Below are 57,671 nucleotides of genomic sequence, written 5' to 3' on the forward strand. Positions count from 1 at the left end.
CCTCGTAAATGTCACATAACGCAACGACTTGGCATCTTCCCTTAAACGAGGACACATACACCTCCAAATGCGAATTTGCGATACCGCCGGTACCGATAACAGCTACTTTAATCATCGTCTTTCACTCCTTAGACCTATTTAAAAAATTTGGCGTGCTTCTGTTTTAAATTTTCTTTTTCAATCACTACCAGCTCCAAATGATCCCTTAGCATTTTTTCCGCTTGGTCGGGATCCTTCTCCTTGATGGCACGAACAATTCCATGATGCTGGGCAAGTATGATTTTCCAGTCGGAATCGGAAGCAAGCCGTAAAATCCGGATGCGGTTGTCATGCGTTGCCATTTGTTGAATAAGTCCCCACGTACGGTCCCGGCCGCAGCCGATCATAATCGATTTGTGGAACTCTTCATCGAGCTCAAACAGACGCCCATAATTCTGTTCGGATTCGCACAGTTCTTGCAGCGAGACGAGATTTTGCAGATGAAGCACCTGTTCCTTGTCGAGCAGCTCACATGCTTCCCGAACAACGGCGGATTCCAAGGTTTTTCTGACAAAGCGGGATTCTTCCGCATGCTGCAAATCGATAAGCGATATGATAGAGCCCTTCTGAGGAGTGGTTTCGATTAATTCCTCCTGAGTGAGTTTAACCAATGCTTCACGAATCGGCGTCCTGCTCACTCGGAGCATTTCGACCAGTTCTTTTTCCGAGATAAACCGCCCCGGCTCGAGCCGCAGCTCCATGATGTTTTTCTTCAAGCTTTCGTAAACGAAATCCCGGATGAGTCCTCTTTTGTCTCTTGAAACGTCAATCTGAATACTCATAAGATTCCTCCAGCCCGACGAGCCGCCATTCATCCTTCAAGCACTTACAAAAAGCGCTTACAAAAAAATCAGGATGACTAGTTACCCTAGTATACCAGCTTGAGTGGAGTGAGTCGGATCGCTTTATTAAGCTTAATCGGCCGCCCTCTTTGCATGGATTCATTCTTCCAGCCACTATATGCTGATGACGCCTTGCGGATAAATTGTTTGATACCTTTGGTCTGTGATAATACTAACATACCACCACTACATCGGAGTTGACGATGCGCTAATCGCGAAAACATTTACCCATTTCTTGCATTCCCCCCCAATTGAAAGCGCTGTATAATGGGTATGGAATAGTTCGGATAACAAGGGGGACGTATACTATGTCTGGAATGATCGCCGATACCGTTGAAATAGGCAGGCTTACCGACGTTCGAATGTCCTTTCATCTGATGGGGCTGCATGTTCGCGAAGTGGGTTCCCGGTGGACATATCCATCCCATGAACATCCTATGTACGAGCTTCATTGGATGATCGAAGGGGACATGAAGATGATTATCGGGGGCCAGATTTACGATCAAAAAAAGGGAGATCTGCTTTTCATACGTCCGGGAATCATCCATTCATGCAAGTCGGCAGGCTCTCATGGCTTCACTTATTTTTGCATGCATTTCAGCGTAGCCGATTCCGCTTTCTCCAAGGAGCTGGAGCGCCATCAAGCCACCTGCTACGAAGCATCCTCTCCCCTTGTCAAAGAATTGGCTCCCTTCCTAACGGACTTATGCAATCTTGCGACTGAAAACAGGAGTCGATCGCTTTCCGCCGCAAAAAGCATGAAGGTGTACGCAGCCGTGTTTGAGCTTTTGGGAACGTTGGTGGAACAGCTGTCCCAAACCGACAACGTCGTGCTTACGAAAAAGGAATTACTGGCCGGTCGCATCGCCGAAAATATTGAGGCTTCGATCCGCAGCAGCCTGCTTCATGGCCAAATGGAAGATAGCGAAAGAAAATTCGTCCAAGATATAGCCGAATCCTTAAAATTGAGTCCATCCCATGTGAATCGGATATTTCAACAGGTTTACGGGAAGGCTCCCCGCAAATATATGTCGGAAATTTTGTTAAGCGAGGCCCAGCGCCTGTTGCTTCAGACGGACCTGTCCATAGATCATATAGCCATGTTACTCGGGTATAAAACAAGCGCCCACTTCAGCCGCCAATTTAAGCGCTGGGCCGCCATGACCCCAAGCGAGTGCAGAAGAAGCGCAGAGCGTGAAGGGGGTGACTAACCCCCGTCCTCTCACCTATGAAAACATGCAAGTCCCATGAATGAATTCTCCCCGCAGCAAGCTGCGGGGAGAATTCATTGCTACCTTCACGATGTAATACTTTGGGTAGATTCGAAACGTAATCTGTAGCAAGAGTATGTATGTTCCGAGCCATGGTACCAAATGCATATGCTACACTCTCAGTACAATGTGTAATATGCCGACCTTCGATCCACTCGAACAAAAAGAAACGAAATTGTACCCGACAGCTCGAACTTCGATCCGCCGCCGGGTCATTTTTTTTGTCGCAACCGAGGTAAATAATTTCGACGGTTTTGCCTAAATACTTTTGAAAGAACTTTACCATTTTTATTCCTCTAATAAGAACTAATGTTCTTATATTATGCAGAACAAATGTTCGTTATGCAAGATGTTTGAATCTCTGTACGCGAATCCCTTACCTTACGTTTTAGATCAGCCCCTTAATAAGTACTTTCGTCTCTTGACCTCATCCCTTCTAACTCATCAACCCTCCATTCTAATTGCTTTATGTATTCTAACATTCGTGTCTGTATCTGCTTGGTGATAAAACCTGGCACACCATCGTTCTCCATTTTCATGACCTTTTCAAAGTGTGAACTTTTCTTACTTATTTCTTTACACCGAGAACTTCTAAAAGATAATAAAGTTCTCTCGAATTGTTCCCAGACCTCCAACCTGTTGTGCAACAGCATCAATTTATAGTAATGATCGCAATTGCTCGTAAAAGGAAAATCAAAATATTTTTTGTTATACTCTACTGAGGATTTTAGGGAATTTATTTTATCCTCTACCAATTTAATAAGCTCGTCCATTTTATGTACCTGCCTTCGTTTATACTGAAGCATGAAGCGAGACGTCCTTGCGAGTTTTTTTAAGCGACCGCAGATGCACTAGAATCTCATTTTCGATACATCGCGCCGCGAACGTTGCTAATTTTGTCCCTTTATCAGGGAAAACGATTCGATTGCTTTGATTAATCCAATCGTTCCTATAGAGATAAGATCCTCAAGATCTTCCCCTGTATTGTCGAATTTTTTGACGATATGAACACGAACCGATGTAACCAGTGGTTAGTATTTAGTTATAGAAAGCCGCCCTGCTATGTAGTGACACTATACTTAATGTACTAACAATGAAGTATGTAAAACAGCTTTTGATTCCATTCTTCTTATCCACAGTTCAACTAATTGATTACCCTCTTTCCAGGATAGCAAGAGCCTGACATTCTCGATTTCGCTTCAATAAACGATTTCATTTGTCGATTTCAAAAAGGTCGAATTCGCTTGTCTTTTTCAGAACTAAACTGATGAACCAAACGCATATTTGCCACATCCCATTTTCAAGTTCAGTCTATGGAGCAAGATCACCGATTCATAAAGAAAATTACAAATCCCATGCATGGTTTTAAATCGTTTCTGACTGCTGATAAGACGTTGAAGGTCGAGTACATGCATAGGATTAGAAAAGGACAGACGAATACCATCATTCGTCTGTCCTTCCAACGGTCGGACTGATTAATAAATTATTTGGTTTTGCAGCATAAGTAAGCCTGATACATTGTAGTCCTTTTGATCTTTTTATATGTTGCCACCAGAACCTGAACACCTACACCCGAGGTAGTTCAGGTAGTATTTGGATGAAACGCTCGAATGGCAATTGGCAGGCTTCGTATTTTTCCAGCAAATCGAGTATCGTCATCTGCTTCCAGACAATTTCGGAAATGTAATTGTTTTCCTGTGATAGTGTCTGCAGTTCAACCTGATGCGGCGGACAAATAGTTACAGAGGCCAACTCACGTAACTGTTCTGGAGTTACTATAGCTTGCAGATTGACATGATAGCTTAGCAAATCAAAAGCAGAAAGCAACTGGTCCTGTGGCAAGTGGGGCACGCTATTTACAGGAGCGTGAATGACGATGCGATCATGTCTACGCAATCCATATCTCTGCAGGGCTCGTTCCACCAGGGTCGGAGGGTTATAAGGTAAATCCTCGTCTTGCTGGAAGATGTCAATCTTCAAATGTTCCTGCACATGTTCCTGTACTTGTTGGTTCCCTTGTCTCTGCAATTGTTCCTTCTGTTGATTACCAATAGACATGTGCTTCAAACCCGTTCGCCGATCTATCCCTAACCCTTTCAAGAGGTCCAGCCATAGTTGCTCGATCCATTGTTTTTCCTGATGCTCGAAATTACCGCTCGCATCCCGTTCAGCCAAGGGAGTTAGACGGAGTGCACCTTTTGCTGAAAGCTGCTGGTCGATGAAACGTGGAATATGCTGGTAAGTCTCTGCCCAGTTATGATCGCCACAGCCGAGAATGGCATAATGCACACCTTCAATTTCTTCTGGTTTTGCTGTTTCAATCCATTGGACGAATGCTTTGGCATTTGCAGGCGGCTTGCCGTTGTAAGAAGAGGTGAGAATAAGGACTGCGCCTTCTTTTGGCAATTTGCCAACATAATCTTTTAAAGGGGCAACCTTGCTGTTAAACCCTCTTTCCTGAGCAAGGTGCGCCAGTTCACGAGCCAAGCCTTCCGCTGTGCCAAGATTTGAACCGTACAGCACCAGAAGAGGGAAGTTATGCTGTTGCAAGATTTGGGATAAGAGGACAGATGAATCTGCTTCTAATGAAATTTGCTTGGTCTTAACTACTGCTTGCTCAGCCTTTACTGCTATTTGCTCATCAGACGATGAGGCTTCAATCTCAACTCGATGTCGAAGCCGGACTCGCATTTTCAGCCCCTCAGGCTTCAAGGTCAAAGTTTCTTTAATATTTAACTGATAATCAGTGTGATCAATCAGCTCGAAATGCTTCAACACCATGCCAAGAATTAGTGTTGCCTCATGCATGGCAAACTGCTGCCCAATACAAGCTCGTTGTCCGTTGCCAAAGGGCTTGTAAGCGTGTTGCGATATTTTGCTTGAATCTACAAAACGTTCAGGACGGAAGGCCTCGACATCCTCACCCCACGCGCCATGGTCCCGGTGCAGCTTGGGGAGAAGAACGGTGATGCGCTGCCCTTTGTGAACTGGGTAACGGTCTGCGAGCAGTGTATTCTCTTTTGCAAACAACGAAAAAGCTGGCGCCGTCGGCCACAGACGCAGCGCCTCGTTTAAAATCATTCGCACATACTTCAGGTTTAGCGATTGTTTATACGTAGGAACGGAACCAGTCAACACTTGGTCCACTTCGGCGTAGGCTTTTTGGAGTTTCTTAGGGTTTTTCAATAAATAATAAATGGCAAAGGACAGCATGCCGCTAGTGGTTTCATGACCGGCAATTAAAAAAGTGATGATTTGGTAGCGAATGTTTTCGTCATCCAGTTGTTCCCCCGTCTCAGGGTCCTTGCTGTTCAACATGTGGGAGAGAAGATCGTCATATCCCTGATTACCTTTTTTCCTACGTTCCATAATCAGTTTGTCTACTACAGTATTCATGTACTCGATATTTGCCCTAAACTGCTGCCTGGTGCGAAACATCAACTTATCTTGTATGCCCAGCCGCTGCAGTTGATTCATCGATTCGTTAAGCGCATTGACCATGCTGGTGATAAAAGGATGCGGCTGATCCCGGTAAAAACTATTAAATCGATAGTTGAATCCACACAAACCAATCGTATCAAGCGTAAGCCGCGTCATATCTTCCGGCACCTCAAGTTCTTCATCTGGATTCTGACGCGCCCACTTCTGCACAAGCTGTAACGCAATATCCGACATCATGTCATGATAGCCTCTCATCGCCCGCTGGCTGAAACTAGGCATCAGGATATGATGGGCCTTGCGCCAATTCGGCTCCTCAGTATCGCTTGTAAATAGTCCGTCACCGGTAAACGCGCGGACCTTCGTGAGTGCTCCGCCTACACTTTTGTCAAAGCGGGATTCATCGCATACGTCGGCAACTAGTTCAGGGCTAGAGATCATCAGTGTATCGCCTCCAGGACGCGCAAACCGGTAAATCGGCCCATACTCGTTAGCAAGTTTAATCATGGATTGCACTGGTTTTTCCATATCAAGCAAGGGGAGATTGGCAAAGGGTCCGTATGTTTTGGGTTGCGGAATCAAGTTCTTATTCTCCACGATTGTTTCCACCCCTTTATTTTATACAAAATGGAATAAATATTCTTTCCGTTTTTAGTATATGAAAACGACTTCGTAATAACAACCAGACGAGCAAAAGTTTGAGATATTGAAATGAAGTAATAAGATGTGACAGGGGGAACTGTATGGTGCTGATACACGATTTATCCACTCCATGTGCAAGGTTTTTGGCATCCCGTTCACAATTTCCTTGCATATGGATTCGACGAAAACGCCTCCAAACCCTTGTGGATAAAGGATTTTAGAGGCTGTTCAGCAGTCCCTAATTAAAAATTTATTACTCAAACTCCATAACTGCTCTAATTTTGAATTCGTTATTTTTCCATTCGAAAATCAACCAATCACCAGTAAATTCCCCATAAGAACCAGTTGTTAGCAAGCTATCTGTAAAGACAAAAATATTATCCCTTAAGGCGAATACCCGTGGGAAGTTTTGATTATCTGATAGAACGATTTTTTTACAAACATTTATAATATCATCCATTTTACTTCGAACGATATTTTCATTATTTGTATGCCAATCGACACCAAAAGATATATCATTAAGTCTAGACGATGAAATACTTATATCATTCTTTGAATTTATCTCGTGACTCATAAACAACGATGATAACGAGATTCCAGCCTTTTTTTGAGAGTTAGATAATACTAGATCATCCCGGTTGTGTTGCAAAAAATTAAAAATAATGGTTGTGGTGCAAAAACATTTCCCGTGGTATTATTGGCTGAACTGAAAAATGGGATGTGGCAAATGGAACCGGCATTGAATTTGTTCAAATGGAAACATTACGAAGCAGAACTTATCTTATTAACTGTTAGATGGTATTTGAAATATAGTTTAAGTTATAGGGATTTAACGGAAATGATGAAAGAACGAGGATTGAATATTGCACATACGACGATCATGCGCCCAGTTCATCAGTTTGGTCCTGAAATAGACAAGCGAATTCGACCCTTTTTGAAATCGACAAATGATTCTTATCGTGTTGACGAGACTTATATTAAAGTCAAAGGAAAATGGATGTATCTTTACAGGGCAGTTGATTCGAAGGGCAGCACAATTGATTTCATGCTGGCAACTAATCGTGATGTTGATGCGGCGAAACGATTTTTCAAGAAGGCTTTATCTTCGCCTCATAATCAATCCCCACGCGTAATTACGGTTGATAAGAACCCTGCGTACCCACCCACGTTGCAGCAATTAACGAATGAAAAAGTCCTATCGAAAGAAACCTTAATCCGACAGACAAAGTACCTTAACAACATTGTGGAGCAAGATCACCGATTCATAAAGAAAATTACAAATCCCATGCTTGGTTTCAAATCGTTTCTGACTGCTGATAAGACGTTGAAGGGAATCGAGTGCATGCATATGATTAGGAAAGGACAGGCCGAATGCAATCATTCGCCTGTCCTTTCAACGGTTGAACTGATTAATAGATTATTTGGATTGGCAGCATAAGTAAACCTAATAACTTGTCATACTTTTTGATCTTTTTAAATGTTTGCACCAGAACCTACAAAAACCTAGATTTTGTAAAGAAGTAAGGAGCTGCCGCGGTGGCTCCTTCTTCGTTTGTATGTAGTCCTTTATTCAACGTTCTCCGTAGCGTAGTAAAATCCAAGCTTTACAAAAAAATTATTGCCTCAAATCAAAGCAACTTAATTGGAATGTCCAATCATTCTCTTTTTGTCCACCATATCTTGGAGATATCAAACAAGAGGAGTTGATATTTTGGTACGTATTCTCGATAAAGCTGCCGTCCAGCCGCGTAATAGATTCAACTTAGCAACCTCATTTATTATCCGACGTTCACCAGCAAGATCTCGCCTTGCAACAATCACAATACGGATTCCAGTGAATTCTCAACCTAATCGGGTAGATTTGGTAGCAACCGTGGGTGTCCAAGGTGTCACTGGCATTGCGCAAATTCTCTTTAGAATCTTCCGCGATGGAAGAGAGATTTTCAACACACAACAAGGTATCGAATCTGCTGGTTCTGAACAAAATTATGCTGTTACGTTCCAGGCGGAAGATAGAAATGTAAGATCGGGTACCCATGTTTACACAGTCACAGCAGAAAACCGTACTGCGAATACAAGAGCCGATGTTGTTGGTCCTGTATCGTTTAGTGGGTTAGCCGTTAAAACGAGAACCTAATACCATATTTGCAATTTTCAGCATCTGTATAGAGAGCCCTGCAAAATCTTCGATTTTGAGGGAATGGGTATTCCAAGATGGATGAAAAAAGCAGCTCGTTCCTCGTCAGAGGATGGGCTGCTTTTTCGCTACCAGGAATCTGAACTGATGCGTGTTTATATACTTAAATTACCATTTTTTCTACCCGGACAGGACAAGGGGACGTATAGTGGACAGGTTTATATTTGAATAGTCTTGTCCATTCTGATAATAGTATGATGTGGTTTAAGGAGTGAAAGCCATATGGTTTGGTAAAAGAAGAAGCAAATACGGAGAATTTACAGACGATCAAGCCGGGTATGGAGCTCAGGAACGAATTAGAGAAATTACGGGCTTAAGCCGTGATACAATCGGTTTAAACCCTTAACTTTAGAGTCTTACTCCCTTATTCTCACGAATTCGTAGTTTTTCAAAATGTGTTTCGTAGCCGCCCTTGACACGGAGCCTCTACGGGCATGGATTTCTCGCGATTGGGCGAATGCGGTTAAAATATGCATCGCGAGGCTAGGCAGCCTATCATGCCCGTCCCGCTGACAAGTCTGATTTTTCAGTTTATTCACAGTATTCACAATAGTTATTCACATAATCCACAGATAAGAAGTGATTAAAATATTTAAAACCAAGTTCTGGTGCAAAAATGTTTTTATATACCATATGTAACTTAAATTTAACATCAAATGAATTTTCAGGACACTATATATTGTGGCAATTTAAATTTTTGCACATGAACCGAATTTATCTTATTCTCGACCACTAAGATGAGCTCTCGTAAATTTTGCTGACATCGTCAGCTTCTGTGCCGAGGATATCGATGAGAGTAAGAATTTCATTTTCTATGTATCCCGCCGCGAATGTAGCCAACTTTGTTCCTTTTTCAGGAGAAAACGATTCGATCGCTTTTATCAATCCAGGGATCGAACCCCTGACCTCTTGCGTGCCATGTAAGCGCTCTACCACCATTTCCTGTATCACTACCACAAAATTTAGATGCCCTGCTTAAATTTCGCCGCTTACGTTACTTCTACATCTTTTATTATATTTTTAATGTGTTTCTTCTAAATAATTGAACATGTTTTTGTATGAGTTCAATAAATTCTCTTGCAGCACTTCCCATATATTTATCCTTGAGGTAAATCACACCCACCTCCCGGCGCAGCGAGGGATTGGATAAGGGGATGATTTGCAAATCTTGCTTATCGTATAATTCCAGCAACGTCTTCGACAAAATGGATACTCCGGCTCCGGACCTGACCAGAAGCAGCAAAGATTCAATTGTGGCGGTTTCAATTTGGGGCTGCAGATGAAATCCTTTGGTGGAGCATATGGCATCAATCATCTGGCGGCAGCGATGCGTCTTTGGAAACATCACGACCGCTTGCTTTCTAATTTCTTCAAAGTCTATTGTTGCTTGACCCGCCAAAGGATGGTCCTCTCTCGTCACAAAATAAAAATCCTCTTCATAAAGAGGAATTTTCTCGAATCGCTCATCCTCAAGCGGCAACATCGTGACTCCAAAATCAAGATCCTCCTGAATTAGCGGCCCTGTTACATCCTCCACACCGTATAATTTAAATTGCAGTTTAGGATGGGTTTTGTAGAACTCTCCCAGTAAACCGGATACGAACTCATTGATTTCCCCAATTAGAGCAGCAAAAGCGAGCACACCGCGCTCAGCGTGCTGCAGCTCTTGAATTTCTTCGCGAGCTCCAGCTAATGAACTAAAGATTGTATGGCAATACTTGTATAAGATATCTCCGGCAGCCGTCATGGATATTTTCTTGCCGATCCGATTAAATAAGGGAACACCCAACTCATCTTCCAACAATTTGATTTGATAACTCAATGTAGGCTGCGTGATTCCCAAGACCTCGGAAGCTTTAGTAAAATGCAATTCCTGACACACCGCTTTAAAACATTCCAATTGTCTTAATTCCAAAGTATTCTCCCCTCCTGACAGCTTAAATTTCAAATCGTGAACAGACATCACAATATAAATACATGATAATCTATTTCATCTATCGTTTCAATAAAAATAATAATATTGATCTATGATAAAACGAATAATACAATAAATATGCAATTAATTTTCAGTTAGGGAGGTTATTATCCATGTCAAAGATTATCGCAAATGTAAAGATTCCCGATAGCAATCTGGCTGCAGAAGCAGCCGAATTGTTGCGTGAGCATGGCGACGAGCTATTATGGAATCATTCCAACCGGGTATTTCTTTTTGCCGCCATTCAAGGGAATCAAGCTGGATTGAAATATGATTCCGAGTTGCTCTATATCAGTTCTCTTTTCCACGATTTAGGTCTCACCCCCAAATACAGCAGCCCAGATAAACGCTTTGAAGTTGACGGAGCCAACGCCGCGCGTGACTTTCTTCAAAGTCGCGGTGTCCCCCAGGAATCCATCCGGCTTGTATGGGATACCATCGCCCTGCATACCACCATCGGTGTAGCCGAATATAAAGAAACGGAAGTCGCGCTTATGTATTCCGGTGTCGGTTACGACGTTATGGGCGATAATTTCGATCTCATCACGGAAAAGGTGCGTCAACAAATCGTTGCCGCATTCCCCCGCAATCAGTTCAAACAAAGAATATTGCCCGCGTTTTTGGAAGGATTCAAACATAAACCGGAAACGACTTTTGGCAATATCAAATCTGATGTTTGCGAGTTGCTCCTTCCAGGATACAAACGACCCAGTTTCTGCGACTGTATCCTCCATTCCAAATGGGATGAATAATGCTCAGGTGCTCATATTTTGAATGAATCCACTAAACTGCCGTTTTGTTTACATCCACTCCAACATGCCGTTTACACTCATTGAAGACTTGTTATCAATTTGTTTACAACTTTAAATTAAAAATGAGGCTGTCCCTAGTAGATTATCTCTCTACTGATGACAGCCTCACATTGGCATTCACTATTTATCCGTCCCGGCTCATTCTACAAGTCCCATTCCTCTCGCATCCGCCTTACCTCTTCCTGCAGAATAGCGCACGAGAAAGCTGCAATTTCAAATTCATTTACGAGAGTCAATTCTTTTCCTTAAATGCGGAAGATCACCATGAACAATGCAGCGAATATGGCAATCGCACTGCTTGTGCTAAAAGCAACCACAGGGCCAAACGTCTGCCATAAAAATCCCGCAAGAATACTAGCCGGTAATGCGGCGATTCCGGTCATGGCGTTATATGTACCCATTGCGGTTCCTCGTTGCCCTTCAGGTACAATGTCGGCAATATAGGCCTTTTGTATACCTTCCGTAAACGCATAATAAAGTCCGTACAAGATGAACAGCATCCAGATCCACATGACACTCTTTGCTATGCCAAATCCAAAATAAATGAGTGCAAAGATCACAAATCCGGAAATCGGTACCGGCCGACGACCGATGCGGTCCGACAGCATGCCTACCGGCATCGAGGCGTTCGCTAATCCACCCAGAAAATAATTCTAATATGCTCGCGGTACTTTCGGCGATTCCTTCAATGATTCCAATCGACCCAACTTGAACGTGCAGTACAGAAGTTAGATACAGGGGGAGAATAGGTACGATCATATTACTGGAAAGATCGGTAAATAAACTCACAAGTCCAAGAACCACAATGATCGGATTCATGGTGAAAAGCGTTCTTTTTTTCGGTTGAGACACTGGCTCCACGTTATCACCTCTTGTTTTGGTTACACATTCTCCTTTAGTAACTAGGGGTAGTACCAGCGTTGCTGACACCCGCAAACGCATGGTATATATTGGTATCTATAATTAAGATTTCTCACAGTATGAGTTTTACTATCATACAGCTTCAACGCCTTAAACATCGACTTACCGGCCGCCGTGGTTGTATCAATGTTATCGTTAAGGCTGACGAAAGGCTGCGCTCTACTCACCCCATCGTTTGATGGTCCATATGTTTCCGTATGTTCTAACTCTAGACCCGTATAAATCATAATTCGACATCATCAATTAGTATAATAGCACCAATTTCACCAATTTACGGTATATTAAGACTTAATTCGACATTATCAATTGTATAATTGATCCGATATTACCATTTTACGGAATCTGAGAAAATCTTAAAACTCTTCTAACAATCAATTAACAAATCTCTTCTAGACTTTAAATACAGCAGTTGTTAATTCATAGTTAATACATAGTAAAAAAATAGTCAAAACAACACTGCTGAGAAATTGAATTTTTAAAAAAAGGAGAGTATTTATGAAAAAAATCAGCAAAAGGATGGCTGCAGTTGTATTGGCGGCAACGGTAGTCGGATCCGGAACAGCCATGGCTTCTTACAACATTGGGGCAGGCCCCCAGTCGGACAACACGGGGGTTAATACTCACGGTTGGTTTTTGTCGCCTGCAGGTAAACAGTTGACATTGGGTGATTTCCCGATGGGTTCAGCTATCAGTCCGGATCACCGGTTTATGGTGGTTTCCAACGACGGACAAGGAACCCAATCCCTGCAAGTCGTTGACATTGCCCAGCAAAAGATCGTGCAGACGATTCCCTATAAAAGTCCGGAATCGCTCTTTCTTGGCGTTGTTTTCAGCCCAGATGGTAAAACATTGTACGCTTCAGCGAGCGGCAATGACAAAATTCGCGTTTTTCAGTTTAATAACGGGACTCTTACCGAGCAATCTCCTATTCTCATGAAAGATGCAAACAATACCAAATTTTATCCGCAGGGACTTGCGGTCACCGCTGATGGAAAGTTTTTATATACCGCAAACAACTTAAATAATTCCGTCTCCCGCATTGACCTTACAACAGGTCAAATCGCGGTGACTACCACTATCGGGAAAGACCCGTATACAGTACTTCTCAGTAAGGATGGAAGCACGTTATATGCGAGTAACTGGGGAGAAGGCAGCATCACCGTCCTGAATACTAAAGATTTAAGCGTTAAGAAAACCGTTACGGTTGGACTGCATCCGAATGCTCTGGCCGAGAATCCGACGAATGGATTCATCTATGCAGCCAATGGGGACAGCGATGATATTTCTGTTGTCGACCCGAAGCAGCAGCAAGTGGTTCAAACCATCTCCCTCTCTCCGTACCGTAATGCGCCAACAGGTAGTACTCCGAATGCCCTTACATTTAGTAAAGATGGAAAAACACTGTATGTAGCCAATGCCGGAAATAATGATATCGCGGTAGTCGATTTGGGTGACGGGACAAGCCATTCTTCCCCGTCCGTGAAGGGTCTTATACCTACCGCTTGGTATCCGACCGCTGTGAATCTGACGGAAGACGGAAAGCAACTTATGGTACTTAACGCCAAAGGTCTGGGTGCCGGCCCGAATCCAAAACATGAATATGTCGGAAATATGATCAAAGGGACCATGTCCTTCATTGATGTGCCTGACGATAAGCAGTTGAAAGATTATACCAAGCAGGTCGAGGATAACAATAAAGTAAGCGAAGCCAGCGAAATAGGATGGTTCAGCCGTGTGAAAGGTGAAGGAGAATCCTCCATTCCTCGCTTTGCCGATCAGAAATCCCCGATCAAACATGTGATTTATGTCATTAAAGAGAATCGTACTTACGATCAGGTATTCGGCGATTTGGGAAAAGGCAATGGCGATCCATCTTTAACGCAGTTTGGCCAACAGGTTACTCCGAACCTGCACAAGCTTGCCAATCAATTTGTAACTCTGGACAACCTCTATTCAGATGGAGAGGTCAGCGAGCAAGGACATCCATGGGTAACTCAAGCGATATCCAACGATTATTCGGAAAAGAACTGGCTTGCACATTACTCCAGCCGTAAAGCAGGGGGCGATAGCGAAGCCACAGAAGTAAGCAAAGGATTTTTATGGAACAATGCATTCAGATCCGGCGTATCGTTCCGCGATTATGGCGAGGCTGTGAATTATAATGCACAGACGGGAATCTCTACACCGAAAGATCCTAGCATGGGGAACAACATTGACGCGCAATTTCCAGGATGGAGCTTCAAAATTTCAGATGTTCAGCGAGTAGATGAATGGGCTAAAGAGTTCAAGCAATTTGAGCAAAACGACAGCTTGCCTCAACTCGAAATGGTCTATCTGCCGAACGATCATACCGAAGGGACAACACCGGGACACCCGACACCGTCAGCCTATGTGGCGCAAAACGACCTTGCCCTTGGCAAACTGGTTGATATTGTGAGTCACTCAAAGTATTGGAAAGATACGGCAATCTTCGTAACGGAAGATGATGCCCAAGATGGAGCGGATCACGTTGACGGACACCGGGAAGAGGCTCTGGTTATCAGTCCGTACACGCAAACAGGGAATGTGGACAGCACCTTCTATGATCAAATGTCGATCTATCGTACCATGGAAATGATCTTAGGCATGAAGCCGATGACACAGTTTGACGCTTCGGCGATTCCGATGCTTAATACTTTCACGAATCATCCGAACTTTGCGCCGTATTCGGTTGAACAGCCGACCTATCCGCTCAATGCCATCAACGGGCAAAGTGCGCCGATGGCTGCCATTTCGCAACAGCAAGACTTCTCGCAACCGGATATGGCCGATCATGATAAGCTCAACCATGCGATCTGGTTGGCAACAAAAGGAGACCAACCGTACCCTGAATCCAAAAAATAAACCGACATTAACACGAATCTTTTAAATTCCATGAGGCTGTCTCAAAAACAGGTCTCCTCACTTGATGGACAGCTCGCTTGATGAAAAAATCGTATGAGTAATGAAGAAATGGCGGTGTAAGGGAGGTTATCCCTGCACCGCCATTTCTTGCTTCAATCTATTGCCACCTTATTCAGCTTGTGTTCAAAAAATAAAGTGTTAAAATGCCATTGTTTAGCACCGTACAGAAGATCCAGTGACCCAGCGTAGAGAGCAGTTTCCCCTATTCGACAAGTCCCGTTCTTTCCACGCCTTCGACAAACCATCGTTGCGCGAACATGTAAATAATCAACGGGGGAAAGATGATCAGAAACGAGGCTGCCAACTTGAGCGGCTCATCGAATATCGACGGTCCGACATCCTGCGCCTGCTGGGCAAGCAGCGTCTGGATTTGCGAAAGGCCCAATGACAGCGGGACATTCTTCTCGCCGTTCAAATACATCGAGGGCAAGTACGAATCGTTCCAGGTCCAAACAAAGGAGAACAGGAACACGACCAGAATTGCCGGTTTGGCAAGGGGCAGCATGACCTTGAAGAATATTTTGAACACATTGGCGCCGTCGATCTTGGCTGCTTCCTCCAGCTCTTTCGGCTGCGAGTAGAAAAATTGCCGGTATATGATGACGAACAGGGCGCCCTTCAGCCCGTGCCCGAAAAGAGCGGGAATGATGATCGGAAGGTACGTCTTCATCAGTCCCAGTTTGCTCGCGGCCAGCAGCATCGGCAAAATGATTACCTGCGTCGGCACTATAAACGAAAGCAGCAAACAAAACAGCCAAAACCTCTTGAAAGGAAAGTCAAGTCTTGCAAAGGCGTACCCCGCGATAGCGCAGGAAACCGTCTGCAGCAAAGAAACGCACAGCGACATCGTAAGGCTGATCGTAAAAGCCGTCGGGAACCTCAGTTTGGACCAGGCATCCTGCAGGACGCCGGTGAAAATGGACCGCGGCACCCAAATGACGGAAGGATCGAGCAGATCTGCCGAATCCTTCACCATGGTCGATATCATGTAAAGAATAGGCTTGAGATAAATATAGGCTGTATCGATCAGGATCAAATAAATGAACAGACGGAACAGAAACCCTTTGTCCGCTTCTTTGCCGAACAGAAACCAGCGGAACCGGGTCAAGCGCTCTCTCCATGGAAGTCGTCCTTTGCGGACAGGTTTCATCTTCAATAACGGTACAGCCATCCGTTTTTCCTCCAATCCAATTGTTTTGCAGCGGTTATCTCGTAGTCGACTTATAGGGTTTCTGGATTTTGGAAAAAATAAAGAAAATCATTGCCAGAAAAATGAAAATAATCGCGAAGTAAATCCATGCCAATGCGCTCGACAGCCCGTAATTGGTTGTGTTCACCTGCGATAATACGGGGTTGGTCGGGAACGTAAACAGGTCTACCGTCGTATAAATCATGTTCAGCAAAATAAACGGAAGCATGCCCGGAAGCGTGATTTTCCAAAATACGTCCCAAGGGGTCGCGCCGTCAATGCGGGCAGCCTCGTAAACGGAATTGCCGATCGTCTGGCGTCCCGCCAGGAAGATGAGAATCTGTACCCCGGAATACCAGAGGATAAGAACGAACGAGCCCATAATGTCGACGATCGGCTTGGTCCAGGCGGAGGACAGATTTTGCGAGACCAGGCTCATGATATTGTATTGCTGGATGAACTGCAGCCCGCCTTCGCCTTGACTCATGAATTCCTGAACAACTTGCCCGGTTGTGAAAATGACCGGCAAAAAGAAGATGGAACGGAACGCCGCGCGCCCTCGGAACTTCTGATTCAGCATGATAGCCACGAGCAGTGAAAATACGAGGATGACCGGAAGCATCAGCAGCGCCTGTCTTAGGAACGGAAACAGTTGGTCGTAGAGCAAGGAGGCGTTTTCGAGCAGGATAAATCGGTAATATTCGAGCCCTCTCGGTTTGATCTCAATCCCCGTTGCCAAAATTCTGACCTGATGAAAGCTCATATAAAACGAGTAGCCTAACGGAAACGCCATAAAGAGCAGAAAGCCGATGATCCAGGGAGCGATAAAGATCGAGCCTTCCAGCTTGCGCACGGTCGATGCCTTCCAGCGCCGCTTGCCTGTCATTGTTTTGCTCCCCCCTCGATAACCAAATAATCTTCCGGATCTACCGTCCGTTTGCCGTCCGTATAAGGCTTCGGGCCATAGTTGACGATAATGCGCTTGCCGTTCTCAAACGTCGTCTCTTTGACTTGCGGAGCGAGCGACCGGTGGTTCACGATAAACTCGCTCTGCACATCGCCCAGCGCATCGTTGTATTTCTTATATTCCTCGACGGCCGGCTTTTCCCATTCCGCGTAGTCCGGGTTGAAGATGTGCAGCTCGTTGGCGTATTTCAATTCAGCGGTATTCCGATACGCAAAAACGAAGGAAGGTTCGGAACCGTACTCCAAATCGTGCAGAAACCCGTTCTGGTATTGCTGGCGATTGTTCCCGTCCTCGGAGGTGTAAGAGATCAGCCCATGCAGCGCCATCTGCGCGAACGGGATGCCCTCGCCCGAGAATACATCGTACGAATAATCGTCGGCCAAATGATCGATCGTGCTCACGAAGGGCAATGCGAAAAAGTTCGAGCTGAGCCCCCGCACCTCAAGGCCGGCAGCTTGAAACTTCTTTAAAATTTCCTGATGCAGCTTCCTGCTTTCGTCTCTGGAGGCGCCATACTTCGAATTGTAGTCGCTGTTTACGTATGCCCCGATCCCGGCCATTGTCACGCCGTCGGCGCCCAACCCCTTATACGAGCGGATGTCGCGGTCCAGCACATGGCCCATCAGCCAATTCAAGCTGACATAGGGCTTCAATACGGTTCCACCCGCATCCCTTAGACCGTGAAATAAGGAGAGAAAGCCGTCGGCGCCGGTCGTATTGAGGGTGTAGTCGGCTTGCAGATAGACCAGGACGTTAAGCGAATGGGCAAAGCTAATGAACCGGTTCATGCCATCGTTGCCGCCGATCCGTCTGTCGACCGGAAACAGGCCTCCATAGGAGCTGTAGCCGTCACCCTGCCAGCCCAGGTAGTTGACAACCATGTTGCCGATACCTAGCCCGCGAAGGCTTTGCACGATGTGCATGGCATCGTCGGTCGTCGTAGCCTTTAAGTATTTGTCGGTAAAAAGTCCCTTTTCCAGTTCGCCGCCCACCAGATTGACGGTCATCGGCACATCACCGCTTTTGGGCCGGATTTTTTTCAATCCATAGTTGTCGATCAAATATTGGCGGTAACGCTCGGCCATGCCGGCGTAATCGGCTTTATTGGTATCCAGAAGCAAATATCGGACAACCCGGTCGCTTCCGAAGCGGTTATCCTTGTTGTAGGCGATGAACGATCGGTTTGTTTGTTGGTTCGTCACCTGCTTATAGGAGGACCGGTAATCCTGCTGCGAGGTGATCCAGTTGAAACCGCTGAAAACGCCGGCCGGCGATGCGACGATTTCGGCAAACTCCGCTCCGTCCTCAACGACGGACAAGTACGCCCGGTTGCCCGATTTAGCCCCGAATATCGGCATGACGACTTGCTTTCTCGAACTCGAACCATCGAGATTGTTAACTTTAAAGGATAAGTCCTGGCCGTAAATGGGCTCGCTGTAAATGCTTTTCCCGTTCCTGTCGTTAGAACCGTATCTGATCAAAGCGCCCGAACCGTCCGGTATCAGCATATAGCCGTCCTGTCCGGCCGAATGCTCGGCTCCGAAGAACGGATACAGCCTCATCCAAACCAGACTCATGCGTCCTTCCTTTACCCCGGAATCGATAATCCGCGTAACGACGGAATCTTTATCGATTTTCACTTCAATCGGAACGGCAATTTGCCTAGACGGCATATCGAAGGTAAGGCGAAAGCCGTCCGGAATCATCTGCACGTCTTTGATGCTTCCGTTTTCTTCGAGGAAATTCGATTCCTTCGGCTGGGATTTGTTATTCGACAAATCGATATACTGGAACATGATCGGGGAGCGTAGATGAGTTCTCCATACCCCGTCCTGATTTTCATCCGGCCATTGCGACGGATCCGGGTATGAGCGCCATATATTGCCGTTTCGCTTATCATATACAAGAAAGTGTCCCGTTTTCGCGTCGAGCTTGAGCTCCACCATATCGTTCTGCGCAACGGTTTGAAAGTCGGCCTCTTTCGGGAGCTCGTCAAGCCCTTTGGGTACTTTGGCGGCACCGGCCGCTCCGTTCTCCGGCACCGGAGCGGATTGCTGGCTTATTGTGCCGATTTTCAGGTGAAACGCGGCCCACACTCCTAAAGACAAGATCAAGAGGATCGCGGCGATAGCGGATTTATTGGGACGTATTTTCAAGCTCACCGCCATCTCACCTCCCGATACACTTCAATAATAAAGTCTTTCAGATCGCTGCTAAGTCCTAACGTAACCATAACAACAATACATAGGACCATGAATACGAGCAGGGACAATACGATATTGGCTATCGTCTCGCCGATCGTATAGTTTTGCAGCGACTGAATTTGCCAGATAAACAATAGCGCCATCCATACATACATCCCGAGTTTCAAAAAGCTATAAATCGATTGTTCGGAATCCGTCATCACATTGGAAAACACGGCAAGCGGAATGCCGATCATAATGAGCGGAATCAGCGCATAGGCGCTGGCGACAAATACATCCTTGAATCGGCCTTCCCCGCGATAGATGGAGCTGACCAAATAGTTGGATACGACCCAGCCGATCCAGAGCGACGCGACCTCAAGAAATACCGCTGCCAAATTCAGCTCGTGAGTATCGATGGTATTAAACGAGAAGCCGGTATAAAGATCGGTAGCCGCCACCGATAGTAGCGCTCCTCCCAGCAGAATGAATGCCGACGGATAGCTTCCCTTGGATTCGTAACGAATTGCGCTGAATCCGTCTATTGGGTGCTTCAAAATGTAGAATGCATGCTTCAATTGAACGATAAGAGGTTTCTGCGAGCGCCGGCGTCCCCGCCATCGAATTCGCCATGCGGCGTTCCTTGTAGAGGTTTCCAGCGCCTTGTATAGGACGGCTGCTGTCAACATGACGGTCGAGAACCAGGGAAAATATCTTTGAAACCATTGCAGCCGAACTTGCCATAACGCTTCCGAATACCCCATATGGCTGCCGCCCAGCTTGAACAGCTCCATAGCTCGCGCGTAGTCGCCGCGCTTGTAGGCGGCTTTGCCAAGTCCGAGCAGCGCCGGCGTGTAATTCGCATTCAGGCGCAGAACATCCTCCCACGGCTTTTCGCTTTCTTCGTATCGTCCCTGCAGCGTCAAATTATTCGCTTCGTTCACTTTTTTTCCGAATTCGGAAAGGCGGAATTGTTGAATGACGTTCTCCCGATCGTCGAGCACATACAAATCATTTTGCGAATTGGCATCGATCGCGACCGGGTTTTTCATGAGCCCAAGCTGGGTCGTATTCGCGGACGACGGTCCCGCCCAGAAGAAAAGAAGGTTGCCGCTCGCGTCATATTGGTTCAAGTATTTGAAGGTCGCATCAATGGTCGTTATGTTGCCGTTCGAATCGACGCACAAATCGATCAACTGCGGGGTGATTGCCCCTTGAGCCCCGAGGCCCGACAGGTTGGCTGCATCCCACGGACGGACTTCACCGAAGGTCCGGCTCGTCGAGCCGCCCGTATTCTCGTCTTTGGTATCGAACATGTTCAAGCCGCGAATATTCAGCTTCTTGATTTGATCTTTATTAATGTCCTGACCGACAGTCGTAGTGTAAATAAATCCGTCCCGGTCTACGGCGACGCTGCTTATCGCACCCGGAAGCTTGCTGATCTGGCTGGCGTACATCTGCCTCGTATAGACGAATCTCTTAAACAGGTCCAGCAGCGATAGGTTCGTTTGATTCCCGCCGTAAAAGCCTTGAAAATTGCCGTCCGGATCGAGCTGAAGCAATCCCTGGTAGCCGCCGAGAGTCTGGATATACAAAAAACCGCGTTTATCGACGACGAGCCTGACCGGGTCATATTTGAATGATTGCGGAATGAAATTGGATTCCGGGCGGTTATACTGTTTGATCAATTTGCCGTTTTGATCCAGCCGAACAACGCGTTTGTTGCCGGTGTCCGCTACATAAATATCGCCGTCCTTGGTCACGAACAATCCTTGCGGTTTATTCAGCGGGCTTTCCGGTACTGTGATATAACGGAGCCAGCTGCCGTCGCTGCCGAATTCGACGATGCGGTTGTTCCCCGTATCCGCGGCATAGATGTGATCATGGCTGTCAATGAACAGGTCCTTCGGATTTTGCATGGGCGACGGTATCATAACCCCCGGCCGATTTTTATCCGGTAAGGTTAAATTCGTACCGATCATGCGTACCGGATAATAGGCCGGCTGAGTCCAGATGAGATGGCCGTTGCTGTCTTTCGTGTTCGTCCAATAAACTACGTCGGCGAATGAAGTGAGCGGCATACCTGCAGCCATGAGAAGCATCATGGAGAGAAAAAGCAGTATCCGACCGCTTGTTTGGGCTTTCATCATCGGCCCTCCGTTCCTGGTTCAATCCGTTATTTGATGCCGGAATGCGCCATGGTGGCAATCACCTTGCGCTGGAAATACAAAAAAATGATGAAGTTGGGCAGGAACAAGATAAGCGCCGCCGACGCCGCCGCTCCTTGCCGGGCCACACTGTTGGCAAGGCCGTTCGTCAAGGTAGACAGGAAAAACGGGAATGTTTTCATGGCCTCGTCCTGCATAAACAGCCTGGACGACTCGGTATTCCCCCAGATCCCTTGAAAGGTTAGAATCGCTACCGTTGCAACAGCCGGCATCACGATCGGGATAACGATCCGGAAAAAAACCGTGAAATCGCCGGCCCCGTCCATTCGAGCCGCCTCGAGAAGCTCATTCGGCACCTGATCGATAAACTGCTTCATAAGAAACACGCTGACCGGAGCCGCCAAATAAGGCAGGATGTGGCCCCAGTACGTGTTCATAATGCCGAGGTGCGTAACGACCAAATATCTTGGAATTCCTACTGTTTCCGGAGCAAACATCAGCGTGAGCAATATGGCGCCGAACAGCGCTTTACGCCCCGGAAATGAATGCTTGGAGAGCGGGTAAGCACACATCGCGCTGACTAAAGTCACGCATACGACATTCGTTGCGGTCGTCACGATGCTGTTGAACATATACCGGGTTACGGGCACTAGCGAGCTTCCGGTCACATTGAACAGCTCTATGAAGCTCTGCATCGTCGGATGCTGCACGAAGATGCGCGGAGGATAAATGAACAGTTCGCTGTACGGCTTCAAGGCATTGTTGAAAATATAAACGAGCGGAAGCAGCATGAACACGGCAAGCAAAGTAAGAAGCGCGTAAAGCATCGTTTGGAAACGATCGACACGGCTCAGCCCTGTTCTTCTCCGGAGCCTACGGAATGCTTGATTTATGTTCGCTAAATGAGCCATCACTCATCCCCCTTGCTTCCGAACAGCTTCCAGCTCAGCTTGTTGGACAAATACATCATTAGCAGCAGGAATACGGAAATTGCCGCCGCATACCCCATCTCAAAACGGATGCCCCCGTAATCGTCGATATGGCTTATCAGTACATGGCCGGCGTATTGCGGGGTCGGGAATTGTCCTGACAGCACCTGGCCGATTTGTCCGGACTTGAATGTGCCGACAATCGCCATAACTGCGCTGAACAGCATTTGCGGCTTCATGGACGGAATCGTAATGTACCAAACCTCCTGCAAGCGGCTATTGACGCCGTCGATGCGGGCCGCCTCGTACAGTTCCCCGTTTACGTTTAAAATTCCCGCAAGCTGCGCCAGAAAGCCGATGCCCATGCTTGACCACAAGGTGACCGCGGTCATCGCGCCCATCAAATATTTTTTATCCAGAACCCACTGAACCGGCGTATCGATAAAGCCGAGATTTAGGAGGAAGCTGTTCAAATATCCGATTCTGTCGCCGGTCAGCATCGGCAGCCAGACGACGCCCATAGCAATTCCCGCGGTCAGGGAAGGGGTATAGAGCGCGAGCGAATACAGGATTCTGGCCTTGTTTGGCAGCTGCGAGATCAGCCAGGCCAGGAAAAATGACGCCGCATACCCGCCCGGCCCTACAATCAGAGCAAATTGAATCGTATTCGGCAGCGCGTATTTCAGAAAAATCAAATCCTGCGACAGCAGGTACAAATAGTTTTGCCACCCGATAAAACGCGGCGGCTCCAATCCGTTGTAATTTGTGAAACTAAGCAGGAATGCCAAGACGACCGGAATGAAAATAAATGCTGTAAAGCAAAGCAGGAACGGCGCAATGAACAAATAGGACATACGGCATGACCAGATGAGCCGAATCCGTTCCCGGATCAGGGAGGATAGAGGGATTCGCTGCGTCTTTTTCATCGCTGGCGCCATGCTCGCCTCATTTGGGAACATACTTGTCCACCCCTTCCCACGGTTTGTCGACTTGCGGCAAGTCGAGCGTATGCAGAACATGGCCGTTCGGATCCGTAAAACCGAATTCCTGCTGCTTGCGCATCATCTCCCGGTCGATGTTCACGACCGATTCCTCGAGCGATTCGCGGTAATTCATCCCGTCAATAACGGAACGGTTCCAGGCGTTGTTCAGCTCTCGGCCGACGATATACGAGCCGGGCAGGTTCGGCATCTCCTTGTACCACTTCCATTGCTCGAGAATGACCTTCATATCATCCTTCGGCCACGGAAGCCTCGTGAATGCTTCAATGTTCGCTGTGTTCCAGCGGAATTGAACGCCGTTAAACGATTCTAGATCCATCCCGTACTGCTCCTGAATATTTGCCGAAACCAGCCATTTCAGGAACAGCCACGCCTCTTCCTTATGCTTGGAGTTTTTGTAAATAAATCCGGTCGTTTGGCCGCCCGCCGACCACCGCGCCACCGTTCCGTCCGGCTGCTTCGTTCCGGGCAGCGGAGCGATGCCCCACCAGCCGGCGAGCTCAGGTGCGGACGATGCGACTGTAACGTACATGTTGTAATCGGACACGCCGATCGGCATATCGCCTTTGCGAAAATGCTGGTAAAAGCTCGGCACGCTCTTCTCGATGTCGTAAATATGGAACAAGTCGACCCATTGTTTGAAGCCTTTAAACGCTTCCGGCGAACCGAGAGCCGTCTTCATTCCGTCCGGCGTGAAAAATTGCGCGTTATTCTGGTATAGAAACGTGATATAGTCGCTCGAATTGACATAGAAGTTATATCCGTTCTGCTGCAGCGTCGGCAGCATCGCGTATACATCTTCCCATGTGTTAGGAACGGACAATCCAAGCCGGTTCAATATATCTTTGCGGTAATACAGCACTTTAAACGACTGAGTCTCCGGGAGCGCGTAATAACCTCCATTATAGAAAAAAGGCAGCATCGCCCCAGGAGCGAAGTTTTTCATGACATCCTTGAAATCCGGGAACCGGCTCAAATCAAGCAGCGCGTTTCGCATCGCAAAATCAATCGATTTGTCCTGCGGCTGCCCAAGAGCGATATCCGGCGAAAGTCCCGCCGCATTCGCATAAATAAGCAAATTTTCGTCGGAGAGCAGATTGACTTTGACTTTGATGCCGTATTGCGGCGTGAACAGCTGGTCCGACAATTCCTGCAGCAAATTTACATAATCGCGCCCGCGGTTGACCCAAACGTTAAGCACCGTTTCATCCAAATTGCTCAGATTGTCCTTCGGAATAAAAGAATAGAAGAAGTTCGCGACAGCGCCGCCGATCTTCTGAAACGGGTTCGCTTCCATTGCCGGGAAATCCGCGCGGACCGGAGCAATGTAGATTTGATCCAGCTGAAGAGGTGCTTTGGTCAACGCTTCCCGGATGCCCCCGATTCTCTCCTGCATGGACGCAATCTCGTCCATGTGATAAGGAATTTCGTCAGGATATTTCAAATAGCTCCTGATGTCGTCCATGGCCGTCTCGATGGTCTGCAGCGTAATATCGCGGCCGCCGTTCGCCTTGAGCATTTGCTGGTCAGCCTGCTGCAGCCCTTCATAAATTTGTTCCAATTGACTCGGAAGCTCAGGAAATTGTTCCGCGCTTTTCCATGTCCTGCTTTTATCCACGATGTCGCCGGTTAAACTCTTCAGTTCCTCGACGACCTGAAGCACCGAATTGTTAACATGTTCGGTCTGCACGATCACCGGCGCATACGGAGCGATAACGGCCGTCATGGAAAGGACGTGCTCTCCTTTTTCCAGATAAAATTCGTAGGGCTTCCCATTCCCGCCGCCGAGCGTAATGCCGCGCCATTGGGAGGAATACCGGAATGGATAAGACAGCAGCTCCTCGAACGGCACTTTTCCGTCTATCGCGATCGTCCGGTAAGTCGTCATATTCGAGCTGAAGCCTTGATACGCGCGCATTGCTATTTTGTATCGGCCGCTTTCGGGCACGGAAAATTTCCATGAAGCGGTCTGTCCGCCATTCTGCCAGCGCGTTCCTCCGACAGTATTGAAGGTCTCGTAGCGCCCCGCTCTCGGCATGGAAAACGGATCCTTATCCACCGCCATCTGAATTGCGACGTCGTTTTTGGAGGACATCTCTTCGGCCTGCAGAATCTGAACCTGGGAAGATTGCGTTTGGGCGGAGGGGTACCCGGCCGATATCTTGTCATACGTCTCAGGATGGGATGGTGGCGCGAGTTCGATCGCATCAATGACGATCGGATCACTGCCGGAGAGCCTTATTGTATGCCGCCCTTTACTGAAATACCACTTGAGCGGCTCGCTGTAGAAGCCGGCCGAATCCTCGAACGGTTCCGTCATCCACTTCCCGATTTCGAGCGCTCCCGGGCGAATGTCGTCGCCGTTACGGTCCTTTTTCGCAGGCAGTTCGTCTTTGAACAATCTACGAAACGCTACCGCTCTCGCCTCTTTAAACGGAAAGGCGCCGTCGACCTGCACGGAAAGCACGGCAGGCTTGCGTATCGTTTGGTTAGAGTTCGGATCGTTATAGGGATGATATGTCATATTCAATTGGTAAAGGCCGTCCTGCGGCACGTCAATCTCGTATTCGATCCAATTGTCGCGGTCGCTTTTCCATATCAGTACGCCGTTCTTCCCGTCATAGCTGCCCGGGGTTGCCAAGGCGTCCCCGGATTGTCCGGAAATTTGCGTTCCGGGTATCCGCAGCGCGCCTTGCGCCTCCTTGAAGCCTTGCTTCTCCCAACTGTTCAGCATCTCGAGGTAATAAGGCTCAAAGTCGTCAAGACGGACAACCGATTTAGCGTTAGTTTCGGCAGAGCCGGTCTTTGCGGCGGCTGGCACTTCGGCATAAGCCGGATGAACGGTGAATCCTAAAGCTGTTGAGGAGCATAGGAAGACCATTGCCATTACTGGAATTAATATGCGGTAAATCTTGTTTCGCCGGTTCGCAGGCACTCCTTCACCCCCATCCAAACGTCTTCAGCCGATCAACCGTTCTCCCGAATCTCTGTCAAAAAAAAGCGCATTGTGCATATCAACCGCCACCGTCATCTTCTCATCGTCGCCGTACACGTTCCACGGGCCGGTGCGAACGACGAGATTCGTCTTCGTTCCGATATCCAGATACAAATAACGGTCAGCGCCCATCAGCTCGCTCAGCTTATGAATGCCCGGGATCACGGCATTCGGGGATGCTTGCGGATCGGTCGGTTCCACGCTGATGATTTCCGGACGAATGCCCAATACGACATTCTTGTTTGCCATTTTCTTAGCAATCAGCTCTTGCGATTGGCGAAGCGGGATATCCAGCGCGAAGCGGTTCGTATGAAATTCCAGCTTGCCGGCGCTTTCTTGCAGCCGTCCTTCGATAAAGTTCATTGGCGGAGAACCGATGAAGCCTGCGACGAACGAATTGGCGGGATTGTTGTAAATTTGCTCCGGAGAATCGACCTGTTGGATGATGCCGTCCTTCATGACAACGATCCGGTTGCCCATCGTCATCGCTTCCGTCTGATCGTGCGTTACGTAAATGGTTGTTACGCCGAGCTGCTTGTGCAGCTTGACGATTTCGGAGCGCATTTGCACTCTTAATTTGGCGTCCAGATTGGACAGCGGCTCATCCATCAGGAACACCTGCGGATTGCGTACGATAGCCCGTCCCAGCGCGACCCGCTGCCGTTGGCCGCCGGAGAGCTCTCTTGGCTTGCGCTCCAGGAACGGTTCGATTTCCAGCACCCTGGATGCCCGTTTGACGCTCATTTCGATCTCATGCTTCGGCTGTTTCCGCAACCGCAGGCCGAAAGCGATGTTTTCAAAGACGGACATATTGGGATAAAGGGCATAGTTTTGAAATACCATGGCGATATCCCGGTCCTTCGGTGGGAGATCGTTTACAAGCACGTTATTGATAAAAATCTCGCCTTGACTGATGTCTTCCAGCCCGGCAATCATCCTGAGCGTCGTCGACTTTCCGCACCCGGAGGGCCCGACGAAAACGACAAATTCCTTGTCCTCAATTTCCAGGTTGAAGTCCTTGACTACGGGATGCTTGTCTTTTCCATATTGCTTGTATACATGGTTGAATAGGATGCGCGTCATGTGACAGATCCCTTCTCAGGAAAGTTCTCCGGCTTTTTCTCCGGGCGACCGACTTGTATATTTGTTACATTCGTCATTCAACATGTTTCATTCTATTACAATATACCTTCCCTATAGTTTGAAGGTCAATAAAGTTTACAAAAACAAAACACTTCGGCAGGCTCAAGTATCTTCCAAAATTTTCTCGAAATCACGTCTGCCTATATCTTGTATATTTGTTATATAAACACAAAAATCCCCCTACGGTTCGTAGGAGGATTTACACGCCCAGGTGGAACGGAAAAAGCGGCAAGCGGCAGGTATCCGCTAATTCAGCAATGTTGCGGCTATTTGCTTCCCGGCCCCGGGGGGCGCTGACGAATTGCGGACCGTGAGGCGGGTCGGCACGATGATTTTTCGGCGTTTCTGCTGCGGATTTTCGATGATGGAAACAAGCAATTTGACAGCCTCGCGACCGACCGTATATTCTTCCAGGCTTACGCAGGTCGGAGGAACGGTTGAAAACGCGGACAGCTCGTAATCGTCCAAAAATACGATTGACAGGTCTTCGGGGATGCTGATCGGCATTTCTTTCGCCGCTTCCATCAATGTAAGGCCAACGGTGGAATTGACCGCAATCACGGCTGTCAGATCGGAATTTTGTTCAAGATAATGTTTTATTTGTTCCTTACTGTCGGGATGGCCCGCGCCATTCTGCAGGATCGTGTTTACTTGCTTGCTGTCCAAATTGAGCATTCGCAGATGGCGATCAATCAGGATGTTATGTTCGGAAAGCGCCTTCTCGTACCCTGTCAACCGGTCTTCAATGCTCGTGGTGCCATGGGCATGAGTGGAAACAAAGCCGATGCGCCGATGGCCCGACTGGATCAAATGAGCGGTCGCATCGAAGGACCCTTTGACGTTATCGGAGCAAACGTAATTCGTTTCGACGCCCCTTAAGTAGCGGTCGACGACAACGACCGGGAATTCGTTCAAGGTAATCTTCAATATTTCCTCATTGTAGGTCTGGCTATGAGCCGGGTATATAATGAGCCCCGCCACTCCGAAACGAATCATTCGTTTCAATATTTCGTTTTCCTTTTCCTGAGAGTCGTGGGTTTCGCAAAACAACAAATGATATCCTTCTTCAGCGAGCTGGTTTTCTATTCCGTTCAACAAGTTGGCGGTGAAACGATTGTCCAATCGCGGCATTAAATAGGCTACCGTTTTATCGTGCTGCTGAAGCAACCGGTAAACGGGGGGCTCTCCCTGCTTATTCGCCGAAATGAAGGTCCCTTTTCCTTGTATACGATAAATCAGGCCCTCTTCGATCAGCTGAAGAAGCGCATTTTTTATCGTAATCCGGCTGACGTTAAATTTGGCGGCCAATTCATTTTCGGAGGGAATTTTTTCATTTGGCTGCCAATTCATCTGTTGGATATTGTCCAGTACGTAATCGCGTATTTGTTTATATAGCGGCGTGCGTACCGTTTGTTTTCGCTCACTGTTGAATTTGCTCTCTTTGGTTTCGTTGGACAATTAGACTGCATCCCTTCATGCGGTACCGGCATTTCTTTCATTATAAATCGTTTGTAAATCCATTGACACCGGCCGTCTAAGAAAAGTATACTTCACATGTTCTTTAATGCAAATATACATAAAGTATAACAAATAATCAACCAAAAGTGCAACGAGAGGAGCTCGCTTTCATGAATTCGACTTTGCGTTTCATCGTTATGGGGGATTTGCACTATGTCCAGGAACAGTCGCATCAAAGAGCGTTGAACGGCAACCCGAGGGGCGTTACGGAAGTTGCGGATGTCACCCGAAATTTATGGCTGACAAGGAATGTAACTCCCGAAGTCATTTCCAGCATAGCCTCATTGAAACCGGATTTTGTCATTCAAACCGGAGATATCATTCACGGGCATTGCGACAATGAAGAGCTCGGACTGCGCGAAATGAGGGAAGCGATGGAGCTGCTCGAAGGCTTGCTGGCGCCGATCTTCTTCGCTCTGGGAACGCATGACGGCGTCGTCAAGCATGAGAGGATTCAGGTCGAGCAATACGTATATCCCATCATCGGAAAATCATTGGGAACCGCACCATTGACAAAAGGTTACTATACCTTTGAAAAAGCGGGCTGCTTATTTATCTTTCTCGATTACACGACATTCGTTAAAGATGACGAGCAAGCAGCATTCATCAAGGAAACGTTTGCCCGCTCCGGAAAATACGAACATGTCTTTCTGTTTGCCCACCCCCCGCTTATCTGCGTAGGAAGGCCGTTCTTCACCCATTTCGATTTCGTAAACACCGTGCTTCGGGAAATCGCCGAACATCCTGTAGACGTTTATTTTTGCGGACATACGCATAATCAGGTTTCCACCCTGCATAAGGTCGGGGGGCATTGGCTTCCCCAACTGAAAAGCTCGGTGCTGGGATACCCCGATCTTGCTCCCGTTAACTTGCGCGATGTTCGAACCATTTTGCCAGACCCGTCCTCCTTTGACTACGGTTGGGGGTATTTGGAGGATTCAGCTCCCGGCTGGTGGGAAATTACCGTAAACGGCGAATCGGTGCAGGCAGACTGGCATGTTTTGCGAAAGGGTGTGCAAGGTCAGCTGCGCTGGCGCCGTGGAGAGAAGGCCGAATTTGTCAAAAAGCCGGAATTTGCCACAACATCCGGACTTGCGCTTCCCAGTCTCGGCGAGATTCGTTCGGTTCAGCTCAGAGCGGCGGGCACCAACTGCAAAACACCGGAAGGCTACCGCCTAAGCATTAACGGTACCGACGTCGGCGCTTTGCCTCGCCTCGAATATTTCGACAGCCGCCAATTCTTTAAGCTGGAGCCCAAATTCTGGCCATTGCTGGAAAAGGCCAATCGAATCGAGGTCACGACCTGCGAGGAACCGATGTGCATCGGGGGATTCGTGTTGGAAGTAGAAACGGCGGCCGGATGGGTTCGCAGCACAGTTACCGATTATTATGCAAACACGGATCGTTGGGATCATTGGGGAAAAGCGCCTGTAGAAAAAATCGTGCCGGGACAAACTATCGTCGAAGAGCTTGCTTTCGGTTGACAAGGAGAACACATGGCATACAAATTAATCGCATTGGATATGGATGGCACCTTGCTGAATAAGCAAAAAGAAATCTCAGCGGGTAACATTAAGTGGATACGTGCTGCGATGGACGCGGGAGTCAAAGTTACGCTGGCTACGGGAAGGCCGATCCGCGAAGTCGCCCCTTACGCCGAACAATTGGGGCTCGAATGCCCGCTTGTCGTCAATAACGGAAGCGAGGTTTGGAAGGCGCCGGGCGTTCTTCATTTCAGGAAGGAACTGGATCCGAATCGTATTGCCGACATCATGGACATTCTCCAAACCTATGGAGACGAGGCCGACTTCTGGGCTCATACCGTCGAGGGACTTGTAAACAAAACGAATGTTCCGTCCGATCTTGCCCATATTCACTGGCTTCAATTCGCGATTCGCTGCGCAAATCCTGTTACTTTGCAGGAAATCCGCGACCGGCTCACGTCTTGGCAAACGTTTGAGATCAGCAATTCGCATATCACCAATATTGAATGCAATGCTCTCGGGATCAGCAAAGCTAGCGGACTCACAGAAGTTTGCTCGCTTCTCGGCATCGATATGTCCGATGTTATTGCAATGGGAGACAGCCTAAACGATATCCCGATGATTCGTGCCGCCGGCTTGGGAGTCGCGATGGGGAACGCCCAGGAACCGGTCAAGCTGATCGCCGATGCCATCGCTCCGCCTCACCATGAAGACGGCGTAGCCAACATCATCGAAAAATACATCTTTTCATAAACAATTTAGGGCCATTTCAAGTCCATATTAGAATGCCGGTTCATTCTATGCCGTGAATTGAAAATGGCCCTTTTTTTCGGATTGGAACGAACGAACAGTGATATTACAAATGAACATGTTTAAAATATATTTAATACATAGTTAACAAATAAACAAATTACTTATTATTTTTTTCTTCTACAATTTTAATGAAACCAATAAGAGCAGATATGATAAGGAGGCAAGAAGTACTGACGAAGCAACGACACTACCTTCTGGCTTTATCGGCTTTATTGACTGTCTCGGGTTGCGGAACGGGAACCGCGGAATGAAAGTGCTGGGGGTCGTGACCTCCGATCCAACCTTCTAAAAAAAGTGAGAGGAAGAATTGTAATCATGAAAAAACGTTATATTACAGGTATGATGGTCCTCCTTACGACTGCATTGGCCGCCACAGGCTGCGAAAATGCAACAACGGGCGGCAGCGGCAGCAATGGCAACGCCGGCTCAACGGCCCAGCCTCAGGCAAGCCAGACCGTTTCCAGCGCGCCTGTGACATTGACCGTATTCCAAAATGGCGCCGAAATTACTGACGACGACTTTAAGCTGTTGTTTGCCGATCCGGTAAAGAAAAAATATCCGAATATCGATCTGAAAATCGTCCGTCAGGATGCAAACACAACGTTGGATAGCCTTATCGCTTCCGGTAACGTTCCGGATCTTTTGCTTACTCCAAACTCCGGAATTATGGGCCTTAAGCAGCAAGATCTTCTTTATGATATGTCTTCCCTAGTTAAAAAATATAACATTGATTTGAGTCGTTTTAACTCCGTGGCGATCGACGCGGTGAAATCGGACAAGGGTGAACTATGGGGACTTCCGTATGCGTTGCAATTCAACGCTCTGTACTATAATAAAGATATTTTTAACAAATTCGGTATAAGCTATCCCAAAGACGGGATGACGTGGGACGATGCCATTCAACTGGGCCAACAGCTGACTAGAAAAGATGGCGACATTCAGTATCGCGGTCTGGATCCCGCCAGCAGCTATGTCGTCAGCTTCCCATATTCCTTGACTTACGTTGACGGAAAAACGAACAAGGCCAGCATGGATAACGATCAGTGGAGAAAAGTGTTCGACCTGACCAAACGAATTTTGACGATTCCCGGCAATATGCAGCCTAGCCCCGAGCCGTCGGCAGCGGCATCGGGCAGTCTCTTCATTAAGGATAAGAATGTGGCTATGCTGGCCTCCACGAATTTAATGGCGCAAATGGGAAGCGCGTCAAACGAAGTGAACTGGGACATCGCGCAATACCCCAGCTTCCAGGATAAGCCGAACATTTCCGGAAAGGTCGATTCGCACAACATCATGATCGCTAAAACGAGCAAGCATCAAGACGACGCAATGAAAGTGATCGAAGTGGTCACTTCCGATGATGTTCAGCTGCTGAGCGCGAGAAAGACGGCAAGAATGTCTCCGTTAAACAATGATGAGATGAAAAAGCAGTTCGGCGCCGATGTGCCTTATCTGAAAGGAAAAAATGTTCAAGCCCTCTTTAAAAGCACGGTCTCTCCGACTCCGATTTACTCCATCTATGAAACCGATGGGAAAAGAATCGGACAGCAGAAATTCAGAGACTTCTTGGCGGATAAAATCGATATGAACACCGCATTAAGACAAGCGGATGAAGAGATTAACAAGAAGATCGATTCCATGAAATAAAAATGCAAGCTGGCGGCGGTTCTCGACCGACGCCAGCTTGTTTCGTTTCAAAGCTTTATTTTCTTGCAATTACGCCTTCATTCTCCGGCAATTTCGATTTAATCCCCGTCAGGAAAACGGAAACCGCTCCAATCGGCAGCACTCATCTGCGGCTCCGGTTTCAATCCGAGACTCGGCAAGCTTACCCGATAGCCTGGCGCCTCCTCATAGTTGCCGGTCTGCGGATTCACAACGGAGAGCTCCAATCCGCCGTCATCCGCAAGGAAGGTCAGCACCCGAAAACGTCCCTCGCCGCCATTTTCGGTCATTTGCCAATTTTGAAACGATTGGAACACCGGGTTGCCATGTTCGCCGAGGTCCACCCGGTAGCTGACATTCCCCGGAACATGATGGCCGGAAAACACGGTGATGACATTCGGATGCTTACGCAGCGATTTTTGCCATACATCTTCGCCATCGTTGGCGTCGAGGGAGCCGGCATAGTTCTTCGGATTGAGGCCATCGCCGGACTTGGTTCGTTCTCCTCGTATATGCATAAAGCAATGCGTGATAACGATCACCTCGTAATCCCGATGTGCTTCTAAAACACTGTCCGCCCATGCCAGCACGCCGTCTCGCGGACCGAATTCAAGGGCAAGCGCCAATAACTTGCGGCCTTCCGCCTCCAGCTTGACGTACATGTTGGCAGCGCAGCCTTCCTCGAACAAGCCGCCAAACCATTCCTGATCGCGATAAATATGAGGTCCGAAGTACTGGTTGAACATCCTTAAGCTTCGATCCTGACTGAGCAGGTTATCATAATCGTGGTTGCCCGGACAGATCAGAAACGGAAGGTTCGCCTTTGCCATCCGATCCATCGTAGCTAATGCCGTAACGAACTGCCCCTCGTCATTGGCGCCGGAATCGACGATATCGCCCAACTGCAGCACCATTTTTACATTGAGCTCTCGGGCGTGGTCCGCGATCCATTGGGCCATCGGTTCCATCAAGTGCGGGTTATGGCGTAAAGCCGTCTGTGTATCGGGTATAATAATGATGGAAAAAGCTTTACGGTTCATTGTAGTAATCTCCATTTCTAGAAAAAGTAACGTTGAATGACGGCGGCTACGCCGTCCTCTTCATTGGAAAGCGTGATTTCGTCCGCAGCTTGCTTGACAACCTCCTGAGCATTGCCCATTGCAATACCTAGGCCTGCTGCTCGTATCATGGAGACATCGTTCAGGCTATCTCCGACTGCAATAACCTCTTCCATGCGAATATCGAAAAGATTGCATACCTCCAGCAAGCCGCTGCCTTTACTGCGACCAGCAGGATTGCACTCGATATTCGTGTAGTGGGAGCTGCAAATGTCCAGCAGCCCCCAAGAGCTAATCTCTTCGCGTATTTTATCTAAAAGCTCACCGTCATCCGATTTGATGGCGACTTGCAGCCATTGCTTCTCCCAAGCCAGCTCGGGATCCCATTGATCGTGGTTAAATTGTCCGCCTACGTACTGTATATAAAATCTAATATGCCCGTTATACTCCTTGATCACTTTAAGGATTCGCTCTTTTGCCTCTGCGTTAAATTCATAACGACTGAGCAGTTCATCGGGCGTCCTCCATACTTCGCTGGCGTTGCTGACGATAACCGGCAAATCGAGGTTTAGCGTTCTGGCATGCTCAACCACGCCTCTAATCGATCTGCTGGTAGCCAAAATGACTTTAATATCGGCTTCCAGGGCCGCTTGTATCCATTTGCGGTTTTGCTCGGAAATTTCTCCCTTCCGGTTCAGCAAAGTGCCGTCCATATCCAGAGCGATCAATTTATAACGAGAGTTTGTTTGCAAGGTCATGATCGTTTCCCTTCATTATTTTTTTACATACATCGAAAAATCAGGATTTGATTTATTGGTCTGCAGACGGTTCACTTCATCGATCATGGCGGAGCCGCCGGCTTTCTCCCATTTTTGCAGCGCATCCATCCAATTTTGTTTGGTAATCTGCGGATTCAGTACAGCGCCTTGCGTGACACCCAGCATGTAGTCGTTGAACATCTGCGTTTCATTCTTACTTTGAAGCGGAGCATCGACGAACGGATCACGATAGTCCGAATACTTCACTTTCAAATAATCGTCAAATTTTTGTTTGACATAGGCGAAAGTATCGGCATCCATACTCGCTTTCATTGGCGCCCAACTGGACTTTAAGTCTATGGGAGTAATAAAACTCAGCGGATCGATTTGCGGTCTTTGATAAGCCGGATCCCTTTGTCCGTCAGGAATGCTTGCCGGTTGTCCGTCCTTCATGACATAAGTCTTTCCTTCAATTCCGTACTGCGTAAGGTTATAGCCGTCGGTAAGCGTCCAATTGAGGAACTTGAAGAAGGCATCGGGATTTTTAATTTTTGCCGACACATAAAATCCGCGGTCATACAAACCGGATTGCGTACGGACGCCGCCGGGTATGCCGCCCGGTCCGGTCAAGGGTGATATGACGCCTACCTTGGCGTTTTTATCGTTTTGCTGCGTTTTGGTAACATAATCGGTAAATGTCGACCAATTCCCAGTAACGACAGCGGCTTTACCGGCAATAAATTTGGCCTTAGTCTGGGTCGCGTCCCCGTCTACTTTAAAAGCAGGGTCCAGCAATCCCTTTTTCATAAGATCCTGCATCCAGAAATAAAAATCGATGTCCTTTGGATTGGCGTACCAAGGAATCAGTTTATTCGGATCGGATGAGGAAGGCTCCCAGCCGGCCAGACTGAGTCCGAAGGACGTCGCCAAATCTTTGGCATAGTTCATATTTCCAATGGACAGAGGAATAATGCCCTGCTTGCCCAAATCGCTGTTCTTGATTTTTTCCAGATCGGCCACCAATTCGTCAATCGTCTTCGGTTCCGCAATTCCCAGCTTGTCAAACCAATCCTTGCGGTAATATAAAGAAAACGGAGTAATCGGGAAATTCGCATTGGGAATAAAGTAAATGTCTCCGTTTTTATCTTTCAGCTTGTCCCACAATGCAGCGGGAATCGCATTTTTTATAGCAGGATATTGATCCAGGTATTTATTGATTTTCAGGAATGCGCCTTGATCCTGGGCATCCTTCCATACTTTATCGGTCGGCCCGCTTCCCCAGAGAACGTCTGGTATCGATCCGGAGGCAAGCACAACGTTAACCTTCTGGTTGTAATCGGCTACCGGGAGCACCTGCACATCAATATCCACATTCGCTGCTTTAAACAATTCTTTCTCAAACGGTCCGCCCTTGGTATACGTGGCCGCCACCCATACCGGCGTCATGTACGAAAACTTGTACGGCGCGCTTGAGGCGGCGGTTTGATTGCCGGTTGCAGTTTGCGACGGGGAAGCGGCAGATCCTGTCGGGTTAGAGGAATTCCCTGTCGAGGCGCAGCCTGCCAATGCAGACGCCATCATGACGGCAGCCAGTGAAAGACTCGACCGTTTCCAACGCTGTTCCTTTGAATGAAATTTCACAATAAGCACCTCTCTAAGTGTGTAGTTGTATTGCTTCATTTATCCCTTAACGGACCCCAGATAGATCCCTTTCACAAAATATTTCTGCAGAAAAGGATAGACCAACATGATGGGCACGATCGAGAACATAATCGTTGCAGCTTTGATATTTTCGGGAGAAATCGTCAATGCGGCTTCATCGGCCTGTGAAGTCAAATTGCCCATGTTCATCATCGTCTGATCGATTACAATGGAACGAAGAATGACCTGCAGCGGCCATTTGGAGTTATCGTTGATGAAATATAGTCCCGTAAAAAAGTCATTCCAATGATGCACGGCATAAAACAAGCCGATCGTCGCAATCGCCGGCTTCGACAGCGGCAATACGATGTGCCATAACGTTTGCAGGTCGTTTGCGCCGTCAATCGTCGCCGATTCCTCCAAGCCGTCAGGAAGATTCCAAAAAAAGTTGCGCATAAGAATCAGGTTGAAAGGGCTAACTAGCCCATTTATGACAAGTACCCATATATTGTTGATGAGTCCGAGATTTTTAAGCAAAATATAATGCGGGATTAATCCTGCGCCGAACAGCATCGGAAAGATGACGAACCAAAGCATGTATTTGTGGCCGGGCAAATAAGTTTTGGATAAGCCGTAGGCGGAAAATACGGTGAACAATAAATTTAGGAAAGTTCCTACGACGGTCGCAAATACCGTGATTCCGAACGATCTGAGGAGAACTTGAGTCGACAATATATAATGGTATGCGCTAAAATCCAAGCCGTGAGGTAAAAGCATTAACGGAAACTTTGCGATAGAGGCCGAGTTGCTGAGCGATTTGGCGCAAATATTCACGATCGGCAGCAACGTGACCAGTCCCGCAACGATTAGAAGCAAATAGATCGTCCATTGCCCCCACCACGGATTGTCATCGATCGTTCTCCCCTTGCGGCTAATTACCATATCGATTTCTCCCCCAATTTTCGTATGAAATAATTTGCCGTTACAATCAAAACAGCTCCGACCGCGCCTTTAAACAACCCGACTGCGGTAGCAATTTCATATTTCGCGTCCAAGAGGCCGACCCGGTACACATAGGTATCGATAATATCCGCCACGCCTAGTACCGCTCCGTTATAAAGCATGAATACCTGCTCAAAACCGGCATCCAGAATATGCCCCATTTGAAGAATTAAAAGCAGTACGATCGTCGGTCTTATGCCAGGCAGAGTAATGTGCCAAATTTGGCGCAGTTTCCTTGCTCCGTCCACTTTGGCCGCATCATACAAATGAGGATCAATGCCCGCTATCGCCGCCAAATAGATGATGGCGCCCCAGCCGAATTCCTTAAGCGTCCCGGTGGCGACGAGCATCGGACGAAACAGCGCAGGGTCGTTCATGACATTCAATTGAATGCCCCAACCTTTCAACAGCGTTGTAATCGAACCTGTTGGACCGAAGAAATCGATGACAATCCCGCCGTATATGACCCAGGATAAGAAATGGGGAAAATAAGTCACGGTTTGTACCGATCGTTTAAAGAAGTAATGTTTGACTTCGTTTAATAACAGAGCAAACACAATGGGAACCGGAAAACCGAATACGATTCGGTATACGCTGATCGTCAGCGTATTTCCAAGCAGCTGGGGAAATACCGGCGAAGAGAACAGTTCATGAAAATGCTTGAACCCGACCCAATTGCTCGCCCAAATTCCCGAAAACACTTTAAAATCTTTAAAAGCGAGCTGCAATCCGTAAAACGGCAAATACGAAAAAATCAAAAAGTAAAGCAAGGTGGGCGCGATAAATAAATAAAGATACCGGTATCTCCAAATTCGCATCAGCAACAGTATCACCTTCAGCATTTAGATTTGCACATTTTGTCTACTATTGGATCAACATTCAGCGCAGTTCATCTTCGTTTCGCAAAGTGCGGTAGAGCTCCGTACCTTCAATATCGTCGGAATTTCGATTTTGCGCCGCTCCTGATTCGGATCTTCGATTACCGCAGCTATAAGCTTCGCCGCTGCCTGGCCGATGAGATACGCTTGTTGGTCAACGCATGTAGGCGGTATTCTGGAGTAATCGGAAAACATGAAATCATCGAAGAAACAGACGGATAATTGTTCGGGGACCCGGATACCCATGTCCGATGCGGCTTCCATGACAGTAATCCCGAGTGGGGAATTCACCGCAAAGATAGCCGTCATATCCGGGTTCTGTCCGATAAATTCCTGTAATTCATGTTTTACGGAAGCTTCGATCGAGCCTGTACTAATAATGTTGTTTACTTGATCCAAATGGAAGTGAGTCCTACGCAACCTATGTTCAATAGGAGCATTGTGCTCGGCTAACGCAAGTTCGTAACCTGCCAACCTGTCTTCGATACTGCTCGTGCCATTGATTTGCGTGGAGACAAAACCTATTTTTTTATGCCCCGATTGAAGCAAATGGGAGACGGCATCATATGCTCCCTTCGTGTTCGACGCATAAACGCAATTGGTTTCGATACCCCGCAAATATCGGTCTACGATGACAAGCGGGAACGAACTTAACGAAAGCTTTAATATTTCTTCGCTGTACGTTTCCCCTTCGACAGGATAAATGATAATACCCGCCACATTATACCGTATGGCCTCCTGAAGCACCTGCTTCTCTACTTCTTTGGAATTATAAGTTTTGAATAGAAGCAGCCGGTACCCTTGCTTTGTCAACTGTTCCTCAATTCCGTTAATCATCTGTAAAGCATGCATCGTTTTGGCTAACGGAACGATATAAGCGATCAACTTTTCCTTTGCTTCGGCTGGTCCGGATTCATACAGGAGAGGCTCGCCCTTCTGATCCGATATGAACGATCCTTTGCCCTGAATACGATAGATAAGGCCTTTGTCGATTAAATTTTGCATCGCATTTTTTACGGTAAGGCGGCTTACGTTAAATTGTTCGGCCAACTCGGTTTCGGAAGGGAGCTTGTGGTGCTCCTCCCAATTGTTATTGCGCATATGATCGTAGATGTACATTTCAATTTGCTTGTAAAGCGGGGTTCTTTTTACAGAGTTAGCCATCTCGATTATCACGTCCTGATCCTTGCTATATTAATACCTTACAAATATATAACTTATCAACTTGCTTGTACATATACTGTTGAAGGTTTACAAAACCTTTAGAAACAAGCCTTTACAATCTCTTGATTTGACAATACAGATTCGAAATCCTATATTTGTAATGCATTAAGCAGCTGCTCTTTCAAACTTATATATTTGTATATATGATATATAAGTTGTTCTTCAAATTTTTGAAGCATTCAATTGGCTCCAACATGAATCGTCATCTCTGCGCATCATCGTTTACTTCTATTTCAGAAGTGAGCATATATGAGAAATATGGAGGGAATCCGTCATGACAATTCACAGGAACTTGAAGAAATGGACAAGCTTGCTTCTAAGCGGGGCCGTTTTGGCCGGCGTTGCTGCCGGATGCGCCAAGACGGATCAAGCGCAGACTTCCGCAGTCAACCCCGAAGCCGGGCAAAAAGCGGCAAACAATGCCGCCCCTTACGAATTTACTTACATGCGCCCGGTATGGGGGCCGGCAACGTATGTCAAAGGCGGTCCTTATGAGCAACAATTGTTTAAAGAAGCGAATGTGAAAATAAATCCGCAGATCATTCCGGTTGGTGAATACAATACCAAAATCAATGTCGTGCTCGCTTCCGGCCAAATTCCGGACGTGATCTGGGGACAACCGCCTTACGACTCGGTCTCGAAACAAGCCCAGGAGCAGGGAGCCTTTTTGAAAATCAATACATATCTGGACAAATATCCTGCCGTCAAAAATGCCGTCCCCAATACGATTTGGAATGATTTAAAAGACAAGAACGGCGATATCTATTTTATTCCGAACATGATTAGCCCGACGGTGCCCTTCTTTCTGTTTTACCGCCAGGATTGGTTTGAGAAGCTGAGCATTCCGGAACCGAAAACGATTGACGAACTGCTCGCCGCACTGAATAAAATCAAGAACAGCGATCTAGGCAAGCAAGGCGTGTACCCGTTGGGGCTGTACAGCTGGGCGTCGGCAAAAGATTTGGGCACTTCCTTCGGCATTGCGCAATCCGGATGGATGCCGGATAAACAAGATGCGCAAAAGCTGCTTCCATGGTACGCCCAGAACGATCAAATTGATTTTCTTTTCTGGCTGCAGGGTTTGGTCAAAAATGGACTCATGGATCCTGATTTTAAATTCCACAACGGTTCGACTCAGACGGAAGACAAATTTGTCGCTGGGAAAATCGCGGTCATGCCTTTAAACTGGACTTCATATCCGAATATCTTGCAAAGATTAACGAAGAATGACCCGAATGCGAAAATCGGCATCATGTCTCCTTTGCAAGGTCCGAACGGGATTCAGGGAGGAACCAAAGGCTTAATTCCTATCGATAGGGGCTTCTATGTTTCGGCAAAAATAAAAGATCCGGAGCGGTTTTTCCAATTTTTAAACTGGACTTTAACCGACGGATCCAATCTGATGCAATACGGAATCGAAGGGAAAACGTATACCGTGCAAAACGGAGCAAAAATACCGATTCCCGACGCCCAGCGAAGCAACGACTACAAACAATTCCAGATCGAACCGCTGCAATTTATTTCTCCCATGGATACGAAATTGGATTGGAATCAAATCAAGGCGACCGCCATTGGCGCCGGTCTTGGCGACGCAGGCTTCAATTTGATGAAAAGCAAATTTGACGAATATAACAAAAACATCTATCAAGATTACCGCAATCCGTTTATGGTGTCCGGCATCGAAAACAGCAAATCGACTCAACTTTTTAACGACTATTTGCTCGGACCTGTCGAAGGAGCGATCATCAGTCCGAAAATAACGAAGCAAGATTGGCAAGCTGCTATACAGAAATGGTACAGCGCCGGAGGGCAAGCGATGGTCGACGACGTCAACCGCGTGCAAACGGACAAGTCGAAGCCGGATTATTTGAAGTAGAAACAGGAGACTTAGCGTATGGGTACATTTCGTTTTGCCGTAATGGGGGACATGCATTACTTGCAGCCTGAATCGCATAAGAATGTCTTCGGCGGACAACCGGGGACTGAGAGAGAGCTTAAGGGCCTGCAGAACAGATATTGGACCACTCAGCATATTTTGCCTCTCGTCATCTCCGCTATTCGCGAACTGAAGCCGGATTTTGTCATCCAAACCGGAGACATTATTCACGGCCATTGCGATAGCGCGGAAGACGGCATCCGGGAAATGAGCGAAGCGCTCGAAATGCTGGAAGGCTTGCAGGCCCCCGTTTATTTCGCGCTCGGCAATCACGACGGCACGCCGGGAAAGCCCGGTGACGAACCGGTCAAGCAAGTCCTTTATCCGGCCTTGGGCCAAGCTTTGGGGAGATCGGATATTGCCTCGGGATACTACACCTTTGAAAAAGAAGAATCTTTATTCGTTGTCCTGGAGTATCCCGGATTTCAAAAGAACGGCGAGCAGGCCGCGTTCCTTCGCAATGCGCTCGCGCATTCCGGCGAGTACAAGCATGTTTTTATGTTTGCGCATCCTCCGCTGATCCCTATTGCGAGACCTTTTTTTACGGATTTTGATTTTGTCAACACGATTCTTGGGGAAGTAGCCCGTTATCCGATCGATGCATACTTTTGCGGTCACACCCATAACCAGATAGCTTCGCTGCATAAAGTGGGAGACCGGTGGTTGCCGCAGCTCAAAAGCACGGTGCTCGGCAAGCCGGAAGTTGTTCCCGTCAACATTTCGGACGTTTGGCCCCTTCTGTGCGATTTGTCATCTGCGGAGTTAGGATGGGGCTTTATTGAAAATACCGCTCCGGGCTGGTGGATGGTTACTGTGGATGGGGAAGATGTACAGGCAGACTGGCACGTATTGCATAAAGCGGTATGCGGACAAATAAGCTGGCGAACCGGCGAGAAGGCCGTTTTCAAAGAAATACCGGACCTCCCTTCTACATTAGCGCCTTTGCCGCAACTCCACGACATTCGTTCGGTGCGCATCAAAGCGGCGGGCTCCAATTGCAAAGCCGCGAAAGGCTACCGCGCCTTTCTAAACGGAGAATTGGTCGGACATTTTCCGCCGCTGGAGCATTACGGAGCACAATATATCGAAGTGGATCCCAGGCATTGGCCTTTGCTGAAATCCGTCAACCGGATCGATGTTATGACGGCGGACGAAGTCATGTGCATCGGCGCCTTTCTTCTGGAGGTCAAAACCGAGAGCGTCTTGGTCCGCAGCCAGGTTTCCGATTATTTTGCCAACTCGGATCGATGGGACCATTGGAATATGAATCATCTGCAAAAAATCCGGATCGGCGAGACTATTTCAATAGATTTATTGTTTCAATAGTAATACGGTTAACCGCCGCGATGAGATCCGCACATACATATTGATTGCATCAAGGTTTTTTAGGATGTGTTTACTTTTGTTAATTATCACTAACGCACTTTATTTTCCATTAACGATTTTTATTTTCCCTCACCAACACACATGCATGGTGTCAGAATTAGTGAGAAAATGGTCTTTAAAAACTTGATTTTTCTCTGGGACCCTCAAACATCATACCAAGGAGCCTTTTTGTTTCTCAAACCTCGTATTTCAGAATGAACGAATTAAAGTACAAAATCTCCACCGTGTACTCCCAAATTAACGGAATAGGAAACGTTACTCTCGGATGCCTGTAACGGTGCTGCTTGATCTAGCAATAGTAACTTATATAGTACTTTATTTTCTTTGGACACTGACGAGAAGTTGAGATACTGCGACGCATGACAAACTGACGGTGACATAATAAAAGCCTCTGGAGGTCCGCCTGGGGAGGAACACCGGAGGCTGCTTGATATTATATTCCGGGGCAGAGTCGCACCCGGCGCAGATAGCGCTGTTATCGCTGTTCGTGCTGTTATCGCTGAAAACGCGATTTGCACCGGTTTGCACAGTTAGCCGCTGCAAGCGAAGCTTGCGCAGGTAACGCTTAAGGCCTTCTATTGGATCACATAGACGCCATAAGGTTCCATTTTTACATCCCCGTGAAGCTTGCAGTTTTTGAGCAAATCAATAAATTCCGTGTTAAACCGTACCGTTTGTTCATGCCCCGAATAATTCAGCAAAAAGATGAAACTTTCCCCGGTACCGGGATGCTTTCGGATGCTTAGTTCAACAGGCTTCGGCAGTTCCATATGCCCTTCTATCGGCGAAACGATTCCAAGCTCCTCGATCAAGGAAGCAGCGGCGGTAAGCTCAAAAGCTGCACCGAAATAATAAGCGGTGCCTTCCCCGTACTTGTTCCTGACTAGAGCCGGCTTGCCGGCGTAATAAGTATCCTGATAAACGGCCAGAACCTCCGCAGCCGCGGATTCTACCCGCAAAATATCATTAAAGGCCTCACCCTTTAATTCCCGGGTACCCGCTTGGGCCGTCATGATCACCGTCGGCGCCTGTTCATTGGGCCCTATTAAGGTGAAATCCTCCACCGTAATCCCGCACAGCTCTGCCGCGTAACCGGGCATTCTCATTCGCAGACAATGACCGTCTTTATTTTTATAGCCGCTGCGGCAGCCAAAAATGACCGTACCGCCTCGCCTTACATAATCCTTCAATACTTGTGCCGTCGCATCGAATAAAATCGCCGGATGCGGATAAACCAGTACCTTATATTTATTTAAATGCGAACAGTCCGCTTGATCCCTAAGATAAATAACATCGGCAGGTATATGATGATATTGAAGGGCTTTAAACCAGGCCGAGACACTTTTGCCCTGCATCTGTCCGTGCCACTTGTCCAGCTCTCCGTCCCATTCATTGTCGTAATCGCGAATAATCGCAATGTCCGCCTGATAGCGGGTGCCCACGATACGATCACCGACCTCAGCCAGTTCCCTGCCGATACCTGCCGCCTCCATTACTCTCCGGTTCGGTTCATTATGATAATCGTTAATGCCGTGCCAGTAAATTTCCGTTCCGAATACGGCGGTTCGCCAACGAAAGAACAGGATCATATCCGCACCGTGCGCAATGGATTGATAAGTCCACAGCCGCATTTGTCCGGGCTTAGGCGATGGCATTTCCATTTTATTGACCCAGCCTCCCGGGCCCGACTGCTGCTCCATCACGCAAAAATTAGGGGAAATATCCCGGGCTACACTTAGGTTCAGGCTCCATTTGCGGTCTAGGAGAGGCTCTTCGCCCTTGTCAGGGTAGATCGTGCTGAAATTCGGATAGGAATCATACGAAATAAAATCTAGGCACGATTCCGTCAGGCTATGGCTGTCCAAGTGACCGAATATCCCGTTGGTGGTGACCCAATGCCGGGGCGCGGCAATACGCAAAATGTCAGCCTGCAGCTGGGCAAAGGAGATCGCGCTATAGGAAATAAACCGCTTTTCATCCAATGCCTGATGAGGGTTAGGGGAATCGCTCACCGTAGGCCGCGTCAGATGAACTTGCTCCCAATCCGAATAGGTCTGGTTCCAGAATACAGCTCCCCACGCTTCGTTAAGACGCTCCAGGTTGCCGTACTTCTTCTGTAGCCATTCCCGGAAGGCCTTATGATCCGCTTCGGAATAAAAAACATTGATTTCGCAGTTCAATTCGTTATCGATCTGCCACCCCACCACAGCAGGATGGTTCTTATAATGCTCCGCCATTTTGCGGGTAATTTTGGCGCTTAATTCGCGGTAGACGGGCGAGTTATAATTATAATGCCTGCGCTGCCCGTGCTGATAAGAAACTCTCTGCTGAGAAACATTCAGCACTTCGGGATACTTGGCTGTGAGCCAAGCGGGAGGCGTTGCGGTCGGCGTCCCCAGAATGACTTCGATTCCATATTGATGAGCCAAATCCAGCACCTTATCGAACAATTCAAACCGGTATTCGCCTTCTCTAGGTTCAAACACGGACCATGCGAATTCGGCGATACGAATGATCGAAAAATTCATTTTCTTCATTCGTTTCAAATCTTCTTCCCACATCTCTTCCGGCCACTGCTCCGGATAATAGCAAGCTCCCAGCCGAAAACGCGAAGCTTCGAGACTCTTTTCCAATTTCGTCAAGCTGATCGCTCCTCTTCGTGAATCGGTTCTCTATATCCTATCCGGTCTTCCGCTTACGCTGCACCTTCTCAAGAGAGGCATCGCTATGCAGAGTGGACATGCACAGCAATCGGCGACCGGACTCCAGCTCCTGCCCAGTAATCATGCAAAGCTCGGGCTGCTCTTGTATCACGTCACCCTCTACGACTTGGTATAGGCAAGTACGACATGTGCCGTTGCGGCAGGTGTACGGAATGTCCACTCCTTGACTGAGAGCCGCATCGAGAATAATTTCCCCTTCCTTGACCTCGAATTGCTTTTGATCCGGAAGCGTTACTTTATAGCTAGCCATCCTGCATCGCCTCGAGCTGCTTAATTTTGGCCTGGATGCGGCTCCGGAACGGCTCATAGTCCCACTCCCGACGCGCATTGTTGATCCAGGTGTTCCACCTGCTCGCAGCCTCCTCCAGCATATCCTCCATCGCGTCGATGTCGCCTTTCAGCCGGTGCAGAAGCCACTTGTGTCCGTACTGCATGTGAATGCTTTCATCCGCCCAGTCATAATCGAAGTCCTGCGCGCTCGCGGTATCGCCTTGACCGGAGAATTGACGCAGAAGACCGCTCTTCCAGCCGGGGGAGGCGGACTCGAACCTATGGATCAGCGCAAGGATCGCCAGCTCTCCGTGCTCGCTTTGGGAAATATAGTGATCGGCGACCATCGGAATGTCGACTCCGATCTCGAAGCCCCAGGCCTTTAGCCGCTCCTCTCCCATCAAGCAGTGCCGCAGCTCGTCATAGCACCAACGGGCCGTATCCGAATAAAATTCCCAGGGCATATCGTCCCACTTCCACATCATCGTAGCCGTTGCCTCGCATGCCCACATTTCATTAATATGATTAATTCCCATATGAATTTGATGCTCCAGGAAGCTCGCATCCTCCGCCAAAAAATTGCTCGGCAGGTGGTATAGCGCCTTCTCGAAGCGGGGATCGCGCACCGGCACAAGCGGAAGCTCGTAGGCAGGCCACCCGAGCAAAGCCTGATACCGGCTTTCGTCAAGAGAGTCCGTCTTCTCTACTCCGAGAATGCCGCCGATATCCCGCAGCAATTGGCTGAGCTCGGTCTGCCATAAGTCGATCTGCGGATGCAGCTGCGCCAAGGTGGGGTAAATGTCCTGAATGTCAAGAAGCTGCTCGCCTATTTCATCGGAATAACGCTTCATAAAAGCGACGGTTGGAGCATCATCCAGCGGATCAGCATCCTGAAGATACAGTTGATAGGCCATTTTAAGCGCCCGCTTCACCACAAAGTAAGCACCCTCAACAAACTCGCGGTCGTTGCGGCATCTTACAAGCAATTCCGCAAATTGCACAAGCTTGGGGTCATGATTTTGATCAATGTCGCGCCGTGGATAACGCATCTCCAGAACCCTTGTGCGAAGGGCGTCCGCCCTCAGGGAATCCTGCCACATATGCAGCGGGACGATCTTCTTTAATTCCCAGTTTGAAATGCTCGTCAGGTAACCCCCTGAGGTTCTCATAACCTCTTTCTCCATAAAAAACAACCTTTTAAGCATTTCGGAAGCCGCTTCTACCGAACGTTTTTTTTGCTGCGCCATAGCCAGCATTTTTACCATCGGCATACACCACCTTGTGTTAGGGGATAACTTCCATGATCATCATAGCAGCGCACCATACTCAGGCCCTGCCGTCAGCCTTTTACAGATCCCTCCATAAGACCGGATATCAGCTGCTTTTGAAACAGGAAGATGATGAGCAGCAGCGGAATGACGCTGATAACTGAGCCGGACATAATCAGCTCATATGGGGTGCGGTTTCCGCTTTCCAGCGCCCGAATCGCCAAGGAAATCGTTTGATTCGAGGCGGAGCGCAGTATCACGCTCGGCCATAGGAAGTTGTTCCACTGTCCGACGAAGGTGACGATACCGAGGCTCGCGAAGGCCGGCTTCAGATTGGGCAGTACGACTCGGACAAACAGCCCGATCTCCGAGCAGCCATCTACGCGGGAGGCCTCCAGCAGCTCATTGTGAATGCCGGAGCAGTACTGCCTCATAAAGAAGATGCCGAATGCGCTTGCCACACCGGGCAAAATGACGCCCCACAGCGAATCCACCAGCCCCAAATTCCGATAGATGATGAAGAGCGGCACCATGGCAGTCTCCGCGGGCACCATCATCGAACCGAGCACGATCATAAACAGCAGCTTCTGACCGCGAAATTCATACTTGGCAAAAGCGAAGCCGGCGATGGAGTTAAAGAATAGGCTTAAGCCCGTGTACAGAATGGCTACAAAGAAGCTGTTGTAGAGAACGCGGCCGAAGTTATGCTCTGTAAAAAGCAGCTTAAAGTTAACCCACTGCAGCGAATGGGGAAGCCAGACCGGCGGATTAAGAAAAATCTCTGCTCTCGTCTTAAGCGAGGAGCTGAACATCCAAAAAAGCGGGAACAGCATGACCGCCGAGGTCAGCAAACAGAGCAGTAAAGCGGTGGTAAGGAGCAGTCTTTGCTTTGCCGTTTTGCCGGACCCGATTGCAGTCGGTCTGACGGCCGCCGTTGAAACCGATGCACTCATTTCCATTTCCTCCTCACGAATTGTCGTCGCGGAACAGCTTCAGCTGCACAATCGTTAGCGTCATCATCAGAAAGAAGAAGCAAACGGCAATGGAGGAAGCATAGCCGAAGTGGAAGTTTTGGAAGCTCTCCTGATATAACAATAGCACCGGTGTCGTCGTCGACTTCAACGGGCCGCCCTTCGTCAGAATAAACGGCTCTGTGAACAGAGAGAAGGTGCCAATCGTCGACAGAATCGTACAGAACGCAATGATTTTACGAATAAGCGGCACGGTTATCGACCAGAACGCTTGAGCCGGAGTAGCGCCGTCCATTTTCGCCGATTCGTAGAGATCTGCGGGAATATTTTGAAGTCCGGCCATAAGCAGTAGCATGTTGTAGCCCAGCCAGCGGTATAACACCATGAAGGCGACGGTCAGCTTGGCCCACCACGGGGAGTCCAGCCAAGGAATCGCTTCGTGGGTCCAGCCTGCGTTCATCAGCAATTTATTGATGAGTCCGTCATGAGTGTTGAACATCATCGAAAATACGAAGGTCACCGCTACCACAGAGATAATGTTCGGCACGAAGAAGACCGTTCGAAAAAAGCCCTTCAGCTTCATCCACGATTGATTGAGCAGAACGGCGAACAGCAGCGCGAGCAGGATCATGACCGGCACGTAAAGCACGAACAGCTGGATGCTGTTCAATATGGAGTCCCAAAATTCACGATTTGATAGGAGATCCTTATAATTGTCCAAACCGATGAAGGCTTTGTTCGAGCTCCCGTTCCACTTTGTCAAGGAAATGTAAAAGGAAAACAGGAACGGATACAGCGAAAAAATCGCAAACAGGATAAAAAAGGGCATGATAAAAAGGTAAGGCGCCGTCTTGTACTGCCATCTCCACAGCCGATGCTGTCCCATGATTGTTCACACCTTTCTTTTCGGAAGAAGGAGCCTCCCCTTCCGGGTCGACTCCTGCGCATCCTATTTCCGGTCTGCTTTCTTGCGAAGCTGGTCCGCCGCGTTCTTAAACGCTTCCGCAACCGGCGTCTTCTTCAGAAAAATTTGTGCGAAGGCATCGCTGGTCAGCTGGTTAGCAAGAGGGTAGTCCTTTGTATACGCTTGCGGATATACTTGCTTGACTGTCTCGGTGAAGATGGATTGTACCTTCTGTCCGCCGAAGTACTCGACAGGCTTCTGATAGACCGGATCGCTATACGTCGTCTCCAATGAAGGAAAGAAGCCGGCTCCTTCGACATATTTGGTCTGCGAGCTTTCTTTGCCCAGCATGAATTCGATGAATTTCCAGGCCGCATCCTGATTTTTGGAGTTCTTGTTAATTGCCAGATTGGAGCCGCCGTCGTTGGCACTAGCCCACTTATCTCCTTCGCTCCACTTCGGCATCGGAGCGGCGGCCCACAGTCCCTTGTTGTCCGGTGCGATCCAGGATTGGAGCAGGCCTACATACCAGGAGGCGCCGATAATCGTAGCGACTTTGCCGTCTTTATAGCCGTTAAGCCACGCGTCCTTCCACGATTCGGCATCAAACGTATATCCATTGTTCATCATGTCGGTCAAATACTGCGCCGTCTCGATGACCTCCGGAGAATCCAACGTAACCTTGCCCTTATCGTCGAAGTACCACAGACCTCTTTGCCACAGCATCGATTCGAATATACGGTTATCGGATACGGACCTGGACGAGCTGTTCATATAGGCACCGGTCTTCTCCTTGATGATCTTGGCGGCGTCCATATAATCCTTGGCCGTCCGAATTTTCTTCGCTACCTCTTGTGGGTCCGTCGGCAGTCCGGCCTTCTCGAAAATATCTTTGCGGTAAAACATGGCTACCGGACCGCTGTCCCAAGGCATGGCATATATTTTACCGTCCTTAGTAGCGTCAGACCACTTGAATTGGTTCATCTTGTCTTTGTAAGGCTTTACCTTCTCCGTCAAATCCGAGAGCCCGTTAATATCGACCATCTGCGCCATATGACTCGTCTCTAGGGTTACGACGTCAGGCACTTGATCGCCGGAATTGGCAGTCACGAGAAACTTTTGGTACAAATCCGAGCTCGCTATATCCTGGAACTCTACGTCGATATTCGGATACTGCTTCTTGAAGTCGTCCATGTTCAGCTTAAGAGCTTTATTCGAAGACTCCCAACCCCAGACAACCAGCTTTGCCGGCTTCGCTTCGGCTCCTTTCGATTGATCCGTTGTGGAGGAAGCGGCATTACCTTTGTCCGCACTGCCCGAGTCTCCATTGCTGCACCCAACGAGCGTCGAAGCCATTACCATCATCAGAGCGGCTCCGGCCGCTGCTTTCGTCGTCCATCTCGCCATTTTTCTTTGCCCCTTCCTAATGAACATGTGGAGTAGTATTGTGTTCATTATAGATGCTATGTAAGCACTTACAAACTGACAATTGTGGCGCTCACAGTGTTGATTTGTTAGCTTATCCGGGTGAAAACTGTGCGTTTAGGGGTGTATTTTTGTCTGCTGTCTGTACTCCGTCGGTGTAAGTCCCGTTTCCTTGCGAAACCATTTGCTGAAATATTTGGAATCGGGAATGCCTACGTGCTCTGCGATATCCTGCAGCCGCCATTCGGAGGATGCCAGCAGGGTCTGTGCCTGCTCCAAACGTCTCTTATCTATAAAATCCAGGAAGCTGACTCCGACCGAACGCTTGAAATGCAGACTGAAATAGCTGCGGCTCAGTCCGACATGATCGGCGACATCCGCAGCCGAGATAGGCTCATGAAGATGAGCAAGCATAAAGGCAACTGCCTCCACGATATTGTTGGGGCAGTCCGCTACAGACAGCCCGTAATCGCGCTTATAGCGATGCTGTAGCAAGAGCATTCGAATCGTCTCAAGCTTTTCCTCCGCACTCCGCAAGCCGTCCCGGACATTCGTGACAAGCTCCTCATCCGGAAGCTGAAGCTTTCGCAGCCAATCGCCGCATTCCGGATAGAGCTCTCGCGCAACTAGCAGAATGACGCCCTGCTCGCCAAGCTGAAAGCGTAATAGCCGGGATCCCCGTATTAATCGTTCAGGCATGCGATCGGCTAACCGCTCCGCGCTGCTTCCGGCCAGATGGATGACCGTGAGTGGGAAGCGCAGGAACGGATGCTTCTTTTCAAGGCGGCGCCACCATGATTGTACTTCGTTCTCCCCGTCGCCTGACAGCCAACCGATAAGCTGCTCTTTGAGCTCAGGCGACACATCCAGAGACGCTTCCGGCCGCAAAGGCGCAGTGGCTTGCTTGATCTCGGCTTGTAATCTGCTTAGATACGAATCGATTTCCTTCTCGTTGAAGGAAGTCTTCAACAGATATCCCGAAACCCCGTGCCTGATCCCTTCTTGCGCATATTTAAAATCGCTGTGACAGCTTACGAATAACACTTTCGTCTCGGGTGAAGCCTCTTTGATCTTCTTAAGCAGCTCCATTCCGTCCATTACGGGCATGGCAATATCACTAATAACCAAATCGGGATGATGCTTGCGGAACTCCTCCCATGCCGTCTCTCCGTTGGCAGCGTCAGCCACGACCTCCATGTCATACTTGCTCCAGTCGACTATTGCCTTCAAGCCCTGCCTGACGAGCGGCTCATCATCTGCAATAAGTACCTTGATCTGCTTATCCTGCATCCACGGTCTCCTCCTTATAAAGCGGCCATCGAATGGAAACTGTCGTACCTTTGCCTAGCTGAGAGTCAATGGCCAGTCCGTAAGACTCTCCGTAATGCAACTGGAATTTCTCATGCACATTGAACAGCCCCAGGCCCCCACGGCCTTTTCGCGGCGTGCCGGGTCTAATCACTTTCGGCACTTGCTCCGCAGGGATTCCCCGGCCATTATCCTTCAGAAGCAGAAGGCCAATCTCGCCCTCGCGGCACATCGTCAACGTAATATCCCCGCGCCCGTCCGTAAAGCCGTGATAGAAAATGTTTTCCAGCAGCGGCTGCAGCGTCATCCGAGGTATTAAGCAGTCTCGCAGGCTGTCGTCGCCTTCTACCCGGTAAGTGAAAACACTGCCGTAACGGTATCCTTGAATTTTCAGAAAATGCTCAATGCTCGACAGTTCCTGCTCAAAGGAAACGAGCTCCGCCGTTGAAGTTAAGCTGTTCTCCAGAAGCTGCGTCAGATGGAAGATCATTTGCGGCACCTCGTCCATGCCGGCCAGCTTTGCTTTCCATTGTATACTATTAAGCGTATTAAACATTAGGTGCGGATTGATTTGATAGTGCAGCATCTGCAGCTCCGCCTCCTTTTTCTTAACGGCCAGCCGCATATTAACCTGAAGGAGCTTTTGAATTTTGGAGGTCATGTCGTTAAAGCGTAAGCTTAACCTTCCCAGCTCATCGTTCGAGTCAACCGAAACTCTGGTTTCCAACTTACCGTTACTAACCAGGTTCATCGATTGGATAAGCCGTATAAGTGGTCTGGTTAAGGAAGAGGAAAACCAATTAGCCAGAAGCAGCGCAAGCAGCAGAGACAAGCAGCCGACGGCGATTGTATAGGAGCGTATGACCGATGAAGATTTGTAGAAGGTGCTCTTCGGGACGCGTACGTCAATCTTCCAGCCGTTCGTGTCCAGCGACTCCTGCCACCTTACATCGTCGTCCCTTGGCCTAAAGCTTTCGCTCGCGGTTTGGTATAATATTCGCCCCGCTCTGTCGGTAATAACAACGTTAGAATCCGTATCTTTCTCGAATCCGGCAATTAACTCCATGAATGCATTGGCTTTGAAATCAACCAGTAGTCGGGTATTGGCCGGAATTGCATACGCTTTCATAAGCGGCACAACGAGACTTAGCACATAGCTATAGCTTATGTTGTTGTAGTAGTCCGCTTGATGAAAGCCGACCCACTGCTCGCCCTGCGCACCTTGGGGGATGCTCCGCCACCAGGATAGCTCATGAAGCTTGTTCACTGCGATGGCCTGACTGGTACCGATGGTCATCCCGTCCGCAGGAACAATATAAATTCCTATTAAATCGTTATAGTTATGAGAATGTAAGAAGCTTTCCAAATTACGCTGTTCGACGACAACTTCATACGAGTCCGGATCGCCGAACCATTGATGCATGGGGTTGTATAAATAACCGATTACATCGTTTGAGATAATTTCCATGTTTTTCAGATTGGTATCCAGCGATTGCTTTAGCTGATGGACGGCATAGTCGCCGTACTTGCCGAATTGATCGTTTATGAGACCCGTTGATTTGTAGTAAGACAAGGCGCCCAGAGCGTTTAGAGGAATCATGGCAATCAGAAAAAACGTCACGACCATTTTGATTTGCAAACTCACATTCTTATAGAATCGATTTACAATATTCATCGGATAACCCCCTATGCAATAAGCAGAACTGCTCCTGCGTGACCCTTCGCTCATTCGAATTTAGTGCACTTTATTTTACAATGGTAGCACTTACAAAAGTATATCACAAATTTATACTTGCATCAGATGGGAGGGCGGCTGCCAATGGTTCAAACACGATGCGGGAAGCGGAACCGAATTGGGAGACTAGCAGAATTTCGGGGGACATGAGAGGAGTCTGTGAAAGCAAAATAGAGTTGGCCAAGCGCAGCTTTTGAGCTTCTCGGCATCTCCATTTTGTACAGTTTCGGAACGCACCGAGCTTCCGATTTCATGCTACTATGTTCGCTCGTGTACAGACTGCAGCCAACCTTTGATACGATCCGCGCGTTGAGCGCCCTCATCGTCAGCATATCACGCTTCATCTCAGCTTCGTTCGCATGATTCCGTATCGCGATCAGCTTGTGAATAGCCTTCCGGTAATTCCTACGTCATTTCCGGAAGGGTTGTCTGCTCATGATCTTAAACTATGCTGCCCATAGCACAGCGAGGCCGGCGAATCATTTTCGCGGCAGCCTCGTGGTGTAGTGTTCATTCAGCTCTTGTTACCCGTTAGTGCAGCGAAGGGCTACCGTGCTGCAGCCCTTTGATCACTAACTTGCGTATTCCGTTAGCGCAAGAACATTGATTTTAAACATACACCGTCTTTGCTAAAGCATGAGCTTTTAAATCGTTTTCCAGTTACGCATGGTTGAAGGTACGTTCAGCTTATAAAGATTGTTCGCAAGCTTTGAATTACGGACGCCATCACGAAGTAATAGGTAAACTTCCCCACCATGAATTCTAAAAAAGATAACGCTTACCTATTGCTACTGTAACGTAAGAGGATATGGCTGAGGTTATCGCGAATATCTATTATTAAGACGCCAAGGAATTTTTTTCATTCCAGTTAAACTGACTGAAGCCGCCAAGGCAGAATGGAGTAGAAAGCCTGTGAGAGAAGCCCAGTATGAGGACCTGAAGCGAACAGAGAAAACGAGCAAGATGCTGACCAGTCTATACTCGCCGTATTGTGATTTTATACTTTACCCGTCCAGCCGGGACCCTTCCATTACTCTTGCTATGCGTGTTCTGAAGCCTGCACAGCCCGGCTATATTCAAGCTGGCACCCATGGCTGGCATATGTCCATTGATGCCTTCGAGCATATGGAGCAGCCGTCGGAGGGTATAGAATACCTCACCCTGCAGGTGGATATGCGCGGTCGGGCATATTCAACTGGAAATCCCGACTGCAACGGCTGGGAACTGTATGACGTAATTGATGCAGTGAACTACGCAAGAGAGCACTATTCCGAGTTCATCCTTGATCCAGAGGTGGTCTACTTCGAGTCGGGAAGCGGCGGCGGCGGCAATGCATTTGCGCTAGCAGGGAAATTCCCGGACTTTTTCGCGGCGGTTAATGCACTGTACGGCATCTCGGATTACGCCCTGTGGTATGAGAATGACAGCGTAGGTGAATTCCGTGATGAGCTGGATGTTTGGGTTGGCTCCCCCCCTGAGGCAGACAGGATGGCATATGACGCCCGCAGCGGCATTACTACCGTAGGAAATTTGCTGACTCCCCTCTTTGCGGCGCACGGAGAGACAGATGTTCGGGTGCCGTCGGAGCATTCCCGGCTTTTTATCAAAAAGGCGGAGGAACTCGGCAAAAAAGATCTAGTGAGCTATTACGAGATGGAAGGTGTGGGAACCCGCAGTCATCTTGGTAATATAACGCAGGAGCAGCATTTACGAATGAATACACTGGCGAGTGAGAATCTGGCTGCACATCGAAATCCCGTGCAACTCCCCCGCAAGGGAGTACTGGTAGTAGCCGGCTATCTGTTCACCAAAGCATTCTCTGTTGTACTGGATTCTATTGACAAGGTGGCGCATCTCAATTACGACCTAGAAAAGAAGAGCTTCACTCTGGATTGCGCAGTGCCATGCGGCTTCACCCTGCAACTCCATGCTGTGGTTGACTGAGCTGGGTATTGAATGTAAAAAAGGAACTATTCCTGTATTGAATTAAAAATGCAGATTGCAAAACAATATGCGCAACGCCTCCTGTATTTGATTCTCGTAAGTAGACCAATATGTCTCCAGGCTGACAATTTGAAATTTCGTTGAAAGTTAACATCGCCACCTTGTAGGCGATGTTTTTTTATGTTCAATATGTCGCGGTCATACTGCAGTAATGGGATAAAGTTCTTGTCATTTATGATATCAAGTTCTTGTCAACCGACATCAACTATGCTGACAGTTAGCGTAACGAGGCCGCCGATCATGGCGGCAACCCCGTGCTGGAAAATTGTGTTCCTTAACTTACTCCGAGATTGGACGCAAAATCGCAACAGAAATCTGTCCGTCTAAGGGCCTGTTACGAATTTTGCTGCTTTTAATCTGGACTCTACCTTGGTTTTGCTTTGCGTGGGATGATAAGACCCATGAACAAAAACAAAAAACCCGTGTAGCCTTTGACTTCGATCTCTTCAAAAATGTCTCTAGTATTGATGCATCCTTCTTTCATTCGTAAGCGAACGTAATTGTCAGCTGAAAATCCGGCTACATAATCATTTAATTTCCGGCCACTCGGCATAATGACCAGATTCTTCTGGTAAGCGTCGGTCATCATTGGTCCATGGCATTTGGAGATGTTTGCGGGTTTTTGAGGGCAGGCAGCAGAATGCCGTCGATTAGCGCAGTGAAGAAACGCTTGTCGAACGGTTTGCGCAGGATGAGTCCGCGAAAAGAAGCCATTGAAGTAATGACCTGGCAAGCCATCTCAATGTCCGCGTGAGCGGGAATTTCACCGCGGCCGACGGCTCGGTGCATGAGCTCGCGGTTCACGACAACCCACGGCTCGAAAATCCCGGCGTTTACCGCTTCTGGATGCTGCGAGAAAAAGGAGCCTAGGCCCGCGATGACTCGAAGTTTGCGCTCACCTTCCTCGATCGATTGCGGCTTCAAAAGCGCGAGGAAATCATCGCGCAAGGTTCCTGTATCGGGCAAGCAGTCGAGCTCAAGATGATTTCGGTTCATCCAGGTCAAGGCGTCTCGGACTAATTCTGCCTTGGAAGACCAGCGGCGGTACACCGTCGCCTTCCCAGCCTTCGCTCGAGCCGCGACCAAGTCCATTGTCATACCATCAAAACCCGCTTCGGCGAGGATGTCGATTGCCGCCTGCTGCGGCAGCAGCGATAATGTGGATATTGCGAACAGCGGCCCCCAAGCTGTCTTGGAGGAAGGATCCGAGAACATCCTCAAGCCAAGCGATATAGTGTATAATTTTATATCGTTTAAATAAAAGGATGGCCGTGATTTGTTTTTTCATTTATCTTCCTCCAAGAATATAATAGCCTCTCAGCAATCGTCGAGGCAGTTTGGACAGGCTTTACTCTTCATTTATATGGAATTGTCATCAAATCATTTATGTATTTGCACGGTTTGTCCTTCTTTGGGCCATAGTATATCACCGTTGAAAATTTTTCGTGCCGCTTCCACACACCCGTTAACACGCGCGTGAGGGCCATGAATAAGCAGCAATTGTTCTACGCCTGCAGCAACGGCAATGCGGGCGGCATCTTGTGCTCCGGAATGAAGGGACTCATTATTGGACGGATCTCCCGCACCCGGTCCCAGAGCCGCTTCATGCACCAGAAGTTTGCTGCCCCTAACAAACTCCGCGATGGGAGGGTGATACGCAGTATCGCCGGTGAATGAAATTACGGCTCCGCTATTGTTATCGGTAAACCGATAACATAACCCGGGTACCGGATGTATGGTACCGCAAGTCTCCAGCCGGAACTCTGAAGTTTCATAGGATTCTCCGGCCTCAAGGGGAATCAACTCCGGCTTCCCTGCTTTAACGATATATCTCCCTTGATTTAGAAACTCCAGCGTCCGATTGATCGTAAGCTCTAAATCTCTTTTCGGACCCACGATCTTCAATCCTCTTAGATCTTTCTTTTTCATCAGGATATAGAACAATAATGAAGGTAACGATAAGTAGTGGTCCTGGTGAAAATGTGTGAAAACAAGATGCTCGATTGAAGTCGGTTCTATACTGAGCTTGCGTAAATTTTCAGTCA

Annotated in this window: 42 protein-coding genes and 3 pseudogenes (2 of these 45 only partly in view); 12 read left to right on the forward strand and 33 right to left on the reverse strand. The window is 48.0% G+C overall.

The window, feature by feature from the left end:
- Both O9H85_RS04080 and O9H85_RS04085 read right to left on the reverse strand, forming a co-directional pair.
- A protein-coding gene (locus O9H85_RS04080; protein ID WP_269880022.1) for a Gfo/Idh/MocA family protein crosses the window boundary here: on the reverse strand, positions 1 to 115 show its 5' end (the start). It extends 1,046 nt beyond the left edge of the window; only the first 115 of its 1,161 coding nucleotides appear in the window; its start codon is at positions 113 to 115; its stop codon lies off the left edge, out of view.
- A gap of 19 nt (positions 116 to 134) precedes the next feature.
- Positions 135 to 821, reverse strand: a complete 687-nt coding sequence (locus O9H85_RS04085) for a GntR family transcriptional regulator (RefSeq protein WP_269880023.1) — start codon at positions 819 to 821, stop codon at positions 135 to 137.
- 368 nt (positions 822 to 1,189) lie between these two features.
- On the opposite strand from O9H85_RS04085, the gene O9H85_RS04090 reads away from it, so the two are divergent.
- A complete protein-coding gene (locus O9H85_RS04090; protein WP_269880024.1) occupies positions 1,190 to 2,092 on the forward strand; it encodes an AraC family transcriptional regulator in 903 nt (300 codons plus the stop codon).
- 864 nt (positions 2,093 to 2,956) lie between these two features.
- On the opposite strand, the pseudogene O9H85_RS04095 reads toward O9H85_RS04090, so the two are convergent.
- Positions 2,957 to 3,159: pseudogene (locus tag O9H85_RS04095) on the reverse strand (sigma factor); the annotation flags it as partial.
- 306 nt (positions 3,160 to 3,465) lie between these two features.
- Here O9H85_RS04095 and O9H85_RS04100 point away from each other — a divergent pair.
- Positions 3,466 to 3,627, forward strand: a pseudogene (locus O9H85_RS04100) (IS6 family transposase); the annotation flags it as partial.
- A 91-nt stretch (positions 3,628 to 3,718) separates the two neighbouring features.
- Here the strand turns inward: O9H85_RS04100 and O9H85_RS04105 are convergent.
- Together O9H85_RS04105 and O9H85_RS04110 are read right to left on the reverse strand one after the other, a co-directional pair.
- Positions 3,719 to 6,187: a cytochrome P450 gene (locus O9H85_RS04105; protein WP_333474158.1), complete on the reverse strand. Its 2,469-nt coding sequence runs from the start codon at positions 6,185 to 6,187 to the stop codon at positions 3,719 to 3,721.
- Between the two features lie 298 nt (positions 6,188 to 6,485).
- Positions 6,486 to 6,806: a hypothetical protein gene (locus O9H85_RS04110; RefSeq protein WP_269880025.1), complete on the reverse strand. Its 321-nt coding sequence runs from the start codon at positions 6,804 to 6,806 to the stop codon at positions 6,486 to 6,488.
- Positions 6,807 to 6,950: 144 nt separating this feature from the next.
- Between O9H85_RS04110 and O9H85_RS04115 the strand changes: the two genes are divergently transcribed.
- Together O9H85_RS04115 and O9H85_RS04120 are read left to right on the forward strand one after the other, a co-directional pair.
- A complete protein-coding gene (locus tag O9H85_RS04115; protein ID WP_409348100.1) occupies positions 6,951 to 7,670 on the forward strand; it encodes an IS6 family transposase in 720 nt (239 codons plus the stop codon).
- A 273-nt stretch (positions 7,671 to 7,943) separates the two neighbouring features.
- A complete protein-coding gene (locus O9H85_RS04120; RefSeq protein WP_269880026.1) occupies positions 7,944 to 8,369 on the forward strand; it encodes an exosporium protein C in 426 nt (141 codons plus the stop codon).
- Positions 8,370 to 9,170: 801 nt separating this feature from the next.
- On the opposite strand, the pseudogene O9H85_RS04125 reads toward O9H85_RS04120, so the two are convergent.
- Both O9H85_RS04125 and O9H85_RS04130 read right to left on the reverse strand, forming a co-directional pair.
- Positions 9,171 to 9,317 (reverse strand): annotated as a pseudogene (locus O9H85_RS04125) (RNA polymerase subunit sigma-70); the annotation flags it as partial.
- A gap of 124 nt (positions 9,318 to 9,441) precedes the next feature.
- Entirely contained in the window at positions 9,442 to 10,344 is a 903-nt protein-coding gene (locus O9H85_RS04130; RefSeq protein WP_269880027.1) for a LysR family transcriptional regulator, read from the reverse strand.
- Positions 10,345 to 10,517: 173 nt separating this feature from the next.
- Between O9H85_RS04130 and O9H85_RS04135 the strand changes: the two genes are divergently transcribed.
- Positions 10,518 to 11,156, forward strand: coding sequence for an HD domain-containing protein (locus O9H85_RS04135; protein ID WP_269880028.1), 639 nt, complete (start codon positions 10,518 to 10,520; stop codon positions 11,154 to 11,156).
- Positions 11,157 to 11,461: 305 nt separating this feature from the next.
- On the opposite strand, the gene O9H85_RS04140 is transcribed toward O9H85_RS04135, so the two are convergent.
- A complete protein-coding gene (locus O9H85_RS04140; RefSeq protein ID WP_333474164.1) occupies positions 11,462 to 11,860 on the reverse strand; it encodes an MFS transporter in 399 nt (132 codons plus the stop codon).
- Between the two features lie 772 nt (positions 11,861 to 12,632).
- On the opposite strand from O9H85_RS04140, the gene O9H85_RS04145 reads away from it, so the two are divergent.
- A complete protein-coding gene (locus O9H85_RS04145) occupies positions 12,633 to 15,020 on the forward strand; it encodes a bifunctional YncE family protein/alkaline phosphatase family protein (protein ID WP_269880030.1) in 2,388 nt (795 codons plus the stop codon).
- Between the two features lie 262 nt (positions 15,021 to 15,282).
- Here the strand turns inward: O9H85_RS04145 and O9H85_RS04150 are convergent, their stop codons facing one another.
- The 9 genes from O9H85_RS04150 to O9H85_RS04190 all read right to left on the reverse strand — a co-directional run bounded on the left by O9H85_RS04150 (position 15,283) and on the right by O9H85_RS04190 (position 29,113).
- Complete coding sequence (locus O9H85_RS04150; protein WP_269880031.1) at positions 15,283 to 16,251, reverse strand: carbohydrate ABC transporter permease; 969 nt, start codon at positions 16,249 to 16,251, stop codon at positions 15,283 to 15,285.
- A gap of 34 nt (positions 16,252 to 16,285) precedes the next feature.
- Complete coding sequence (locus O9H85_RS04155; RefSeq protein ID WP_269880032.1) at positions 16,286 to 17,155, reverse strand: carbohydrate ABC transporter permease; 870 nt, start codon at positions 17,153 to 17,155, stop codon at positions 16,286 to 16,288.
- A complete protein-coding gene (locus O9H85_RS04160; protein ID WP_269880033.1) occupies positions 17,152 to 19,398 on the reverse strand; it encodes a DUF5696 domain-containing protein in 2,247 nt (748 codons plus the stop codon). The genes O9H85_RS04155 and O9H85_RS04160 overlap by 4 nt, the downstream gene beginning before the upstream one ends.
- Entirely contained in the window at positions 19,395 to 21,566 is a 2,172-nt protein-coding gene (locus O9H85_RS04165; protein ID WP_269880034.1) for a YIP1 family protein, read from the reverse strand. Before O9H85_RS04165 ends, O9H85_RS04160 begins: the two co-directional genes overlap by 4 nt.
- Positions 21,567 to 21,595: 29 nt before the next feature.
- The gene (locus tag O9H85_RS04170; protein ID WP_269880035.1) at positions 21,596 to 22,498 is read right to left on the reverse strand and encodes a carbohydrate ABC transporter permease; all 903 of its coding nucleotides are present in this window, start codon (positions 22,496 to 22,498) and stop codon (positions 21,596 to 21,598) included.
- A complete protein-coding gene (locus O9H85_RS04175; protein WP_269880155.1) occupies positions 22,498 to 23,442 on the reverse strand; it encodes a carbohydrate ABC transporter permease in 945 nt (314 codons plus the stop codon). Before O9H85_RS04175 ends, O9H85_RS04170 begins: the two co-directional genes overlap by 1 nt.
- 19 nt (positions 23,443 to 23,461) lie before the next feature.
- Positions 23,462 to 26,452, reverse strand: coding sequence for an extracellular solute-binding protein (locus O9H85_RS04180; RefSeq protein ID WP_269880036.1), 2,991 nt, complete (start codon positions 26,450 to 26,452; stop codon positions 23,462 to 23,464).
- 24 nt (positions 26,453 to 26,476) lie between these two features.
- Positions 26,477 to 27,595 (reverse strand): ABC transporter ATP-binding protein, encoded by a 1,119-nt coding sequence (locus O9H85_RS04185; RefSeq protein WP_269880037.1) that lies wholly within the window; start codon positions 27,593 to 27,595, stop codon positions 26,477 to 26,479.
- 306 nt (positions 27,596 to 27,901) lie between these two features.
- A complete protein-coding gene (locus tag O9H85_RS04190; RefSeq protein WP_269880038.1) occupies positions 27,902 to 29,113 on the reverse strand; it encodes a GntR family transcriptional regulator in 1,212 nt (403 codons plus the stop codon).
- 170 nt (positions 29,114 to 29,283) lie between these two features.
- Between O9H85_RS04190 and O9H85_RS04195 the strand changes: the two genes are divergently transcribed.
- The 3 genes from O9H85_RS04195 (at position 29,284) to O9H85_RS04205 (ending at position 33,117) form a co-directional block, all read left to right on the forward strand.
- Positions 29,284 to 30,657: a metallophosphoesterase family protein gene (locus O9H85_RS04195; protein ID WP_269880039.1), complete on the forward strand. Its 1,374-nt coding sequence runs from the start codon at positions 29,284 to 29,286 to the stop codon at positions 30,655 to 30,657.
- A gap of 12 nt (positions 30,658 to 30,669) precedes the next feature.
- Positions 30,670 to 31,410, forward strand: a complete 741-nt coding sequence (locus tag O9H85_RS04200) for an HAD family hydrolase (protein WP_269880040.1) — start codon at positions 30,670 to 30,672, stop codon at positions 31,408 to 31,410.
- A gap of 375 nt (positions 31,411 to 31,785) precedes the next feature.
- Positions 31,786 to 33,117 carry an ABC transporter substrate-binding protein gene (locus O9H85_RS04205; protein WP_269880041.1) on the forward strand — a complete coding sequence of 444 codons (1,332 nt, stop codon included), beginning with the start codon at positions 31,786 to 31,788 and terminating at the stop codon, positions 33,115 to 33,117.
- Between the two features lie 98 nt (positions 33,118 to 33,215).
- Here the strand turns inward: O9H85_RS04205 and O9H85_RS04210 are convergent, their stop codons facing one another.
- Genes O9H85_RS04210 through O9H85_RS04235 form a run of 6 tightly spaced genes read right to left on the reverse strand, consistent with a single transcriptional unit; the run spans position 33,216 to position 39,636 of the window.
- The gene (locus O9H85_RS04210; protein WP_269880043.1) at positions 33,216 to 34,175 is read right to left on the reverse strand and encodes a metallophosphoesterase; all 960 of its coding nucleotides are present in this window, start codon (positions 34,173 to 34,175) and stop codon (positions 33,216 to 33,218) included.
- A 17-nt stretch (positions 34,176 to 34,192) separates the two neighbouring features.
- The gene (locus O9H85_RS04215) at positions 34,193 to 34,951 is read right to left on the reverse strand and encodes a Cof-type HAD-IIB family hydrolase (RefSeq protein ID WP_269880044.1); all 759 of its coding nucleotides are present in this window, start codon (positions 34,949 to 34,951) and stop codon (positions 34,193 to 34,195) included.
- Between the two features lie 15 nt (positions 34,952 to 34,966).
- Positions 34,967 to 36,592 carry a type 2 periplasmic-binding domain-containing protein gene (locus tag O9H85_RS04220; protein WP_269880045.1) on the reverse strand — a complete coding sequence of 542 codons (1,626 nt, stop codon included), beginning with the start codon at positions 36,590 to 36,592 and terminating at the stop codon, positions 34,967 to 34,969.
- A gap of 39 nt (positions 36,593 to 36,631) precedes the next feature.
- Entirely contained in the window at positions 36,632 to 37,534 is a 903-nt protein-coding gene (locus O9H85_RS04225; RefSeq protein WP_269880046.1) for a carbohydrate ABC transporter permease, read from the reverse strand.
- Positions 37,528 to 38,412 (reverse strand): ABC transporter permease, encoded by an 885-nt coding sequence (locus tag O9H85_RS04230; protein WP_269880047.1) that lies wholly within the window; start codon positions 38,410 to 38,412, stop codon positions 37,528 to 37,530. Before O9H85_RS04230 ends, O9H85_RS04225 begins: the two co-directional genes overlap by 7 nt.
- A 54-nt stretch (positions 38,413 to 38,466) precedes the next feature.
- Entirely contained in the window at positions 38,467 to 39,636 is a 1,170-nt protein-coding gene (locus O9H85_RS04235) for a GntR family transcriptional regulator (protein WP_269880048.1), read from the reverse strand.
- 334 nt (positions 39,637 to 39,970) lie between these two features.
- Here O9H85_RS04235 and O9H85_RS04240 point away from each other — a divergent pair, with 334 nt between their 5' ends.
- A complete protein-coding gene (locus O9H85_RS04240; protein WP_269880049.1) occupies positions 39,971 to 41,572 on the forward strand; it encodes an extracellular solute-binding protein in 1,602 nt (533 codons plus the stop codon).
- Positions 41,573 to 41,590: 18 nt separating this feature from the next.
- Complete coding sequence (locus O9H85_RS04245; RefSeq protein ID WP_269880050.1) at positions 41,591 to 42,958, forward strand: metallophosphoesterase family protein; 1,368 nt, start codon at positions 41,591 to 41,593, stop codon at positions 42,956 to 42,958.
- A 635-nt stretch (positions 42,959 to 43,593) separates the two neighbouring features.
- Here O9H85_RS04245 and O9H85_RS04250 read toward each other — a convergent pair.
- From O9H85_RS04250 to O9H85_RS04285, 8 genes are all read right to left on the reverse strand, one after another.
- On the reverse strand, positions 43,594 to 45,660 hold the full coding sequence (locus O9H85_RS04250; protein WP_333474159.1) for a beta-galactosidase: 2,067 nt from the start codon (positions 45,658 to 45,660) through the stop codon (positions 43,594 to 43,596).
- Between the two features lie 37 nt (positions 45,661 to 45,697).
- Positions 45,698 to 45,991 carry a 2Fe-2S iron-sulfur cluster-binding protein gene (locus O9H85_RS04255; RefSeq protein ID WP_269880051.1) on the reverse strand — a complete coding sequence of 98 codons (294 nt, stop codon included), beginning with the start codon at positions 45,989 to 45,991 and terminating at the stop codon, positions 45,698 to 45,700.
- Complete coding sequence (locus O9H85_RS04260; RefSeq protein ID WP_269880052.1) at positions 45,984 to 47,276, reverse strand: DUF455 family protein; 1,293 nt, start codon at positions 47,274 to 47,276, stop codon at positions 45,984 to 45,986. Before O9H85_RS04260 ends, O9H85_RS04255 begins: the two co-directional genes overlap by 8 nt.
- Positions 47,277 to 47,350: 74 nt before the next feature.
- The gene (locus O9H85_RS04265; RefSeq protein WP_269880053.1) at positions 47,351 to 48,232 is read right to left on the reverse strand and encodes a carbohydrate ABC transporter permease; all 882 of its coding nucleotides are present in this window, start codon (positions 48,230 to 48,232) and stop codon (positions 47,351 to 47,353) included.
- A gap of 13 nt (positions 48,233 to 48,245) precedes the next feature.
- Positions 48,246 to 49,136, reverse strand: a complete 891-nt coding sequence (locus tag O9H85_RS04270; protein ID WP_269880054.1) for a carbohydrate ABC transporter permease — start codon at positions 49,134 to 49,136, stop codon at positions 48,246 to 48,248.
- Positions 49,137 to 49,199: 63 nt separating this feature from the next.
- Positions 49,200 to 50,561 (reverse strand): ABC transporter substrate-binding protein, encoded by a 1,362-nt coding sequence (locus O9H85_RS04275; protein ID WP_269880055.1) that lies wholly within the window; start codon positions 50,559 to 50,561, stop codon positions 49,200 to 49,202.
- Between the two features lie 135 nt (positions 50,562 to 50,696).
- A complete protein-coding gene (locus O9H85_RS04280) occupies positions 50,697 to 51,869 on the reverse strand; it encodes a response regulator (RefSeq protein WP_269880056.1) in 1,173 nt (390 codons plus the stop codon).
- Positions 51,859 to 53,562, reverse strand: a complete 1,704-nt coding sequence (locus tag O9H85_RS04285; protein ID WP_269880057.1) for a cache domain-containing sensor histidine kinase — start codon at positions 53,560 to 53,562, stop codon at positions 51,859 to 51,861. The genes O9H85_RS04280 and O9H85_RS04285 overlap by 11 nt, the downstream gene beginning before the upstream one ends.
- A gap of 972 nt (positions 53,563 to 54,534) precedes the next feature.
- Between O9H85_RS04285 and O9H85_RS04290 the strand changes: the two genes are divergently transcribed.
- Positions 54,535 to 55,566, forward strand: a complete 1,032-nt coding sequence (locus tag O9H85_RS04290) for an alpha/beta hydrolase family protein (protein WP_269880059.1) — start codon at positions 54,535 to 54,537, stop codon at positions 55,564 to 55,566.
- A 645-nt stretch (positions 55,567 to 56,211) separates the two neighbouring features.
- On the opposite strand, the gene O9H85_RS04295 is transcribed toward O9H85_RS04290, so the two are convergent.
- Both O9H85_RS04295 and O9H85_RS04305 read right to left on the reverse strand, forming a co-directional pair.
- Positions 56,212 to 56,841 (reverse strand): TetR/AcrR family transcriptional regulator, encoded by a 630-nt coding sequence (locus O9H85_RS04295; protein ID WP_333474160.1) that lies wholly within the window; start codon positions 56,839 to 56,841, stop codon positions 56,212 to 56,214.
- Between the two features lie 165 nt (positions 56,842 to 57,006).
- On the reverse strand, positions 57,007 to 57,671 hold the 3' portion of the coding sequence (locus tag O9H85_RS04305) for an MBL fold metallo-hydrolase (protein WP_269880060.1). It continues 121 nt past the right edge of the window; 665 of the gene's 786 nt are visible here — the last part of the coding sequence; its start codon lies off the right edge, out of view; it ends in the stop codon at positions 57,007 to 57,009.

Origin of the sequence: Paenibacillus gyeongsangnamensis (assembly GCF_027533625.1) — a bacterium.
Lineage (GTDB): Bacteria > Bacillota > Bacilli > Paenibacillales > NBRC-103111 > Paenibacillus_G > Paenibacillus_G gyeongsangnamensis.

What these genes read in the sequence shown, in the direction of transcription:
- O9H85_RS04205 (WP_269880041.1), top strand. Translation starts at nt 31,786, where the DNA reads ATGAAAAAACGTTATATTACAGGTATGATGGTCCTCCTTACGACTGCA.
- O9H85_RS04185 (WP_269880037.1), bottom strand. Translation starts at nt 27,595, where the DNA reads ATGACGCGCATCCTATTCAACCATGTATACAAGCAATATGGAAAAGAC.
- O9H85_RS04090 (WP_269880024.1), top strand. Translation starts at nt 1,190, where the DNA reads ATGTCTGGAATGATCGCCGATACCGTTGAAATAGGCAGGCTTACCGAC.
- O9H85_RS04295 (WP_333474160.1), bottom strand. Translation starts at nt 56,841, where the DNA reads ATGTTCTCGGATCCTTCCTCCAAGACAGCTTGGGGGCCGCTGTTCGCA.
- O9H85_RS04155 (WP_269880032.1), bottom strand. Translation starts at nt 17,155, where the DNA reads ATGACAGGCAAGCGGCGCTGGAAGGCATCGACCGTGCGCAAGCTGGAA.
- O9H85_RS04115 (WP_409348100.1), top strand. Translation starts at nt 6,951, where the DNA reads ATGTGGCAAATGGAACCGGCATTGAATTTGTTCAAATGGAAACATTAC.
- O9H85_RS04135 (WP_269880028.1), top strand. Translation starts at nt 10,518, where the DNA reads ATGTCAAAGATTATCGCAAATGTAAAGATTCCCGATAGCAATCTGGCT.
- O9H85_RS04270 (WP_269880054.1), bottom strand. Translation starts at nt 49,136, where the DNA reads ATGGGACAGCATCGGCTGTGGAGATGGCAGTACAAGACGGCGCCTTAC.
- O9H85_RS04255 (WP_269880051.1), bottom strand. Translation starts at nt 45,991, where the DNA reads ATGGCTAGCTATAAAGTAACGCTTCCGGATCAAAAGCAATTCGAGGTC.
- O9H85_RS04265 (WP_269880053.1), bottom strand. Translation starts at nt 48,232, where the DNA reads ATGAGTGCATCGGTTTCAACGGCGGCCGTCAGACCGACTGCAATCGGG.
- O9H85_RS04145 (WP_269880030.1), top strand. Translation starts at nt 12,633, where the DNA reads ATGAAAAAAATCAGCAAAAGGATGGCTGCAGTTGTATTGGCGGCAACG.
- O9H85_RS04275 (WP_269880055.1), bottom strand. Translation starts at nt 50,561, where the DNA reads ATGGCGAGATGGACGACGAAAGCAGCGGCCGGAGCCGCTCTGATGATG.
- O9H85_RS04175 (WP_269880155.1), bottom strand. Translation starts at nt 23,442, where the DNA reads ATGAAAAAGACGCAGCGAATCCCTCTATCCTCCCTGATCCGGGAACGG.
- O9H85_RS04215 (WP_269880044.1), bottom strand. Translation starts at nt 34,951, where the DNA reads ATGACCTTGCAAACAAACTCTCGTTATAAATTGATCGCTCTGGATATG.
- O9H85_RS04085 (WP_269880023.1), bottom strand. Translation starts at nt 821, where the DNA reads ATGAGTATTCAGATTGACGTTTCAAGAGACAAAAGAGGACTCATCCGG.
- O9H85_RS04235 (WP_269880048.1), bottom strand. Translation starts at nt 39,636, where the DNA reads ATGGCTAACTCTGTAAAAAGAACCCCGCTTTACAAGCAAATTGAAATG.
- O9H85_RS04195 (WP_269880039.1), top strand. Translation starts at nt 29,284, where the DNA reads ATGAATTCGACTTTGCGTTTCATCGTTATGGGGGATTTGCACTATGTC.
- O9H85_RS04285 (WP_269880057.1), bottom strand. Translation starts at nt 53,562, where the DNA reads ATGAATATTGTAAATCGATTCTATAAGAATGTGAGTTTGCAAATCAAA.
- O9H85_RS04110 (WP_269880025.1), bottom strand. Translation starts at nt 6,806, where the DNA reads ATGAGTCACGAGATAAATTCAAAGAATGATATAAGTATTTCATCGTCT.
- O9H85_RS04260 (WP_269880052.1), bottom strand. Translation starts at nt 47,276, where the DNA reads ATGGTAAAAATGCTGGCTATGGCGCAGCAAAAAAAACGTTCGGTAGAA.
- O9H85_RS04245 (WP_269880050.1), top strand. Translation starts at nt 41,591, where the DNA reads ATGGGTACATTTCGTTTTGCCGTAATGGGGGACATGCATTACTTGCAG.
- O9H85_RS04150 (WP_269880031.1), bottom strand. Translation starts at nt 16,251, where the DNA reads ATGGCTGTACCGTTATTGAAGATGAAACCTGTCCGCAAAGGACGACTT.
- O9H85_RS04240 (WP_269880049.1), top strand. Translation starts at nt 39,971, where the DNA reads ATGACAATTCACAGGAACTTGAAGAAATGGACAAGCTTGCTTCTAAGC.
- O9H85_RS04230 (WP_269880047.1), bottom strand. Translation starts at nt 38,412, where the DNA reads ATGCGAATTTGGAGATACCGGTATCTTTATTTATTTATCGCGCCCACC.
- O9H85_RS04280 (WP_269880056.1), bottom strand. Translation starts at nt 51,869, where the DNA reads ATGCAGGATAAGCAGATCAAGGTACTTATTGCAGATGATGAGCCGCTC.
- O9H85_RS04225 (WP_269880046.1), bottom strand. Translation starts at nt 37,534, where the DNA reads ATGGTAATTAGCCGCAAGGGGAGAACGATCGATGACAATCCGTGGTGG.
- O9H85_RS04210 (WP_269880043.1), bottom strand. Translation starts at nt 34,175, where the DNA reads ATGAACCGTAAAGCTTTTTCCATCATTATTATACCCGATACACAGACG.
- O9H85_RS04165 (WP_269880034.1), bottom strand. Translation starts at nt 21,566, where the DNA reads ATGAAAGCCCAAACAAGCGGTCGGATACTGCTTTTTCTCTCCATGATG.
- O9H85_RS04170 (WP_269880035.1), bottom strand. Translation starts at nt 22,498, where the DNA reads ATGGCTCATTTAGCGAACATAAATCAAGCATTCCGTAGGCTCCGGAGA.
- O9H85_RS04200 (WP_269880040.1), top strand. Translation starts at nt 30,670, where the DNA reads ATGGCATACAAATTAATCGCATTGGATATGGATGGCACCTTGCTGAAT.